Source organism: Mucilaginibacter sp. (assembly GCF_041660805.1).
In the GTDB taxonomy this organism is placed as follows: Bacteria; Bacteroidota; Bacteroidia; order Sphingobacteriales; family Sphingobacteriaceae; genus Mucilaginibacter.
Genome location: NZ_JBAZVP010000031.1, coordinates 1 through 55,638, shown reverse-complemented (window position 1 = coordinate 55,638; position 55,638 = coordinate 1). Strand labels below are relative to the sequence as shown.

Below are 55,638 nucleotides of genomic sequence, written 5' to 3'. Positions count from 1 at the left end.
CTCGCCTGAACGACCCAATACAACATCAACAGTTTCTTCGTCAGTTTTGTATGCAACTGTACGTACGTTCTCAAATTCAATAACACCATCAAATTTAGCGTTGATCTGTGACTCGGCCGCAATGTTTGATGCGGTACCACCAACGTGGAATGTACGTAGTGTTAACTGTGTACCCGGCTCACCGATTGACTGTGCTGCAATTACACCAACAGCCTCGCCCATTTGCACGCGTTTACCGCTTGCAAGGTTACGGCCGTAGCATAATGCACATACACCACGTTTGCTTTCGCAAGTTAATACCGAACGTATTTCAACACCTTCTAAAGGTGAGTTCTCAACTTTTTTGGCAATCTCTTCAGTAATGTCCTCACCTGCAGAAATTAGCAACTCGTTGGTGATAGGATCATGAACATCGTGCAGGGTTGTACGGCCCAAAATACGGTCGTATAACGGCTCAACAATATCCTCGTTATCTTTTAATGCAGTTGTGTAGATACCTCTTAAAGTACCGCAATCAACTTCACCAACAATCATATCCTGCGCAACATCATGCAACCTACGGGTTAAGTAACCAGCATCCGCTGTTTTTAACGCCGTATCCGCCAAACCTTTACGCGCACCGTGGGTAGAAATGAAGTACTCTAATACCGACAAACCTTCTTTAAAGTTTGAAAGGATAGGGTTTTCAATGATCTCGCCACCTGAACCTGATTTTTGAGGCTTAGCCATCAAACCACGCATACCTGCAAGCTGACGAATCTGCTCTTTAGAACCACGCGCACCTGAATCAAGCATCATGTAAACAGAGTTAAAGCCCTGGTTATCGTTGCTAAGGATATTCATTACATTCGCTGTTAAGCGGTTGTTGATACGTGTCCAGATATCGATGATCTGGTTGTAACGCTCATTGTTAGTAATGAAACCCATGTTATAGTTACCCATAACGTCTTCAACTTCTTTAGAAGCCTGTGCTATCAGCGTAACTTTTTCTTCAGGAATGTTGATATCCTTAAGGTTAAATGATAAACCACCCTGGAATGCCATACGGAAACCTAACTCCTTAATATCATCAAGGAACTGGGCAGCGCGTGCCATACCGGTAATTTTCACTACTTCACCAATAATATCACGCAGTGATTTTTTGGTTAACAGTTCATTTATGTAACCAACTTCTTCAGGCACATGCTGGTTAAACAACACGCGGCCTACAGTGGTCTCAATTATTTTAGATACGATGTTACCATCGCGATCTTTAATTTTTCCTTTAACCTTAATAAACGCGTGCAGATCAATCTTTCTTTCGTTATAAGCGATAATTACCTCTTCGGCAGAATAGAAAGTTAAGTCTTGTCCTTTTACAACACGTCCTTCGTCAGTTTTACGGCCTTTGGTTATGTAGTACAAACCAAGCACCATGTCCTGAGAAGGTACTGTAATAGGCGTACCGTTTGCAGGGTTAAGAATGTTGTGTGATGCAAGCATCAATACCTGGGCTTCCAAAATTGCTGCGTTACCAAGGGGTACGTGAACAGCCATCTGGTCACCGTCAAAATCCGCGTTGAAGGCGGTACAGGTTAACGGGTGCAATTGTATAGCCTTACCTTCAACCAATTTTGGCTGGAAAGCCTGGATACCCAACCTGTGCAGCGTTGGCGCACGGTTTAGTAATACAGGGTGGCCTTTTAATACGTTTTCCAAAATATCCCAAACTAGTGGGTCTTTACGGTCAACAATCTTTTTGGCAGATTTTACTGTTTTAACCACACCACGCTCAATCATTTTGCGAATGATAAATGGTTTGAATAATTCAGCTGCCATATCTTTTGGTAAACCGCACTCGTGTAATTTAAGGTTTGGCCCTACAACAATTACCGAACGTGCTGAATAATCCACACGTTTACCTAATAAGTTTTGACGGAAACGGCCTTGTTTACCTTTCAGGATATCTGAAAGTGATTTTAAAGCACGGTTACCTTCAGTTTTTACCGCGTTAACTTTACGTGAGTTGTCAAATAACGAATCTACAGCTTCCTGTAACATACGTTTTTCGTTACGTAAAATTACCTCTGGTGCTTTTATCTCGATCAAACGTTTTAAACGGTTGTTACGGATAATTACACGGCGGTATAAATCGTTCAAATCGGAAGTAGCGAAACGGCCACCTTCCAATGGTACTAACGGGCGCAATTCAGGAGGTATAACCGGAACGATCTTAACGATCATCCATGACGGGTTATTCTCTATCCTTGTAGCCGCACCACGGAAAGCTTCAACAACCTGTAAGCGTTTTAACGCTTCGTTTTTACGTTGCTGAGAAGTTTCGTTAGCTGCCTGGTGACGAAGGTTGTATGAAAGCTCATCTAAGTTGATGCGTTTCAATAACTCTTCAAGTGCCTCGGCACCCATTTTAGCCACAAATTTCTGTGGGTCTTTGTCATCCAGATATTGGTTTTCTTTTGGTAAAGTATCCAATATATCCAGGTACTCTTCTTCTGTCAGGAAATCCATTTTAGAGATCCCGTCTGATTCTTTAACACCCGGCTGTATAACTACATATCTTTCATAATAAATGATCAGGTCAAGCCTTTTAGTTGGTAAGCCCAGCAGGTAACCAATTTTATTTGGCAACGAGCGGAAATACCAGATATGCGCAACAGGCACCACCAAATTGATGTGACCCATACGCTCACGGCGAACCTTTTTCTCAGTTACTTCAACACCGCAACGGTCACACACTATACCCTTGTAACGGATACGTTTGTATTTACCGCAATGGCATTCGTAATCTTTAACCGGACCAAAAATACGCTCGCAGAACAAACCATCACGCTCAGGTTTGTAGGTACGGTAGTTAATTGTCTCAGGTTTTAAAACTTCACCGCTTGAACGCTCCAGGATAGATTCCGGAGAAGCTAAACTGATGGTAATTGTGGTGAAATTACTCTTGATTTTATTATCCTTTTTGTAAGACATAGTCTCCCTTTGTTTTTTAATGATTGAATTAGTGATTTAGCGAATTAGTGATATAAAACCACTTGCTTACTATGTTGAATTAGTGAGGAAGCGAACTGTGATAAATCACTAATTCAATCCCTCACTAAATCACTAATTATTCTAACGTGATATCCAAACCTAAACCTCTTAACTCATGAACCAATACATTGAATGATTCAGGAACTGATGGAGTAGGTAAGTTTTCACCTTTAACAATAGCCTCATAAGTTTTGGCACGGCCGATAACATCATCCGATTTAACGGTTAATATTTCCTGCAGTATGTTTGATGCACCGAATGCCTCAAGTGCCCAAACCTCCATCTCACCAAAACGCTGACCACCAAACTGGGCTTTACCACCCAATGGCTGTTGTGTAATTAATGAGTATGGCCCGATAGAACGCGCGTGCATCTTATCGTCAACCATGTGACCAAGTTTCAGCATGTAGATAATACCTACAGTTGTTTGCTGGTCAAAACGGTCGCCTGTTAAACCATTGTATAAATAGGTACGGCCAGATTCTGGTAAGCCTGCTTTTTTAACCCACTCTTCTACTTCGGTATGGCTTGCACCATCAAAAATAGGAGTAGCGAATTTAACGCCAAGCTCTTTACCTGCCCAACCTAATACGGTTTCATAGATCTGGCCAAGGTTCATACGTGAAGGTACACCCAGTGGGTTCAAAACAATATCAACCGGGGTACCGTCTTCTAAGAAAGGCATATCCTCGTCACGTACAATACGTGCAACAATACCTTTATTACCGTGGCGGCCCGCCATTTTATCACCCACTTTAAGTTTACGCTTTTTAGCGATGTAAACTTTAGCCATTTGTACGATACCTGATGGCAGCTCATCACCTACGCTGATGGCAAACTTATCGCGACGGTAAGCACCAAGTTCTTCGTTCACTTTAATGTTATAATTGTGAAGCAAAGTTTTTATCTGGTCGTTCTTATCATCATCAGTTGTCCATTTTGTTGGGTTGATGTTTTCGTAGTTAAGCTCAGTCAGTATTTTCTGAGTGAATTTAACACCTTTAGCAACAAACAGCTCTTTGTAAACATTGTAAACACCTTGTGATGTTTTGCCGTTAACAATCTCAAATAACTTCTCGATCAAAGTATTTTTAAGATCTTTTACAGCTTTATCATGTTTAGCATCAAGTTTTTCAATTTGTGCTTTTTCTTCTGCTTTAGTGGTTTTCTTAGCACGGCTGAAAAGTTTGGTATCAATAACAACACCCGCGATAGACGGCGGAGTTTTTAATGATGCATCCTTAACGTCACCGGCTTTATCACCAAATATGGCGCGTAACAGTTTTTCTTCCGGTGAAGGGTCTGACTCACCTTTTGGAGTGATCTTACCGATCAGGATATCGCCTTCTTTAACCTCGGCACCAACACGGATGATACCGTCTTCGTCAAGGTCTTTAGTAGCTTCTTCTGATACGTTAGGGATATCCGGTGTCAATTCCTCTTCGCCACGTTTTGTATCACGTACTTCAAGTTCAAATTCTTCAACGTGAAGTGATGTGAATATATCCTGAGATACTACACGCTCAGAAATTACGATCGCATCCTCAAAGTTATAACCTTGCCAAGGCATGAATGCCACTTTAAGGTTACGGCCTAAGGCAAGCTCACCATTCTGGGTAGCGTAGCCCTCGCAAAGTACTTCACCTTTAGTAACTCGTTGGCCTTTCTTAACGATAGGTTTTAAGTTAATGGTAGTGCTTTGGTTGGTTTTCTTGAATTTAGTTAACAAGTAGCTCCTTGTATCGCCATCAAAAGATATCAGGCGGTCAAGCTCGTTACGGTCATACTTAATTTTGATCTCGTTAGCATCAACATACTCAACCACACCATCGCCTTCGGCGTTGATCAGGGTACGAGAGTCTTTTGCTACACGGCCTTCCAAACCGGTACCTACAATTGGCGCTTCAGGGCGTAACAATGGTACAGCCTGGCGTTGCATGTTTGATCCCATCAATGCACGGTTAGCATCATCATGTTCCAGGAACGGAATTAATGAAGCCGCGATTGAAGTGATCTGGTTTGGAGCGATATCCATCAGATCCAGCTTATCCGGGTCAATAATAGGGAAGTCACCTTCAAAACGTGCTTTTACACGTGGATTAGCGAATACACCTTTATCATCATAATAAGCATTTGCCTGGCCAATGGTTTTTCCGTCCTCATCTTCGGCAGATAAGTAGATAACCGGCTCATCAACCTGTACTTTACCGTCAACCACACGTTTGTATGGTGTTTCGATGAAGCCTAAGTTGTTGATCTTGGCGTGTACGCAAAGTGATGATATCAAACCAATGTTCGGTCCTTCCGGAGTTTCGATAGTACACAACCTACCGTAGTGGGTGTAGTGAACGTCACGAACCTCGAAACCTGCACGCTCACGCGACAGACCGCCGGGCCCAAGGGCTGACAGACGACGCTTGTGCGTGATCTCTGCCAGTGGATTGGTTTGGTCCATAAACTGTGATAACTGGTTTGTTCCGAAGAACGAGTTGATCACAGATGATAATGTACGCGCGTTGATCAGGTCTGTTGGTGTGAACACCTCGTTATCACGAATGTTCATACGCTCGCGGATGGTACGGGCCATACGCGCTAAACCTACACCAAACTGTGCGTAAAGCTGCTCGCCAACGGTACGAACACGACGGTTTGACAAGTGATCAATATCATCCACCTCAGCTTTTGAGTTGATTAATTTGATCAGGTATTTCACAATCGCGATGATATCCTGCTTGGTTAATACTTTTGTTTCGTCAGAAGTATTCAGCTTTAATTTACGGTTGATGCGGTACCTGCCCACATCGCCCAAATCATATCTTTTATCAGAGAAGAATAACCTGTCGATGATACCACGTGCTGTTTCTTCATCAGGTGGTTCAGCGTTACGTAATTGACGGTAGATATGCTCAACCGCTTCTTTCTCTGAGTTTGAAGTATCTTTTTGTAACGTATTATATATAATAGTATAATCACCGCTGGTGGCAGCATCTTCCTTGTTAAGGATGATGGTTTTAACACCGGCATCAATGATCATATCAATATGGTCGTCTTCCAATACGGTTTCGCGCTCAAGGATGATCTCGTTACGGTCGATAGAAACCACTTCACCGGTATCCTCATCCACAAAATCTTCAACCCATTTTTTAAGCACCCTTGCAGCAAGCTTACGGCCAATGAATTTCTTCAGGCCTGATTTGCTTACCTTAACTTCATCTGCAAGCTCAAATAATTCTAATATATCTTTATCAGAATCGTAGCCTATTGCACGAAGAAGCGTAGTAACCGGGAATTTCTTTTTACGGTCAATGTATGCGTACATCACGTTATTAACGTCAGTAGCAAACTCAATCCATGAACCTTTGAAAGGTATAACACGGGCCGAATATAATTTTGTACCGTTGGTGTGGCGGCTTTGGCCAAAGAACACACCTGGCGAACGGTGTAACTGTGATACAATTACACGCTCGGCACCATTGATAACAAATGTACCTTTAGGTGTCATGTAAGGGATAGTTCCCAGGTACACGTCCTGTACAATTGTTTCAAAATCTTCGTGCTCAGCATCATTACATGATAAGCGAAGTTTTGCTTTTAATGGCACACTGTAAGTTAACCCGCGCTCAATACACTCGCGTATATCGTAACGTGGCGGATCAATAAAGTAATCAAGAAACTCTAAAACGAAGATGTTCCTTGAGTCTGAAATAGGAAAGTTTTCGGCAAATACTTTAAACAACCCCTCTTTGTAGCGGTTGTCTGACGTGGTTTCCAATTGAAAAAATTCCTGGAAAGATTGTAACTGTACATCCAGGAAATCGGGGTAATCAAGTACCTTTCTGCTGGTTGCAAAGTTTACTCTTTGGTTATTATTGTTTGCCAAGGTGTTATAATTTAATTTATTAAACCTGTATTTATGTTGGGATTTGTGGTGTACTACAGGCAGTTAGCTTGCTGTACTTCATCGTAAAAAGCAAATCCCGGGCTTTATACTGTTTCAAGACGTGTATAAACAGCAATAGACCCCGACCAAAAATGGTCGGAGTCTGATGCTATTGTGTGTGTGGTTAAATTATTTAACCTCAACTACTGCTCCAGCTTCTTCTAATTGAGATTTCAAAGATTGAGCTTCTTCTTTAGTAACGCCGGTTTTAACCTCTTTAGGTGCACCGTCAACTAAATCTTTAGCTTCTTTCAAACCTAAGCCAGTTAAGTCTTTTACTAATTTAACAACTGCTAATTTTGAACCACCTGCTTCTTTCAGGATTACGTCAAATGCAGTTTGCTCAGCAGCAGCAGCAGGAGCGTCATCGCCACCACCAGCAGCTGGTGCAGCAGCAACAGCTGCAGCAGCAGGCTCAATGCCATACTCGTCTTTTAAGATCTGAGCTAATTCGTTTACTTCCTTTACTGTTAAGTTTACCAACTGTTCAGCAAACGCTTTTAAATCCGCCATTTTATTTTTTATTTTTTACTTAATGCTTTTTGTTTAATATCGAACTTTAAGGTGTTCGTTAACCTCTTTCTTGTAATGTTTTTACAACACCTGCTAATATATTTCCGCCTGATTGTAATGCAGAAATAACGTTCTTTGCTGGTGATTGCAGTAAGCCTACTATCTCGCCGATCAATTGCTCTTTTGACTTCAATTTGGTCAAAGTATCTAATTGATTATCGCCGATGAATATCGCTGAATCAATGTATGCTGCTTTTAAAACTGGTTTATCACCTTTTTTCCTTAAAGCCTTGATCAACTTTGCCGGGGCAGTTGCTGATTTTGAGAAAAGGATTGATGAAGAACCTTTTAATACATCATAAATCGGGGTAAAATCACCTTCTGCTGCTTCCATAGCTTTTTTGATCAAGCTATTTTTTGCAACCTGCATGGTGATATCAGCCTCGAAACATTGACGACGGATATTGTTTACTTTTGCAACCGTTAGATCAGCAGTATCAGTAATGTAAAAATTACCGTACTCTTTAATCTGATCAGCAAGGGCAAGAACAAGGTCGTGTTTTTCTTCTTTATTCATGATTAGATCCCCGCTACTGATTTAGTTTCAATTGTAATACCCGGCGACATGGTTGAAGAGATATGTATGCTCTTAAAATATGTGCCTTTTGCTGCTGATGGTTTTAATTTAGAGATAGTTTGCAATACTTCTAATGCATTCTCATAAATTTTCTCAGCAGTGAAAGATGCTTTTCCTATTGAGGTATGGATGATACCGGTTTTGTCAACCTTGAAATCGATCTTACCACCTTTTACGTCTGCAACAGCTTTACCAACTTCTGGTGTTACTGTTCCTGATTTAGGGTTAGGCATAAGGTTACGCGGGCCTAATATTCTGCCCAAACGACCTACCTTAGCCATAACGCTTGGCATAGTGATGATAATATCAACATCAGTCCATCCGCCTTCAATCTTGGCAATATAATCATCCAAGCCAACAAAATCCGCACCTGCATCTTTAGCTTCTTGCTCCTTATCTGGAGTACAAAGCACCAATACACGTACAGTTTTACCGGTTCCATGAGGTAATGTTGCTATACCACGTACCATTTGATTGGCTTTACGCGGGTCAACACCTAAACGTACATCAATATCAACAGATGAATCAAATTTGGTATTGGTTAATTCCTTTACCAGTGATGATGCTGCTTCTAAAGTGTATGTTTTGTTTGCCTCAATCTTGGAGAGTGCCACTTTTTGATTTTTTGTTAATCTAGCCACTGTCTTAAACTGATTTGTATAAATTAATTAATTCCAGGGTGCCGTACCTGATACGGTTATCCCCATACTGCGGGCAGTACCTGCCACCATTTTCATGGCTGATTCTACTGTGAATGCATTCAAATCAGTCATTTTATCTTTGGCTATGTTCTCAACCTGCTCCCAGTTTACACTGGCAACTTTTTTACGGTTGGGTTCAGCCGAACCACCTTTTAAACCAGTTGCTTCCAATAATTGGATCGCTACCGGAGGGGTTTTAATGATAAAATCGAAAGACTTGTCGACATAAACAGTAATAACTACAGGTAACACTTTGCCAGGTTTATCCTGGGTACGTGCGTTGAACTGCTTGCAAAACTCCATAATGTTCACACCCTTTGCACCCAATGCTGGGCCAATTGGTGGAGATGGGTTTGCAGCGCCGCCCTTCACTTGTAGCTTTACCATCGCACCGACTTCTTTTGCCATTTTGATTTGTTTTAATTATAACTCAATGTTAGTAAGTGGAAGCTAAGTAACATTTAAGGTTTTGTGAGTGGTTGATTTTGTGAGTGGTGAGTAGTTGCCTTTCTCTATATATCAAACACGCTTTATTTATATTTATTGTTTGGGGGATCGTTAACGGTTAACTACTCACATAATCAACCATTCACTATTTACCAAACTATTCTTTCTCTACTTGCATGTAATTCAATTCAAGCGGTGTACGGCGCCCAAAAATCTTTACCATTACTTTCAATTTCTTTTTCTCTTCGTTAACCTCTTCTATCACACCGCTAAACCCGTTAAATGGCCCGTCCATTACTTTAACGTTTTCGCCAACGTAATAAGGTACATTCATAGTTTCGCCTTGTGCGCTCATTTCATCAACCTTACCTAAAATACGGTTAACTTCGGCCTGGCGTAATGGTATCGCGTTACCTTGCTTATCGCCAAGGAAACCAATAACGCTGTTTATGTTTTTTATAATGTGCTCTAATTCACCATCAAGTGCAGCTTCCATTAAAACATAACCCGGGAAATAATTGCGTTCTTTAGCAATCTTCTTTCCGTCGCGCATCTGGTAATACTTTTCAGTAGGTATCAATACCTGCGGCACTAAGTGGGCTATACCTAACCGTGCTATTTCCGCATCAACATATTGCTTTACCTTCTTCTCTTTACCACTGATGGCACGCACTACATACCATTTTAATTGATCACTCATCTATATATAATAATTAGGCCAGTGAAGTATAAAACTTGTTAAGAACAAACCCAATGATCTGATCCATACCAAATATTACGAAAGCAATAATAATTGCGGCAACCAACACTAATACGGCGCTGTTTTGCAATTCGCGCCAGGTTGGCCATGTTACCTTTTGGGTCAACTCAATGTATGATTCCTTTATATATTCAGTTACGCTTGCCATCTTTATTATTACTTATGCACGGGAACAAGGATTCGAACCCTGATCAAAGGTTTTGGAGACCTCTATTCTACCGTTGAACTATTCCCGTGTATATTATATCCCAAAAGAGGGAAATTATATTGTTTTTGCTTATTGTGAATAAAGTACCGAGACCAAAGCCCCGGTACTTTACACAAAAATTAACCGTTTGCTACCCATTTAAGGGTAAGAAATTATTTTAAAATTTCAGTTACCTGACCAGCACCTACTGTTCTGCCACCTTCACGGATAGCGAAACGTAAGCCTTTTTCCATTGCGATAGCGTTGATCAACTTTACAGTGATGGTAACGTTATCACCTGGCATAACCATTTCTACACCTTCGGCCAATGAAATTTCACCGGTTACGTCAGTTGTACGGAAATAGAATTGCGGACGGTATTTGTTAAAGAATGGTGTGTGACGACCACCTTCTGCTTTTGACAATACGTAAACTTCTGCCTTAAAGTCAGTGTGTGGAGTTACTGAACCTGGTTTGCAAATAACCATACCCCTGCGGATATCAGTTTTTTCAATACCACGTAACAATAAACCTACGTTATCACCAGCTTCACCTCTGTCAAGGATCTTGCGGAACATTTCCACACCTGTAACAGTTGATTTTAAGTTTTCAGCACCCATACCAAGGATGTCTACTTGCTCACCTGAGTTAATAACACCACGCTCTATACGGCCAGTTGCTACAGTACCACGACCAGTGATCGAGAATACATCTTCAACAGGCATTAAGAAAGGAAGATCAGTTAAACGCGGAGGGATAGGGATCTGTGTATCTACAGCATCCATCAACTCCATAATTTTTTCAACCCACTTAGGCTCGCCGTTAAGGCCACCTAATGCTGAACCTTGAATTACAGCGATATCATCACCTGGGTAATCGTAGAATGATAATAATTCACGGATTTCCATTTCAACAAGTTCTAACAATTCTGGATCATCAACCATGTCAACTTTGTTCATAAACACAACCAATGAAGGCACACCAACCTGGCGGGCTAACAAGATGTGCTCACGGGTTTGAGGCATTGGACCATCAGTAGCTGCAACAACAATAATTGCACCGTCCATTTGAGCCGCACCTGTAACCATGTTTTTCACATAATCCGCGTGACCTGGGCAGTCAACGTGAGCGTAGTGACGGTTTTGTGTTGAATACTCAACGTGCGCTGTATTGATTGTAATACCACGCTCTTTTTCTTCAGGAGCCGAATCAATTGAATCAAATGAACGAGCTTCTGAAAAACCTTTGTCAGATAATACCTTAGTAATAGCTGCGGTAAGGGTTGTTTTACCGTGGTCAACGTGACCGATTGTACCGATGTTTAAGTGCGGTTTACTGCGGTCAAATTTTTCTTTTGCCATGATTTATATTTGTTTGTAGGTTAATTTATTTTTATAAAACGTATTATACTATTATTATCATATAATGAGCCAACAATGGGATTTGAACCCATGACCTCTTCCTTACCAAGGAAGTGCTCTACCCCTGAGCTACGTCGGCTTTTAGTCAGTTTACAGTTTGCAGTTACCTGCTTGCTGCGAACCGCGTACTGTCCATCTTTTAAACAGAGCGGAAGACGAGGTTCGAACTCGCGACCTATAGCTTGGAAGGCTATCGCTCTACCAACTGAGCTACTTCCGCAAAATAATTAGTGAATGAGCGAATTAGTGAATATGCGATTTGATTTCTCAAAACTCACTCATTCACTAATCCACTCATTCACAATTGTGGGGGGAGAAGGATTCGAACCTTCGTAGCCGAAGCAGCGGATTTACAGTCCGCCCCATTTGACCGCTCTGGTATCCCCCCATTGTTGATTTTAGCACTTTGATCATAACGAGCTTACAACTGGAGCATCGTAAACTCAAACCATTATGCTAAAATTAACAGAGCCTCCTATCGGGATCGAACCAATGACCTACTGATTACAAGTCAGTCGCTCTACCAGCTGAGCTAAGGAGGCTTTAATTGTTACCAATCCTTCGTTACTCATTTAGTAGTATCTCAGGAAATTGGCGGCAAATTAATATCGCACTATTATTTTTTATTTTAAAGAACCATCCTTTCAATATGCGAGCGGTGATTAACACCTCTCTGAAAGGGATTGCAAATCTACAAAAATTTAAAGCTGTACAAAATATTTTTGCAAAAAAAATCGGCAGGCTTTAAACCTGCCGATTTGGGCTCTATTTAACCCTCATGTATGTACTTAGAAATCTTCTTCTTGTGATACCAAAACGGCTTTTTTAGCAGCTTCGGCGGCAATCGTTTTCTTGGTTTTATGTTTCTCTATTTGTTTTCTCAAGCTCTCTACCACCAGGTCTGTCGCCTCTTCAAAGGTCTTGCACTTCTCTTTTGCGAATATCCGGTTACCGGGCAGCAACAGTTTAATCTCCGATATTTTATTAGCCTCGTCCTCTACATTCTCCAATTTCAGGTAAACCTCGCCACTAATAATGTGGTCATAAAATGTCTCCAGCTTATCAACCTTCTTTTGGATAAAGTCCAGCAATTTTCTGTCTGCTGTAAAATGGATAGATTGCACTGTAATTTTCATTTTTCCTCCTTTTTATGCCTTTGGATGGGCTTGTTTATAAATAGACTTTAATCGTTCAACGGAATTGTGCGTGTAAATTTGCGTGGCGCTGAGGTTAGCGTGGCCAAGCAGTTCCTTAATCGCATTTAAATCTGCGCCTTTATTTAATAAACTTGTAGCAAACGTATGCCTCAGCACGTGAGGGCTCTTTTTACTTTGGGTAGATATGTTAGAAAGGTATCGCTGCACAGTATTATATATAAGCTTCGGGTAAATATTGGTTCCTTTATTTGTAACGAAAAAAGTTAAGGAATTGTTATGAAATTTTTCACTTTTCTTTAACTCCATATACTGCTTTAGAAGCAACACCAGCTCGGTATTCAGAGGTATTATCCTCTGTTTGTTGCGTTTACCTAAAACTTTAATGGTATTTTCGTAAAAATTAATATCGGTTTCTTTTACACCGGTAAGTTCGGCAAGGCGCATACCGGTGCCAAACAGCATCTCAATGATGAGTTTATCGCGGGTGCCCTGAAAATCATCTGTGAAAATTTTCTCCAATCCATCCAGTTTGCCATCAAGCATGCCGGTAAGTTTATCGCCATCAACAACAACGGGTAGGTTCTTAGCAACTTTTGATGCGCTGATGCGCGATGTTGGGTTAACGGTTATATCTCCCTCCTGCAGTAAAAATTTAAAATATTTGCGCAGCGTGGCCACCTTACGGTTAACAGAACGCGGCGATATACCCCCGTCCATTAAATGAACCATCCAGTTACGGATATCGTGATGTGTGATGTGTGATGGGTGCGATACGGATGCTTCGGTATGGGGTGGATTTAGAAAGAGCAGGAACTGATCCAGATCTGACTGGTATGCTGATACAGTGTGGTGCGAGTACCTCTTCTCGAATTTTATATACTGTATAAACCTGCCTAAAAACATAAAAACTATTTGAACATCCAAGAATATGAATGTACAAATAGTTTTTTTTATAGTGACGAGAAATTGTAAAAATTCTTTATCAAAAAGAAATTAAACAGTCTCGGCGTTCATGTTCTGTTTGTAGATGGCGTGTTTAATTTCGTGCCTGCGAGTAATAGATTTCTTTTCAAAAGCCTGGCGACTGCGTAGCTCTCTTAATACTCCTGTTTTCTCGAATTTCTTTTTAAAGCGTTTTAATGCTTTATCTAATGATTCGCCGTCTTTTACGTTAATTATGATCATATCCCAAATACCTCCTTTCAGGGACGTCAAAGGTAGGAAAATCTTTTAAAATCTGAAACACAATATTTTAATATTTATTTACCTGTTTCAACCCTGCTATTTTACTCATACCTATTGAGGGGATATAAAGTCGCCTTACTGCGTTTTTAGGGCCGGTAACGAGCGTTTCTCAGGCGGCAAAGCCATAAACTTTTTATAACTATCGTTAATATAAGCTACTATTGATTCAGAATTGTTACTTCTCAAAAATGCATAGGTTGGGCGGTAAAGCGATATAAAGTTCATCAGGTCCTGCCCCTTTAGCGGTACAATGCTGCCTACGTAAACCGGACTAAACACCGCATCAATATGCCGTTCTTCTGCCTCCATCTTAAAATAGCGTTTTAACCTGCGGGCGTCCTTACCTTCTTTACTGAACCATGTTGATGGGGAAAATGCATGCACCTTGCTTTTTTCATACACCTCGGGATACTCGGCCTGTGGGTTAAATGCCTCGCGGGTAGCGGTAATATTTACCTGGCTAAGGTTAATGGTTTTGGCTACCATATTTACCCTTTTAGGCAATAGATTAATCAGGTACAGGGTATCTGGCAAATAGCCGGGCGAATTAAATACCAGCAAATGCCCGGTTACAGCCTTAATGCTGAAATTACCATCCTTATCTGTTATGGTTACCTGCTTATTATTGTTATCGCGGATGAAAACGTTAGTTAACCGTGTATTGGTGCCATCTTCATAAACGGTGCCTCTTAACAGATCCTGCGAATGGGCAAACGTTGCGGTAAATAACAATATCACTATAACGGAAAGTATCTTTGACATGGCTGGTGATCTATATTATGAGTAAACCTCTTTGTGGTAAGATAGTTTGGTAATTTAACATTTAAACCAACAAAAAACCCGGCTTAAGCCGGGTTTTAATATTATTGTTGCTTTTTCCAGACATTGTTATCCGGGTTAAAATCCGGCAATGATTTATCAGGGTCATAAGTAACCGACTCTATCTCTTCTGTTGATGGGTATTTTACAACAAAGCTGTTGTTGCGTTCCCAAATTTCGACAGGCAGTTTCAGGCGCTCCACTTTACCGCTAACGGTTTTTACTTCGAGGATCACCGGCATGGCCATTTTCTCCATATTAGTAATGGTGATCAAAGCTCCTTTAGATGCATCGTTGTTTATATATTTAACATCGTTTACGGCAACATCTAAACGCCAGTTGTTTACAAACCAGCCCCTCCAGAACCATTGCAGGCTCTCTCCCGAAGCATTTTCCATGGTACGGAAGAAGTCATCAGGGGTTGGGTGCTTAAATGCCCAGCGGGCTATATAGGTTTTAAATGCAAAATCAAAACGTTCAGGGCCTAAGATCTGCTCGCGCAATAATTTTAAGCCTGTGCCTGGTTTAAAATATAGCAGAGTGCCGTTGTTGGCTTCCTTCAAATTGTCGGGGTTGCTTAACACCGGTTCAAGGGCTGGCCTTGTTAAGGAGCCGCCTACCTTCTGCATATCAACCGGATTTTTAGGTGCATACTCGCCTTTATTAAAGTCGGCAGTGCTTAAGGTGTTAATAAAGGTGTTAAAGCCTTCATCCATCCAGCCGTATAAGCGCTCGTTTGATCCTACTATCATAGGGAACCAGGTATGGCCAAATTCGTGGTCGTTAACACTCCAAAGTGAACGGGTCTTTGCTCTTGAGCCGCAAAACACAATACCCGGATACTCCATACCGCCTACTATACCGGCAACTGCAGTAGCTGCAGGGTAAGGGTACTCAAACCATTTTTGTGAATTGTATTCGATAGATTTTTTAACGTACTCTGTTGATCTTCCCCATGCATCATTGCCATTGCTTTCTACCGGGTAGGCCGATATAGCTATTGATTTTTTACCGCTTGGCAGATCCATTTTGGCGGCATCAACAATAAACGATGCCGATGATGCCCATGAAGCATCACGCGCGTTTTTGATCTTAAATTTCCAGGTAAGTTCTTTTTTACCCGCGGGACGCGATGCCGGGTTAGTTACCTCATCGGCAGAACGGATAATTACTGTGCTCTCGCTTTTTGCAGCCTGTGCCCAGCGTTTAACCTGCTCTGGTGTGTATACTTCCTGCGGGTTCAGCAATTCGCCGCTTGCTACCACAATATGGTTGGCAGGTGCGGTAATGCTCAGGTCAAAATCGCCATACTCCAGGTAAAACTCACTCGGCCCGGTGTAAGGCAACGCGTTCCATCCCATTATATCATCATACACATACATACGCGGGTACCACTGTGCAACGGTATATATTTTACCATTTTTAGTGTTTTGGATGCCGGTACGGTCAGATCCATATTCAGGAACGATATAAGAGTACTCTATGTTCAGTTTTATTTGGCCGCCATTTGGGGTAACAGCCTGCGGCAAAAATATCTGCATGCGGGTATCGTTGATCAGAAATTTCAATGCGACAGCCGGTTTGCCTTTAGCGCCCAGCATTTTTACCGATTTAATTTTATAACCACCATCGGGCATTAAACCGCGGCCACCATTACGGCTGCCGCTTGGGGGGATAATAGCTGTACCTCTTGAATCAGCCTTAAAAAGGTTCTGATCTACCTGCATCCACAAAAAGCTTAAACGCTGCGGGCTATTATTGGTATAAGTTAAAACCTCGGTACCGGTAACTTCATTAGTTTGGTCATCCAGTTTTGCTGCCAATTGATAATCGGCACGGTTTTGCCAGTATTTAGGGCCTTGCTGCCCATCTGCCGCACGAAACTCCGAACCATTTTTGGTGTAAAATAAAGGCGCGAAAGCGTCATGATAATTATAGTTTGATACAGGAGCGGTTGCGGGGGGCGTTTGCTGTGCCTGACTAACACTGCTAATACTTAGTATAGCCAGTGAAAAGCTGGCAATCAGTTTAAATTTCATCTTTTGATAATTGTTTAAGCAAGTATACTGTAAAATATTATTGTACAGAAAGGGTAAACGTTTTGTTACCTTATTGTAATGCTTAAATTAACCTGTAGGATGAATTTGTTTTGAAAGATAAGCGATTAAAACCCTACTGGTTCTCGCGAAATATGCAGCTTAGGCCAATCTCATCTTAACGCTTAAACACCGCAGCAGTTTCAGGCGGGTTGTGTAAAGGGCAGCGAAGGTAGCGCAGCGGACGTAGCTGTTTATTAAGAAACTAATGATTACGTAAGAGGCTTCTGTTATTGAAGCTTGATTATGATAATAGTTATATTTGTTGAGTAAATGACTATTACCTAAACTGTTACTCTTCAAATATGGCTATACATGCTGTTAACAAGACCATTGGACAATATGAAGTTTCCAAAGGCTTTAAAAAAGATGATTTAAGACCATTGATAAATGATTCTATTATTTCTTCAATTCAGTTCTCATCACCGCTTACTGAAAAGGAAATCGATTCTTTAGAAGAGGTGGTTTTTTCTCAACGACCGGATATTACCTTAAGAATTTATGGCCATTATATGGAAGAGTGTAACTTAAGTTTTCTCCGACGAATGCCATCATTGAGAAAAGTTTCTGCTGATTGCTTGAGGAATGCGAAGGAAATTGAAGTCGTAACAGAGCTTAAGAACCTTGAAACCCTTGGGGTTGGGATATTTGAATTAGATAATTTCGATTTTTTATATGAAATCAATCCTGGTTTGAAAGAACTCTATTTACAACAAACGCGATCAAAAAAACCGAAGATTGATGCAATCGCGCGATTTGTTCATCTCGAAGAGTTATATCTCGAAGCACAGTCAAAAGGCATAGATGCTGTCAATACCTTGAAGAAATTGAAAAAAATCACGTTAAGATCTATTTCAACTCCTAACCTAAACTTTCTAAGCGGATTAAATCAGCTATGGTCGGTAGATGTAAAATTAGGGGGAATTAGAGATTTTAACGCGTTAAAATCTCTTCAGAACTTAAAATATCTGGAACTTTGGCAAGTAAGAGAATTGTCTGATATATCATTCATTTCTGATCTAATAGCGTTGCAAAGCTTGTTTATTCAATCGCTCCCAAATGTTGAAGAGCTTCCCGGTTTTAATAAATTAAATAAACTTAAACGTATTACACTCGACAATTTAAAAGGATTGAAAAGGTTAGATGTTTTGAGAACTGCTTCTGCATTAACAGAATTTATTTATACGATGGCCCAAAATCAAGAGCCGGAGAATCTCTTACCAGCATTAGAAAACAAGAGCGTTAAAAGTGTTTTTTGTATGTTCGGTAGCGACAAGAAAAACAATCGTTTTAAAGAGTTGGCAAATAAATTTGGAAAAAGTGAGTACCAATACAATAAGTTTTTGTACCAATGATCAAGTTAATCATACGTTTAAGGAGTTTATAAATAAAACGCTAAGCGCAAGGGAGATTACTTTTTAAAGTGATCTGCATATACAGCTTCATCAAAACCAAAAAACAGGAAGTCGCCATCCTCAATAACGGGGCGTTTGATCATGCTGGTTTTTTGCTGCAGCAATTGCAGGGCATCATCCTTAGTTTTAATGCTTTCTTTAACGGCAGGGTCAAGCTGTTTCCAGGTAAGGCCCTGTTTATTCATGAATTTTTCGTAACCCGCCTTTGCATCCCATTCGTTCAGCTTACCGGTGCTTACACCCAGTTTTTTAAAATCCTGAAACTCGTAAGCCACATTGTTTGTCTTTAACCAATCAAGCGCTTTTTTAACTGTATTGCAGTTAGTAATGCCATAAACTTTCATGCCCGCAAATTAATTAATTTCTGCTACCTCCGCTGGTATCATCATTATTAATTCCACGCTCATTCTTTTTAATTGTGCTGTTAAGCTTGCCAAACTTATAATTAAAGCCCAGGCCAATGGTACGGTAAAACTGGTAACTGTAATTGGTGGTACTAAAATCTGCTGTTTTGGTATAAAAATCAAGCTTTATAAACTTGCTGAACGGGCCATTTACATATAAGGATAAGGTGGCCTTTTTGTTAAACAGCTCTTTTGATACGTTGGCGCCATAACCTATATAATAATTGTCTGTACCCTGCAGTAAAACATAACGGCTATCAAAACCCAGGTTCATGCCAACGCGGTAACCATCATCAAACTTGTAGCTGCTGTTAGTAAACACGTGGCCCTGCTGCCCGCTGTTGGTAAAGTATTCGCCGTTGTAAGTACCTTTTAGCCAAACCTGCATTATCTCGGCATTTACATTTACGTTTAGTTTAGGGGTAATTGGCATGTTCATGTTTAGATCTAAAGCCAGGTTTTTGTTTTTACCCACATTGGCAAATGTTGTTGTGGTAACATTGCCATTTACGCTTGCCAGGTTCTGAATGGTATTGTTAGCAAATGAATAACTGCTGCTGAGGTTAAACGATCCTTTAGTGAAGTTACCGTAGCTCAGTTCAAAATTATTGTTTACCGCCGGGCGCAGGGCGGGGTTACCTACAGTAATATACAGCGGATTAGATGTATTTATAAAAGGGTTAAGCTGATAAATGCCCGGGCGCTGAATACGCTGGGTAAAACCAAAAGTTAACGAACTGTTTTTAAGGGTGCGCTGTATAGATACGGATGGCACTACGTTATTAAAGCCCTGATCAAGTTTGGTGTTTGTTGATGAAAAATCTGCCGCGATACTGGTACGCTCAAAACGGGCGCCGGTTTTAAACGTCCACTTGGTAAGCTTTAATAAATAAGAGTTGTATGCGCTGTAAACATCCTGCCTGTATTCAAAATTGTTTGTTTGTGTTGCATCCGGAATGTACTGGCCACTGGTAGCATCTAAAACATCATTGTGGAAATTGCTGTAACTGTTCCTGTCTATCAGCTTACCCCCTGCTTCAATGGTCATATTTTTTAACGGGTGCACATAATCCAGTTGAGTGGTATGCTCTTTTGAACCGGCTTCGTTAAACTGGCGGTAATCTGTAGTATTACCGGGGCTAATATCATTTAACGTGCTATTGCCATTATTACTGTATTTGTAAGAGGCTGTTAACAATTGGTTTTTATTTCTTTTGAAACCGTGCTGATAGTTCAAGGCAAAATCGGCCCCGTGATATTCGCCGGTGCCATTGTTTGTAGTGGTATAACTGGTTTCAACGCCTGCATCCCGCTGCATTGTAAACTGGTTATTCCCCTGTGTATTTGAGTTATTATAATAGTTAAAAGAACCCGTTAGTAAATTAAGAGTATCGGCCTCAAAGCTTAACTCGGTACTTACATAGCGGTTGTTGCCCCCGTTAAACCTTTCGCCACTTTGAGAAATGCTTGATGGTTGTTTAAAAAACTGTGTTTCGTTTGCAAATGGCGAAGAACGCTCTGGCCTGTTGCCAATACCCGTAAAACCGTTTACGCCAACCTTGCCCTGTTTTACAGTAAAGTTTACATTTGAGCGGTAACCAAATACCGAATTGTAATTGGCATTCACCGATCCATTATAACCCTGATCGGCTTTTTTTACGGTGATGATATTGATGATACCCGCCAAACCTTCTGCATCATACTTGGCAGGCGGCGTGGTTATTACCTCTATTTTAACAATGTTGGTCCCCGGCATGGCCTTTAATATATCCGACGGGTTGCGGGCCATCAATGCCGACTCTTTACCGTTCAGTAATATTTTATAATTACCGCTTCCGCGAAGTTTTATATTATCGTTCCCATCAACTGACAGTAAGGGCACTTTACGGATCATATCCAGCGCGGTAACAGATTTACTTTCAGGGTCGGCCAGTACATCATAACTGATCCGGTCAACTTCCTGTTTCATGAGCGGGCGGGCACCCACAACTGAAACCTCTTTTAACTGGTTACTTGTTGGCGACAATACTATCCTGCCAACATCATCCACAGCTTTACTCCCGCTTATATTAAAAGTTTTTGTTTTATAACCAACATACACCAACGACAGCTTGTATGCTTTTGCCGGGAGTTTACCCATTTCAAAAGTACCGTCATCTTTGGTGAGCATGCTTTTAACCGGTGCATTGGTGGCTGGGTCTGTTATAGCTATGGTTGCATAGCCAAGGGGTTTATTTACTGTCGAATCTATCACAACGCCCTTAACAATAATAGTTTGCTGTGGGCCCTGGGCAAATGTTATCGCATAAAAAAAACAGCCAATCGCTGCCAGTAAAAGTGTTTTCATGTAGATGCTTTAGGTGATAAGACACTCAAAGCTACAGTATCGTTGCACTAAAAAATATTTTTTAACGCTTTTTAACTAATTACTTAGGTAACAAATATATTACTTATTGAATTTGGTCATGGTAAGCTCTGTGCCAATGGTGGCAAAGCTTTTTATCATTTCAATAGATCGGTCTATCAGTGCGGGGAGCTCGGGTTTTTCGTCGTCGTCAAATCCACTTAAAACATAATCCACCTGGCGGCCCTTGGGGTAATTATCACTTACACCAAAACGCAGGCGGGCATATTCATTATTCCCTAAAGTAGCCTCAATATGTTTTAAGCCATTATGGCCGGCGGCGCTGCCTTTGGGTTTAAGTCGCAACGTGCCAAGTGGCAAAGCAATATCATCTACAATCACCAATACATTTTCTACCGGGATCTTTAATTCCTTCATCCAATGGTTGAGGGCTTTGCCGCTAAGGTTCATGTAAGTGGTTGGTTTAATAAGGTGCAGCACCCTGCTTTTGTAAGCTATCTCGGTGTAATAAGCATGGCGCATGCTGTAAAACTTTACGCCCTCCTGCTTTGCAAACTCATCAAGCACCATAAAGCCTATGTTGTGCCGGGTATCAGCATACTCGGGCCCTATATTACCTAAACCAACAATTAAATATTTCATACCCCCTCCGCCCCCTAAAGTGGGAACTTTTTTAGAACCGCAATTATACAAAAATAGCGATGGGTTTAAAACCCATCGCCGGCTTATTCTTCTTAAACAAAAACAGCGATAGGAAATCCTATCGCTGTCTAAATACCTTATTCCCCCTTCAGGGGGTTAGGGGGTTTATTTTTTGCCTGCTTCTTGTTCAGCCTGGCGTAATGCACGTGAAGTAGTTACAGATACAACTGTATCTTCTGCCGCGTTGGTGATAGTTTGGTTTGTTAACTTAATATCGCCTACACGTACTGATTTACCAACTTCAAGCTCGCTGATGCTTACTTCAATGTTATCTAAATGATCTTTAGGTAAAGCTTTGATACGCAGTTTACGTAATTTCTGCACTAATTTACCACCCACTTTAACACCCGGAGAAGTACCGGTTAATTTTACAGGGATCTCAATAGTGATCGGTTTCTTTTCATCTAACAATAAAAAGTCGATGTGGATAAGCTGCTCCGTTAATGGGTGGAACTGCATATCTTTAATGATAGCTTGTGATTTAACACCAGATACTTCAAGGTCGATGAAATGAACATCCGGCGTATAAACTACGGATCTCAAATCAGCTGCGGACACTGAAAAGTGGGTTTGAGTTGGCCCACCGTAAAGTACTGCAGGCACTAAGCCCTGGTAACGCAGTTCTTTAGCGTCTCTTTTCCCTACGTTCTCTCTTGGAGAACCGCTAATAGCAATTGATTTCATTATTTGTATTTATTATTCAAAGCCATACCAACATGGTATGGATATTTTTAAGCCTCACCCCAACCCCTCTCCAAAAGAGAGGGGCTTAGATAAGCTATTTATTCATTTCATTAGCCTTTTAAAGTCCTCTCCTTTGGAGAGGATTTAGGTGAGGCTTTTCATTAGCCCTTTTCAAGTCCTCTCCTTTGGAGAGGATTTAGGTGAGGCTTTTCATTAGCCTTTTAAAGTCCTCTCCTTTGGAGAGGATTTAGGTGAGGCTTTTAATCTACCCTAAACAGCTGGCTTATTGAGCCATGTTCGTTTACGTTGCTTATTGCTTTTGCAAAAAGCTCGGCAGTTGATAGTACCCTTATTTTAGGGCTTGTTTGTTTTAAAGGGATGGTATCAGTAACTATCAGTTCAGACAATGCCGAATTTTCGATAGTTTCATAAGCCTTACCAGATAAAACCGGATGCGTACAAACCGCACGTACACTGCGCGCGCCACGCTCCATAATTAAGCCGGCCGCTTTTGCAAGCGTACCTGCTGTATCGCAAATATCATCAATCAGTACAATGTCCTGGTCGGTAACGTCTCCTATAAGGGTCATGCTTTCAATTTCATTTGCGCGCTTGCGGCGTTTATCGCAAATTACCACTTCGGCATTAAAGAACTTTGCAAAACCACGGGCTCTGTATGAGCCGCCCATATCCGGCGATGCAATGGTTATTTTACCCAACCCAAGGCTTTTTATATAAGGCACAAAAATAATTGATGCATCCAGGTGATCTACCGGTACATCAAAAAATGCCTGGATCTGCGCAGCGTGCAGGTCCATCGTCATGATACGGTTTATACCTGCTGCTACCAGTAAATTTGCTACCAGTTTTGAGCCAATGGCAACACGTGGCTTATCTTTCCTGTCCTGACGGGCCAAACCGAAGTAAGGTATAACTGCTATAATATAATGGGCAGATGCACGGCGGGCCGCGTCTATCATCATTAGCAGTTCCATCAGGTTATCAGTAGGCTGGTGTGTGCTCTGTATTAAAAACACATCGCAACCACGGATAGACTCGTTAAAATGGGGCTGAAATTCGCCGTCGCTGAAACGCGATACAACTACATCGCCAAGTTCCTGGCCGTAAGATGCAGCGATATTTTTTGATAGTTCCACTGAACCGGAACCTGCAAATAGCTTAACTGTATTAAACTGTAAAGGCATCTTTTTTTGGATTTCGAATTTCGGATGTTCAATTTCGAAATAAATTCTCTATCTCCCTATCCCTTTAGTATCAACCAACCCCGTATAAAAGCAATTCGGATTTCAACTTTTCTATCAGATCTTAATCCGAAACAGAAAATTCGAAATCCGAAATATTCTATGTTGCCCGACCAGGATTCGAACCTAGACAAACGGTACCAAAAACCGTCGTACTACCATTATACTATCAGGCAATCTCCTATGGTATGTTATCCATCCCAAAAAGGAATGCAAATATAAGACGAAATTTCAATACTCAAAAGCAAAATTTAAAAAAGTCTTTTAAACCGCTAATCATCAAGCTGCTATACGTTAAAAAGTGTTAAGGATTAACGTTTTTAGCCTCAACATCATAATTCTTTTACTAATTTCGGCTTATAAAAACCTTTGCAATACTGTAATCCGACATATGAACTTCAATAAAACCAACAACATTTTTGGCTGGGCCACATTTATTTTAGCGTCTATCTGCTACATTTTAACCCTTGAACCATCCACCAGTTTTTGGGATTGCGGCGAATTTATTGCTTGTATCTACCGGTTACAGGTAGCACACCAGCCGGGCGCGCCATTGTTCACCATGATAGGTAAGGTATTTTCCCTGCTCTCATTTGGCAATAATAATAAGGTGGCCTACTATACCAATATGTCGTCGGCACTGGCAAGTGGTGCAACCATCATGTTTTTATTTTGGACCATCACCGCGCTGGCTAAAAAATTACTGATAAAAGCTAACGAAGAAATTACAAGCACTAACCTGATATTAATTATAGGATCGGGACTGGTGGGTTCACTGGCTTACGCCTTTTCTGATACCTTCTGGTTCTCGGCGGTCGAGTCTGAAGTTTACGCCTTATCATCATTATGCACGGCTATAGTTTTTTGGGCCATTTTAAAATGGGATGCCCATGCAGATGAGCCCCGTGCCGATAAATGGATTGTTTTTATTGCCTATGTAATGGGCCTTTCTATAGGTATCCACCTGCTTAACTTACTGGTTATACCTGCAATAGCGCTGGTTATTTATTTTAGGCGGGCAAGCAATGTTACCACAAAGGGCACCATCTGGTCGTTTATATTAGGTGTAATTACGGTAGCTATAATCTTGTGGGGCGTTATTCAGTTCACGGTTAAAGGCGCGGCCTTTTCTGATCTGCTTTTTGTGAACTCCCTGGGGATGGGCTTTGGCAGCGGGGCCATTGTATTTTTTGTACTGGTTATTGGCGCGCTGGTGGCCGGTATTTATTATACCATTAAACCATCAACCGCGGTATTAGTCATTACAATTGCCTGCTTCGTGTTATTATTGTCCATTAGTGCAGGTTTCATTGGCTTTGTAGCCGCCGTTGCGGTATTGGCCTTATCAGAATATGTTTTAAAAGTGCGCGAGAAACGTGCTGCACTTAACCGCGTTTTAATTTGCGCGGTGTTTATATTGTTTGGTTACAGTTCCTTTGTGATGATAGTTATCCGCGCTAAGGCCGGTACCAACCTAAATAACAGCGACCCGCAGGATGCCTTCGCCCTGAACAGCTATTTAAACCGCGACCAGTATGGCGATACCCCATTAATGTATGGTGAGTATTTCGATTCAAAAGCGATTGAGCAAACCGATGGCCCTAACATCTATCGCCGCGGCGAAAAAAAATATGAAGTAGCAGGTAAAAAGCTGAATACAATTTATGACCGCAACACCCTGTTCCCGCGTATGTTTAGCCAAAAGCCAAACCACCCGCAGTTTTACAGGGAGTGGTCGCAACTTGGCCCCGAAGAACACCCTACCATGGCTACCAACCTGGGCTTTTTTGCCAGCTGGCAAATTAACCAAATGTACACCCGCTATTTCTTATGGAACTTTGTGGGCCGTACCAATGAAATGGACGGGCAAACCAGCAATGCAAGTATTGATGGCAATTGGACAAGCGGATTAAACTTTAAAAAAGAACTGCCAAAATCAGTAACCGAAAGCAATGCCTACAACAGGCTTTATTTCCTTCCGCTGATTATTGGGCTGCTGGGATTGGTATATCACTTTAAACGCGACCAGCGCGATGCGGGCGTGGTAACCGTGCTGTTCTTTTTCACCGGTTTAGCCATTGTGCTTTACCTTAACCAGGACCCTCTACAGCCACGTGAGCGTGATTATGCTTACGCGGGCTCGTTCTATGCCTTTGCTATATGGATTGGCTTAGGTGTATTAATGATAGCCGAATTCATCAGCAAAAAGCTGAATGCAAAAACCGGTGCCATGATAGCTACCGCGGTTTGTTTGTTAGCAGCACCGGTATTAATGGCCAGCCAGGAATGGAACGACCATGACCGCTCTACCAAAATGACGCCGCATGATATGGCATACAACTACCTTAACTCCTGCGCGCCAAATGCGATACTTTTTTGCTTTGCCGATAATGATACCTACCCGCTTTGGTACATTCAGGAGGTTGAGGGCGTTCGGCCGGATGTGCGGATAGTAAACCTGAGTTTGCTGGGTACTGATTGGTACATCCGCCAGATGAAGCAAAAAATGAATGATTCTGATCCGTTGCCTATCACCATGCCTAACGATAAGTTTAAGACAGGGGTTCGTGATGTTATTTACTATAACGATAGTAAGGTAGCCGGCCCTACCGAACTGAAGGAGGTTTTTGATTTTATTACATCTGATGATCCGCAAATGAAAGCGCAGTTATATGAAGGTGTTGAAGCCGCAAATTATCTGCCTACTAAACACTTTAAGCTTACTGTTAATGCCGATGAGGTAATTAAGAACGGTGTTGTGCCCGCAAATGAGCGCAGCCGTATTATACCTGAAATGGACTTTACCTACGCAGGCAACTATGTGACTAAAGATAACCTGGCCATTATGGATATCATAGCGCATAATAACTGGAAACGCCCCATATACTTTACCGTTACCGCCGGTACCGATAATATGTTGGGCATGGAAAAATATATGTATAACGAAGGTTTTGCTTTCCGCTTAATGCCTTTTGCGCCTGATACTACCATGCAAACGCTTGAAAGCAGCAATACCGGTATCATGTATAATAACATGATGAACAAGTTTAAATTCGGCAATTTTAAAACCGCTAAAAATCTTGATCATGAATCGCTGACTTTGTTTTATCCGCTGATGACCCGTATGTACACTACCCTTGCTGATAACCTGATAAAAGAAGGTAAACCTGAACTGGCCAAAAAAGCGATAAAGAAATATGTAGACAACATGCCGGATGCAATAATGACTGCCGACCTGGCCATCAAAAAATACTATCTGGCCGAAAGTGCTTTCCATGCCAATGATGTTGCTGTAGGGACAGGAATAATTAATAGTGTTAACGGCTACATAACAGATCAGTTAAATTATAACTACGCCCTGTTACAAAAAGGTGCCGACCAGGTAAACCCTCGCGATGTGCAACTGGGTATGTGGTTACTAAATAATATGGTTACCCTTACTAAAGACTATAACCAAACACAGCTAAACAATAAGCTAAGCGCCCAGTTAAAAGATTACGGAAGTAAGTTTGCAGGCCTGCCGATGCCTAATCAATAAATTGAATTTGACATTTTGAATAAAAGCGGCCATGAGCCGCTTTTATTATTTATGGAGGTTATGTTTCCTTTGTCAGTACCACAGGTGTTCGGAAGATTGATATTGCTAACAAAATCCCCCTCTTGAGAGGGGGAGCGTTGATGGTGCGGCTGCAGGGGTGTGTTAACCGCGTAGAAAGGACACACCCCTCCACCCCTCTCAAGAGGGGAATCGCACATCCCGCCGTTTTTTGTCTTTGTTGGTGACAACAACAACCAGGGCGAAGTATTTTCTTAAAACAACCAGGTCATGCTGAATTTATTTCAGCATCCCTCAGGACGGTTATTCGCTTTACAGATAATCCATTGCTAAGCATGTATTTTACTTTGCCAGAGAGATGCCGATATACATCGTCATGACCGCCTACTTTATTTCTTTTATGCCCAAACTCCTTCCTTGGGGAAGGGTGCGGCTGCCTGTGAAATGGCGGGTAGGGGTTATTTGCGCCAATACCTATCTCATAAACCCCTCCCTGCACCCTCCCGTTGGGAGGGAATCGCACAACCCGTCGCTTCTTTTTATCTTCCCCTGGTCGAAGTTTACAAACTTCGACCTAAAATGTGTTAAAGCTTTCAGCTTAACCATTTCGGAAGCAATTTTAAAGATAGTTCGTTAAGATATTGCGGTGACCATAATGTATTTCTGACGGGTTAAGCTTGCTTACTTTACAGCTGCAATTCGTCTTTTTAAATCTTCATTGTTAGGATTTAACTCCAATGATCTCTTGTAGTTCGCTAAACCTTGCGCTTTATCTCCTATTTTCAAATAGGCTTCACCCAGGCTGTCATATGCATTGAACGATCCCGGGTAGGTGATAGTGTTCAAACTAAATATTTTAATCGCATCCTGCTCATGTCCAGATCTCAGTAAGTAGTAGCCGAGTGTGTTCAATTCCGATTCGGCATAATTAAAATCATTTTTATTTGACGACATTTTTATTCGGTTATAAAGCGTTATAGCAGAATCTATGCCCTGAGCTTTGGTTTGTGTATAAATCCACGGCCCAATACCTCTTGGAGGCAGATCATATGGCTTTCCATTCAGTATATTGATTATTGCAGTACGCATACTAAACATAACAGAGTGTCGCAGATTACTTATATGTATAATATTTATGTGCTCGCCCATTAGAATCTCATCGTATGCCTTAAAACCATAGGAAGAGCCGTTATGAAAGATATTTCTTTTGCCGTTATGGGTGCTAACCCACCAGCCGAAGCCGTAACTCCGGTCACCATATATATCATCTTTTTGCGGGATTGACGGCGCAAATGCTTCCTCCTGGGTTTGTTTTGAAACCAGTTTATACGTATATAGAGATTCGTCAAATTTTGCTATGTCACCTACAGTGGATATTATAGAAGCACAGCCACCCTCAAATGAATCAGCGTCGTTTTTGCTCCCAAAAAGGTCATATCCGATGGCTCGAACTTTGATGCGATGCTGCAATTCTGTCACTGCTGTATTGTGCATACCCAAAGGAGAAAAGATATTTTGAGTTAAAAACCCATTCAAAGACTGGCCTGAGATCTTTTGAATAATCATACCCAATAAAGTATAACCGGCATTACTGTATTCAAACTTGCTGCCGGGCTCGAATTTTAAAACGGTTTGTTTTTGCATTATTTTAAAAACATCCTGTTCGGTCATATCCGGAAAGTCTTCAAATCCTTCCAATCCGCCTGTGTGCTGTAAAAGGTTCCGAATAGTTACCGCTTGCATGCAGGATGGCAAATCAGGCAGGTAATTTCGTATGGATTGCTCATAGCGGAGCTTGCCCCTTTCTTTCAGAATCATAATGCCCATCGCAGTGATTGGTTTAGATAAGGATTGCAAATAACCGGGTGTGTTTAATGAATATGGTTTCCGATGTTCCCTGTCAGCCATACCAAACGCTTTTTTATAGAGGACATGACCATGATCGGTAATAAGGATTGCGCCTGTAAATTGTCCTCTTTCGTACAGAGTATTCATCAAAGAATCGATTTTCTTATTCTTCAAAACCCTGTCATTTGGATTGGGCTGTGCAAGAACCTGATTAATAGGAAATACAAATACCATTAAGAGTAAGAATCTATTCATGCATTAAAGACGTTTTGAAAATTAAAACGTTACAGGATTTTAATGGTTATCGAACTTTACAGACAAGCATGTATTTTACTTTGCCAGAGAGATGCCGATATGCATCAGCATGACCGCCTATTTTATTTTGATATTATTAATAAAACTCCCCTCTTGAGAGGGGGAGCGTTGATGGTGCGGCTGCAGGGGGTGTGTTAATCGCGTAGAAAGGACACACCCCTCCACCCCTCTCAAGAGGGGAATCACACATCCCGCCGCTTTTAATCTTCCGGCCCCCTCGTCCGGCGCAAGTATCACCCTAAACAACCAGGTCATGCTGAATTTATTTCAGCATCCCTCAGGACGGTTATTCGCTTTACAGAAACTCATTGCCAAGCATGTATTTTACTTTGCCAGAGAGATGCCGATATACATCGGCATGACCGCCTATTTTATTTCCTTAAAACAACCAGGTCATGCTGAATTTATTTCAGCATCCCATCAGAACGGTAATTCACTTTACAGATAATCCATTGCTAAGCACGTATTTACTTTGCCAGAGAGATGCCGATATGCATCGGCATGACCACTTATTTATTTCTCGTCAATTAAACGACTGCCTGAACTCCAATGGCGAAAAATTGGTTTTTGTCTTAAATAACTTGCTGAAGGACTGCGGATGTTCAAAACCCAACTCGTAAGCGATTTCACTTACCGATAAACCGGTGGTGGATAATTTTTGCTTTGCCCTCTCTATCAGGTTATCATGTATGTGTTGCTGGGTACTTTGGCCGGTTAATGTTTTAAGCAACCCGCTTAAATAACCGGGCGATACATTTAATGCTTCCGCGATATATTGAACAGTTGGCAATCCTTTTTTTGATAAGGTATCGCTGTTAAAATATTCTGTAAGGATATCCTCGAAACGATTCAGGATATTATGGTTGGTTATTTTTCTGGTTATAAACTGCCTATGGTAAAACCGTTCTGCATAAGTAAGCAATACTTCCAGCTGGGCCACAATAAGGTCTTGACTAAACTTATCAATATTGGTATGATATTCCTGTTCAATGTTCTGTAAAATGCCCACTATCATGGCCTCTTCTTTCTCCGACAGGAACAAAGCTTCGTTTACAGAATAATCGAAATACTCGTACTGTCTTATTTTTTTTGCCAAAGGCGTATTCCAAAGAAAATCGGGATGGATCAGTAGCATCCACCCCGACTGCTGTATTGTTGTATCCTTCTCTACCTCAATTTTAAGAATTTGACCGGGCGACATAAAAAACATTACACCTTCATTAAAATCAAACTCCTGCTGACCGTATTTCATCCGGACATTGAAATTCCTTTTCAACGCGATGGAATAAAAATCCTTTACTAAACTTGTTTCATCTTCGGCCAAATGCATGATGTGTTCTAAATTTATTACGCTGATCAACGGATGCTCTGGCTTAGGCAAATTCCTAAACTGATGAAATTCGCTTATCGTTTTAAACCGACGAGGTTGGATGCTTGCCATATTACAATATACTTACTTTTGTTTAAAGGCCGCTGCAAATTCCTTTGCAAAATCTGTCACCTTTACTTTTCCCATAACCGCTGGTCTGTTGCGGTAATAGTCTTCCGCTAACAAACCGCTGTGAAGCCCCGCGTACATTTCTACCAGGCCGGCAGCTATGCCTGGGTTCATTCCGGCTGTTGTTAAACCATTTAACATTTGCTCATCAGATATTATTATCCATTTCAAATCAGGCTTCCCTATGGCTTCACCCAAGATCCGGGCAGTTTCGCTGGCCGAAAGTTCTTCACTCGCCACGTAACGTATTTTTCTACCTGCAAACGGGGTCTCGAGTTCCTCTGCAATGGCAGCAGCAATATCTATGGGCGATACCCAGGGTACAATATCATCCGCGCCGTAATTGGCGGCAATAAAGCCCTCGCTTTTTATCATAGCCACATAACCGTATAAATTGTAGTAGAAAGAAGTAGGGCGCATATGCGTAATGGCTACATCTGACGGCAATTCATTAAGTATATTCTGTACATTGTGAGCGCCAAGCAAGATCCCCGAGCCTTTTTCTAAATGGGCGCCAATGGTGCTCAGGTTAACCACACGCTTTACGCCAGATTGTTCAATAGCTGCAGCATAGTTGAGCCCAAGCCCGCGATAATACGCTAAAAGGTCAAGGTTGGGATCAAAGTAGTTGTTTGGCGGCACCATTACATAAACGGCATCTGCGCCGGTAAAGGTGTTTGTAAGAAAGTCTGCGTCTTCCAATGAGCCAATGGCGGCGGTAGCACCTAAGGCCTCAATATCTTTTTGTTTTTCGGGCTTGCTGCTGATAACCGTAACCGCATGTCCCTTTTGCACTAACGCTGTTGTAAGTGGTTGGCTGATGTGTCCTACCGAACCTGTTACTATGATTTTCATTTCTTTGTTTTTTTGTTTCAACAAAGTTCCGCAGCAACAAATAAGCAGATGTAGCCTAATCTCCTGTTGTTGTAGTCGAATATGATATTTGGTTAAGTCGGGCGCAGACGGCGTTCATACAAGCACCAATTTTTCGGCAGCCATTCAATTCTTCGTAACAATCCATCCTTTCAAGTGCTCTAATAGCCACAACCCATCACCATGAAAAATATCTGCAAAGCACTACTCCTGTTTTCACTCATTACTATCACCAATATATCATACGGCCAAAGCAAAGCAGTACTTATTGATTCGATGCTGCACCGTACCAACCGCCTCGGTTTATTCAACGGTAACGTTTTGGTAGCCGATAAGGGCAAGATCATTTATCAGGCAGCTTTGGGTTATGCCGATGCATCCAAACAGGTTAAGCTGACAGAACAGTATCGTTTTCATATTGGTTCTATCGCCAAAGAATTTAATGCAGTTGCTATAATAATGCTGAAAGAAGAAGGCAAACTTAACCTGGATGATAAGGTGGCTAAATATTTCCCCCAACTGCCTGCATGGGCAAACCAGATCAGTATAAAAAACCTGCTGCAATACACCAGCGGACTACCCGATGTTAAATGGCAAACTGTTAAAAGCGATGCCGATAACTGGGCCGACCTGCAAGCATTAGATAAGCTAAATTTTGAACCCGGCACCAACTATGCCTATAACAACAACAATACTTTTTTACAGCGCAGGATAATTGAAAAAGTTTCGGGCATTTCCTTTAAGGAGTTTGTTGAGCAGAGGATGCTGAAGCCGCTTAAAATGACTACCGGCATTATTGATCCGGATGATTCGGCTCTTTTGATGGCGAAAGCGTATAACAACAAACTTAAACAGGATGCACTGATATACCCTATCACCGGCTGGACCGCCCTCACCCTAACCGATTTTTATAAATGGGAACAAGGGCTGGAAAACTTTAAGCTGATTAGTCCGGCAGCTACTTTAGAAATACTGACGCCCTTTGGCCCAAACAAGCAATGTGGTTTGGGTGGCGGTAATATGGAAGGTGGTAAGATCATTAATCATCAGCATGACGGTACGAGCCTGAATTACCAGGCGCTGCTAACCGGCCATACCAAACCGGGCATTACCATTATCCTGATGACCAATAACAAACAGAACAACCTGTATGATCTTAACCGTGTCATAGAAGCGATATTGGATGGCAAACCTTTTCAACAACCCAAAAAATCAATCTTAGCAAATTATCAACCGCAACTGGATAGTTTAAGCGGCGACCAACTGCTATCACTTTACAATGACCTAAAAGCTAAGCATGCTGCTGAATATGGTTTTGAAAATGAATCAACCCTAAATGAGATAGGTTACTACCTGCTTAACAAAAAACGAGTGGATGATGCCATTACTATATTTGACTACAACACCAAACTTTTCCCAAAATCAGGAAATGTTTATGATAGCCTGGGCGAAGCTTACTACGGTAAAGGCGACAAGCCAAAAGCGCTTCTTAATTACAAACGTTCTTTAGAATTAGACCCATCCAACACCACCGCAAAAGCTGTAATTGCGGAATTAGAAAAAAAGTAAAATTAAATACATATCAAGTGCGAAAATTTAGAGGTATTTAGAGATTTTTAGAGGTTTATGTAATAGAAACAAGAGCACTAAATAGAGGTATAAAACCTTGCAATAAAACGAAAAAAGCGGCTAATTAGCCGCTTTTTTCGTTTATGTTTTTTTGTTAAAAGCTTAGTCTTCAAGCACTACGCCCATATTGCAGAATTTTTCAATGCGTTCTGCTACCAGTTCGTCAATGTTACGTTCGCCTAAAATTTTCAAGTCTTTCAGCAATTGCTTTTTAAGGGTAGCTGCCATGACAACCGGGTCCTGATGGGCACCGCCAAGGGGTTCTTTTATCACGCCGTCTATCAGCTTATTCTTTAACATCTCTGCCGAAGTTAGCTTGAGCATTTCTGCAGCGCGTTCTTTATGTTCCCAGGTTTTAAACAGGATAGTTGAGCAGTTCTCAGGTGATATTACCGAATACCATGAGTTATCCAGCATCATTACTTTATCGCCAATACCAATGCCCAATGCACCACCTGATGCACCTTCGCCAATAATAACGCAAATAACCGGCACCTTTAACACCGACATTTCCAGCAAGTTACGTGCAATAGCTTCGCCTTGTCCACGTTCTTCGGCCTCCAGGCCAGGGAAAGCCCCGGGGGTGTCAATTAAGGTAATAACCGGTTTGTTAAACTTTTCGGCCATTTTCATCAGCCTTAGCGCTTTACGGTAACCTTCGGGGTTGGCCATACCAAAATTGCGGTACTGGCGCTCCTTGGTATTGCGGCCTTTCTGATGGCCGATAAACATAGCGGTTTGCCCGTTCATGGTACCAAAACCGCCTATAATAGCCTTATCGTCACCTACTGTCCGGTCGCCGTGCAGTTCTATAAAGTCGTCACACATCAGCTCCAGGTACTGCAAAGTATACGGCCTTTCGGGGTGACGGGATATTTGTACTTTTTGCCAGCCGGTTAAGTTGGCATATATTTCTTTCTTGGTTGCTTCCAGCTTCGCTTCTAACTCCAACACAGTAGCGGTCATGTCCAGTTTGTTCTTTTCTTCAACCTGTTTTACCTTCTCTATCTGTTGCTGTATTTCTGCCAGCGGTTTTTCAAAATCAAATGTAATCTTCATACAATTTTATTGGCCGCTAAATTAAATAAATCAAACGGCATATTGTCAATTATGATTTTTTGAATGTTTGCAATTTATTAATCTGCTGTGGCGATAATAGCTTATAGGTATTATAGGCCGCCATTAAAATAGCTATCCGCAGTTCTCCCTGGTATATTCCCGTACGATTTGCGTAAAATAAAATATCACCTTCTGTTAGCTTTTTTGTCCGGAACATATTGTCAAGCTTGGTTTCATTTGTCACAATAAAACCGCCCATTTCTATTTTTTTGCGCTTTAATTCAGTAGTGATCTTCGTTAAAGCGGCAATCTGGTTAGGGCTAAGGTCAAGTTCTTTCTTATACTTTAAAGCCTTTTCGGAAGGCGGGAAGCCATTTAATTCGGCTACAAGGCCCATTCCGTATTGATCCTGGCCTTTTATTAAAGCGTTGTACTGTTCCGTGGTCAACGTTTTTATTGGCGATGGCTTTAGCAAGCTATCTGTGCTTTGTGCTTTTGTATTTAGGCTAATGAAAAACAGTAAGATTATGGCAAATAATAATTTAAGCATCCTGATCAGTTTTTTAAGTTTTGAGAAATGCGCAATTATTGAGCCAAACGGGTCAATAATTGCACCAACAACCGCTACTCCACCTTAATTACTTTTGTCCTTTTACTTATTCCATTTTCATTAAACGCCTCTATCTGGAAATAGTATGGCAGGCTTTTTTCCATACCGTTAAAATAGTACTCGTTTACGTTATACACCATAATGTTGTTGTACAATTTATCGGGCGCTATGCCCATATAGATAGTGTAGCCTACAGCGCCATCGGTTTGGCGCCAGCGGAGCCATGAATTATGCCGTTCGGCATCACCACGAAGTACAGTAAGGTTGCGTACCGTATCCGGTGCCATGCCTGTCCCCTTGCCAAATACCCGGAAACCGGATAAGGCAAATTTACCCGTTGGCATATGCAGATTGGTTATTTTTAAATAACGTGCTTTAACAGCGGTTTTCAATTCCACATAATCATGCGGAACATCTTTTTTGTTCTTGCTTTTATCTACCAGTGTTTTCCAGGTTTTACCATCAAGAGAAGATGATATCATATATTGATGATATACGCCCAATGATTTCCCCATAAAAGTAGCATCCTGATCGGCATAGTTAATTTGGATAGCTTTTACAGTGCTAACTTCGCCCAGATCAGTCTTTAACCATTCGCCTTTGTTGGCAGTTTTTGCGCTCCAGTAGGTTTTTATATCTTCATCAACAGCCAGGTTTGGCACATAAGCCCCTAAAGTTGATGATACTTCTACAGGTTTATTATAATTCAGCAGCATCCAGCCGGTAAAATTACCTTTCAGGTGATCTTCCTTGCCTGCCGGCAAATACTGCGGGTAATCGCCATAGGCGGTGTTAGAATACAGTGTACCGTCGCTATCAAACCCGGCAGGCCAAAAGCCAATACGGCGCTCAAAATTGTTTTTCACATCAAGTACCATGGTAGAGATATGCCAGTAATTGCCATACTTATCTGCCCAGGTTGCGCCATGCCCTGCCCCTTTAGCAAAGCCTCCCGGCTTGTAGCTAAACGGATTATGCTTTTGATAGATGAACGGGCCAAGCGGCTTATCGCCCACATAAACACCATCGCCATAACCCCTGCCTTCGGTACCCGGCGAGGCATATTGCAGATAATATTTACCGTTGTGCTTATTCATCCATGCACCTTCCATAAAGCCGGTTAAGAAAACATTATCGTTATTTTCACCAAAACGCTCCCAGCCATGCTCCTGCCAGTTAAGCTTTATCATTTCTTTTTTTGGGCCGATCGGTTCAAAGGTTTTGCGGTCTATCTCCTGCCCATAAAGCGGCAGGGTATTGCTTGAACCGTGGTAAATGTAAACCCGCCCGTCATCATCCGCGAACATGCCCGGGTCCCATGCCCCTACCTGGAAATAATCTTTAGCCGCCTTCCAGGTATCATGTGTGGGGTCGGTACTCATCCACAGGGTAAAATCTTTATTATAAGTTGAGCCAATAACCAGCAGCGTATCGCCCAAAACCAAAGTTGCCGGCGCGCAAAGTTCATCACCCTTTACCTGGTTGTAAGGACGAACAAACTTGCGGGAAACAAACTTCCAGTTCAGCATATCCGGGCTCCACCAGTAACCAAATTGGTTGGTGCTGAACAGATAGTAATTGCCCTTAAAAAAAGTCATGGTTGGGTCGGCAGTAGCACGATGCTTTCCCCATGCAGCAAAGTTCTCAAACGGCGTGTAGCCATAATCCAAATTCAAAGGGTTACAATAAGTAAGGCGCCTGGTTTGTGCCGATAAATGCATCGACCCAAAACAAAACAGGAGTACTAACAGTAAACGGTTTACAGTTTTCATAGCCGGAAAGATTAGTATCTGGTATATTGGTTAGGAATGGCTAATATCTGCTTTTATCGGGGATAAAAGAAAAAAGGCGCTTTAAATACTTAAAGCGCCTTTAGGTTAAAATATTATTGAACGGGTTATTCCACTATAAGTGTGGCCATAGAATGCGGCTCGCTGGTTGTTTTGGCAGATTTACCTTTTATCCAAAGATTATAGTCAATCTTCTCGTCGGTACGGTTCATTACCACAACGGCTATTTTACCATTGGGGTTCATGTAAGCGGTGGTTAACAGCTTGTCCCTGCTTGCCGCGCTTGCAATACGTTTAGCTCCCGGCTGTATAAATTTAGAGAAGTGCCCCATGTAGTAGTAAGAATTGGTATAAATTAAGCTACCGTTGCGTGTATCGGCGTGTACCGGTGCAAAGCAGAAGTTGCCTACATGGTTTGGGCCGCCTTTTTCATCTAAAAGGATGTTCCAATCTGTCCACCCTACGGTGCCGGCGTTAAAGTCATTGATCATTGACAGGCCATAACGTTCGCCTAATGACCAGTCATTTAAACGGTTAAAATCGAACTTTTCTACACATCCTTCAGTAAAAATCAGGTTCTTATCAGGAAAAGCCTCGTGTGTGAGCCTGGTGCTTTCAAAGTTTTGGCCAGCCCCTGTCCAGGTTTCATACCAGTGGAAACCAATACCCCAAATATATTTAGCCGCCGCCGGGTCTTCTAAAATAGTGCTGGCACGCTGATACATCAAATCGCGGTTATGATCCCAAACAATTAATTTTTTTGCTGCCATGCCGCCTTTTGCCAGTGTTGGGCCTAAAAAGTTCTTTACAAAATCACGTTCTTCTTCGGCAGTGTATTTACATGATTCCCATGTTTGGGTTGCCATCGGTTCGTTTTGTACAGATAAACCCCATACAGGGATCCCTGCCTTTTCATACTCATTAATAAACTTCACATAGAAGTTAGCCCAGCTTTGCGCAAATTCAGGCTTCAATTTACCACCGTGCAGTACGTCGTTATTATCTTTCATAAAAGCCGGAGGGCTCCATGGCGATACAAACATGGTTAATTTTCCACCTGCAACAGCAGTAGCTTCTTTTATAAAAGGGATGCGGTATTTTTTATCGTGGCTAATGTCAAACGTTTTCAATGCGGCATCACCTTCTTTTACATAGCTATAACTATCGCTGCTAAAATCGCAGCTTTGTATATTGGTACGGGCCAGTGAAAAACCAATACCTGTTTTTTTATCATAATAAGCGGCTAAAAGTTCTTTTTGCTTATCCTTCGGCAGTTTGTAAAAAGTTTCGGCAACGGCATCAGTTAATGCACCGCCAATTCCCAGCATGGTCTGGAACTTTTTAGTTGGGTCAACAAATATTACAAATTCGGTTTCGGGTGGTTGAGGATTATCGGTGAACCTTAACGAACCTGCCGGTGCAAGCCTTTTATCAGAACCTTTTTCAGTAACATATACTTTTACTGTTTTATTGGCAGCCGAATAAAGCATTTTAGGCTTGGCCGACTGAGCAAATAATCCTGCCGAAATAAATACCGAGCAGGCAATTAAAAATCCTTTTTTCATTTATTAAAGTTTATATCAATAATTATTTACCACCAATTTTTTTACCTGTACCCATCCATAATATGGCATCTATGATAAGCTTATCCTCTACCGGGTTGCCTAAAGTGTGCGACAGGTCCTTATTGGTTTTATGCTCATAGTCTATATCATTATGGCCCATATTCAAGTATATCATCTTGTAATTTTTGTTAGTCCACACTACCGGATAATACCCGCTATGCCATATCTCGTGGAGCTTTGGCCCTGTACCTAACGGGAAACTTGTAGAATCAATAGACGCCAGTATTTTTATATCCGGGTTTTTGCGCAGATCTTTTTCCCAGCGGTACCATTCGTTTGGCGATGCTTTAAAAGTTTCCGGTAAATTTTTGGTAGCCGGATGCGTTCTGTCTTCCACCCTTAAGATGGCTGATGTTGGCCTCCAGGTGTTGCTGCCGTACTGGCCTGAGCCTAAAAACTCATTATGGTACCAGTCCCAGTTGGACGGTACGGCTGATTGGTTAAGCGCAAATGCCGAAAAATGAAACCCCATCCAACCGCCGCCGCCTTTCATATAGGCTTCAAATGCCGCGCGTTGGGCAGGGTCTTCCGGGCGGGTATCTAAAAACAGTACTACCTTATATTTAGCCAGATAAGCAGCATTAAGGTTACTCCAGTTGTTGGTAGAGTCATAGCTGAAATTATATTTCCTGGCCATTTCCGGAAACCATTTGTTAGCCTCGTGTACAAAACTGATGTGCGCCTGATCTTCTTTGGCGGTATAAAAGGCTATTACTTTAAATTTTTGAGCCTGTAATACATTGGCAAAACAAACCAGCGCAAAGCATATTGTAAGCGCTTTCATCTTTAGATTAAGAGTCATGAAATTATAATTGGTAAGCTAATTTATATTAAAAATTCAATTTTTAGGGTATCGATTATCAGCTATATTAAGTACAATAAATTATTTTTTACATAACCTGCACTCCGCTGTACACAACTCATCGCATCCGGAATATAATTATTTCCCTGCTCAACAAACATGTGCTGTACGCCGGAAATTTTATAATCCTTAATAATACTCTTAAAGTCAATAACCCCATCACCTACGGTAGTGTGCAGCTCTCTATCGGTTTTGTCCATATCTTTAATATGCCATATTGCAAACCTGCCGGGTTGCTTTTTAAACCAATCTAAAGGTTTCAATGCAGATGAATGAGAGAGCCAGTACAGGTCTAACTCCATTTTAACCAGGGCGGGGTCGGTTTCCTTAAGTATCAGATCGTATCCTATTTTACCGTCATGATCAATAAATTCAAAATCGTGATTATGATACGCCAGTTGCAATCCGCCTTTTTTAATTTGCTCCCCAATTTTATTAAGCGTTGCAGATAACCTTTTAAACTCTTCCATATTACGATATTCCGGAGCTAACCATGGCCATACAATGTACGACTGCTTTAATACAAGCGCACCTGCAATACATTCATCAACATATTTCTCAAGTGCCGCGGCCTGGTCTTTGCCAAAAAATTTGTCAAGATCATAATGCCCGGCTGATGTAGTGAGGTTACAATCGTCTAAAAGTTTTTTGGCTTGTTTAGGTTCCAGTCCCCAATAATATTTGTTGCTGCCAAAATTGAACCCATAGGTCTCCACTTCCTGGTATCCAAAGCCGGATACCCGTGTTAAGGTGCCCCTAAGGTCCTTTTCCATGGCTTCTCTTATAGTGTATAACTGTAGGCCCAGCTTAAACTTAGGTTTAGCATTTGCAAATATTACCGACGGCATAGCCATAGCAGCCGACACCAATCCGGCTTGATGTAAAAATTTCCTTCTTGAATTCAATTGATTTTAGGTTTTGGGTACCCCGAATATACCTATTTCAATTTAATATACGTCTCTACAATTTCGTGATCAATTTTAAGGCTGTCTATCTTTTCAATACCTCGTTGTACCAGCGTATCACCTTTAAAGGTCACCTTAAAATTGAAAGAGTGATTTTCCCATTCGCGGTAATTGCAGTATTGCAAATTTTCGGTATAGTTATCGCCAACTAGTGTGTAAGTACCGGCACCCGAATCAAAAATAGGTTTGCCTGCACCACCTTTCAGGTCATGTTTAAAGAAAGCGAAATGACTATCATTGATCACCTTGATCATCTCCTCTTTATTACCCTTAATAGGATAAGTAACTACACTGTCGCCTTTAGTAACTGTTACTGCAGATGCCAGTTTCCAGGTGCCTTGAATAGGTGCAAGCGGCACTTCTTTTACAGCGGCATCTTCTTTAACCGGCGCTTTACAGGCCGCAAGCAATACAACAGGGATTAATAAGAATTTAAGTTTCATAACAGGTTTAAATTTATGGTTATTGTGATTTATAGTACCAATTGGTTATAAAGGCGGGTAAGGGTATCTTCCCCATCCAAACAAAAGCCCGGGTGTACCTTTGATGATTGCACTATAGTACTGCGTGTAGCTGTTAACCAGCGGAAACGGGACGCGGCATCTAACAAAGCAATAGGGCCTCCCTCTTTACTACCCGAGCAGATCCGTTGATAGGATAACAGGTTTTCTTCCAGTTCGGCTATATCCAGATCTTTAGAAAACGCGGCTAAGCGATCTGCATCTATCTTGTACATCATTTTCAGAAATTTCTGTTTATTGCAATACATAATGACACCTACGTTCATAAATTCCTCGCGTTCTACCCTGGGTACCACGCGGATAACGGCATACTCAAATAAGTGACGATCTTGCATGTTGGGCTTCATTTACAAATATGTCAGAATTTGCTATACGGGTATTCAGGAACTGCGCATATACTTGCCGCTGGTCATCCGCTGTTTCAAAAGAACGATCAGTTAACCATTCATCAGGAATGATAGATACAATAGCATTGATACATTCGGGTGTTAATATCGCTTTAAATTCGCTGTCAACCATTTCCAGATCAGCAGCTTTCTTTAGTAATACATGATCCTTTATCTGTACAAACGGGCGTTTGGCTTGTTCTTCCCAGTTCTCCATATTGTGATGAAAATAAAGGGCCGCACCATGGTCTATCAGCCATAATTCTTTATGCCACATCAGCATATTAGTGTTACGCACCGTACGATCCACATTAGTTAACAAAGCATCAAGCCATACAATTTGTGATGACAGCTTACTATCAACCAGGGTAACCGTTGGATCAAAGGTTATAGCGCCAGACAGGTAATGCAAAGCCAGGTTTAATCCTACACTAAATTTGAGCAGGTCCTGGATCTCTTCATCCGGTTCGGTACGGCCAAAAGCTTCGTCAAGATTAACAAACACCAGTTCGGGGATCCTGAAACCAAGCACACGTGCAATTTCACCGCCTATCAGTTCGGCTATTAAGGCCTTAGGGCCCTGGCCTGCACCACGAAATTTTAATACATATAAAAAACCATCATCAGCCTCGGCAATGGCAGGCAATGAGCCGCCTTCGCGCAAAGGCGTAACATAGCGGGTAACGTTAACAGTTCTTAATTCAGGGGTTGTGGCAATCATAATTTATAACGCTAATATAGGGTTTAAAGGAATATGTGGGCGTTGTTAGCTGTTTTGAAAAAAAGGTGTATTTTTAATCGAAACAATTATGGGGATAGTGATCGCACTTATATTTGCAAAGATTGGCTCGAAACGTATAATTGGCGGAGTAAATAGCTTTTTATTATGCCTGCTCCTATTCCCTCTTGGTGTTTATTTGGTGTTAAAATCCAGGAGATTGGATGATAAAGAAGCCGACGCCAGGCTGATGAAAGAGTTTGCGCCTGTTATAGAAGTTTAATTCTTTCTGATACCTCATCTATTATCTCCACTTGTTTTCGCTTGCTCATAACCATTCTGTTACAAACAAAACAAAATCACGTTTTTAGCTATTAAATAATAAAGATCAGATGCCTAGTTGGTTAAAAACTTCCCTTAAAATACTTGCCGGTATGGTACTGCTATTGGTGCTGTTACTGGTTGGGGCTACTTTATATATAACCTTTAACAAAGCCAGGGTGCTTAAAATGGTTAACCAGCAGCTGGATAAAAGTGTTGACGGGACCCTTATCATCGGCGATATGAAGCCAAACTTTTTCAAAGGCTTACCTGATATCTCCCTGTCGCTGAAAAATGTTTTGGTACGCGATAAAAACTTTGACCGGCATAAGCACACCTTGTTAGATGCCAAGGATTTTGACATATCTGTAAATACTGCCGCGCTGTTTAGGGGAGCTATTGATATTAACCACATTGAGATCACCAATGCCACTATTGATCTTTTTACTGATAGCACAGGTTACAGCAACACATCGGTTTTTAAAAAGGATAATAAACAGGTGACAAACAACAAATCTGAAAGCGGTTCATCAACCCGGTTAAAGAAGTTCACATTAAAGAGTGTAAATTTTACAATAGACAATAGGAAAGCGCATAAGCTTTTCAACTTCGCGGTTAATGATTTGAAGGGAAACATGAGTTACCCTGATACCGGCTGGCATGCCAATTTCCACCTGGATGTAATTGCTAAAAGCATGGCATTTAATAGCCTGCGTGGTAGTTTTATAAAGGACAAGCAACTGGTTGGCGATTTTGTAGCGGGCTATAACGAAAATAGCGGCAAGATAAATGTAAAATCTACCCCGTTAAATATTGGTAATGACCCATTCAACATCAGCGCTGTTTTTGAAACCGCTAAAGACCCGGCCAACTTTTTTATCCACGTAGCAGCCGACCAAATATTATGGCGAAGCGCGAGCGCACTGCTTGCACCTAATATTACACTGGTACTTAACCGCTTTAACCTGAGTAAACCGATAGCGGTTACCGCTAATATCTCCGGTAGCTTTGGTGTTAGTGGCGACCCATTATTGTACGTTACCGCTAAAACAAAAGGCAATACCCTAACCATGCCGGGCAGCACAATTGAGAATTGCAATTTCAACGGAACATTCACCAATAATTATGTTAAAGGCAAAGGCCTTGGCGATGAAAACTCTATTATAAAACTGATGGGCCTGTCTGGCACTTACAACCATTTACCTTTTACAATTGATACCGGCAGCATTGTTAATTTGACAAAGCCTATTGCTACAGGCAATTTTAAATCAGTTTTCCCTATTGCCGACCTGAATTATTTTTTTGAGGATAATGTTGCAAAGTTTAGCAATGGCTGGGCAGATATAAACCTGAACTACCGTGCGGATATTGTTGATTATAAAATTAACAAGCCCAGGATACAGGGCACCATTCACTTAAAAGAAGCCGATATTAACTATTTTCCGCGCAACCTGATGTTTAAGAAAACGTCATGCTCGCTCAATTTTGTAGGTGACGATCTGATAATGAGCAATATTCGCTTACAAAGCGGGCGTAGCATTGTAACTATGAATGGCCGGGTGAACAACTTTTTAAACCTGTATTATAACGCTCCCGAAAAGATATTACTGACATGGCAGATAAGAAGTCCGCAATTGTATTTGGGTGAATTTTTAGGCTTTTTAAGCGCGCGTAAATCCGCTCCACCTGCCAAAGCAAGACGCGTTAACAGCGGCAACATTGTTGATCAGTTAAGCACGGTACTGGAGCGCGGAAAGGCACAAATGCATCTGGAAGTGGCCAATGTACACTACAAAAAGTTTTTGGCTACAAATGCCCATGCAGACCTCCTATCCACCGATAACGGTGTAATTATAAAAACAATAAGTGTTAAGCATGCCGGCGGTTCATTACGGATGAACGGCCGGGTTACCCAGGGTAAAAACCTTAACAATTTTATTTTGAATACAACAGTAAGCAACGTAAATATGCGTGAGTTTTTTTATGCCTTTGATAACTTTGGAATGAAAGACTTTACTTATGAGAATTTAAAGGGGTACCTATCTGCCAAAACAAATATTACCGGTGGTATTACTAATGCCGGTAGCTTGGTACCGCGTTCAATAAACGGCACCCTAGACCTTAATCTTAAAGATGCCGCCTTACTTAACTTTAAGCCAATAACCGGCGTAGGTAAATTTGCTTTTCCGTTCCGCGATCTGAAGAACATTATGATCCCCAGCCTTAATGCCCGGTTTGACCTGCGCGGCGATAAGATCATTATTAACCCTATGGAGTTAAATTCCAGTGTGATAAATATGGATGTTGCCGGTGTCTATGGCTTAACCAATGGTACAGATATAGCCTTGGATATTCCGCTTAGGAACCCCGAAAAAGATGCTAATATAACCGACAAGGAGGAACTGAAAAAACGCCGCTTTAGGGGCATTGTGGTACACATACGCGCCTATGAAGAAAATGGTAAAATGAAGGTTGGCTTAAATAACAAACGTAAATAACAGCCATCTTCATTGCATATCACCCTAATAGGCTAATTATAACAGCTTTTTACATACCGCCACCAGTTCGCCGTTATCATAAATAAGCAAGTTGCCTTTATCATCAACCTTGTAAGTTTCGGCAGGGCGCTCAACGCCTACAAAATGGTCGCCGTCTTTTTTAATTTCAGATGCTGATGGAGAGATGGGCGGGGTATCGTTCACCTTCAAATCATTACCAACAAATGTAATTGCCTGTATATAGATCTTCTTACCGCTGCTTACTACCTCGTAAGCTATTTGTTCCCCTTTATCAGATTTTATTGTTTCATCGTGCCATACCCCTACCAGATGGCCGCTGTCGGCTGCTGCGGGTTTAGGCTTTATAGTAGTAGTATCAACCTTAGCGGTATCTGTAGATGCGCCGGTTTTTGTATCGCTGTTGCAAGCTGCTATGGTTATAACGGCTGCAAACATTAATAATTTACCCGCGTGTTTTAAAAAGTAGTTCATAAAAGTAGTTTAACAGGGCGAAGATAATGAAAACCGTGCTATGGGTTTTTCTGAGGAGTGTCAGTTTATCGTACTATTCCTTCTTCTTTACCACCTGCTTCATATACACCCAATTGATTCCAATCACCACAATTAATATTACCAACCCAAAAAACTCACGCGATTCTTCAATCCATGGTTTCTCGGCTTTCATGGTTTGTACCATGCTTTCTGCACCATGCTCACTAAACCAATCAAGCACGCCGGTTTTATCGAAAAATAAATATGCGGCATAGGCTGCGTACACTATTATCCCTAACAAATATGCTTTGGGATAAAACTTCTTTTGCGCAGCCAGATAGCAAAGCGTGGCACTGTATAAATATATGGGCATCCATATATAGGGATCAGGGTCGTTGTATTGCAGGGCGGCAAACAGCACAAATAACACGCAAAATATTAGGTTGAATATTTTCATTGTTTAGGTAGTTAATTGAATAATACCGTGCTAATATAAGAGGATTTAACGTTGGGCCGATATGGCTCATAGCTTTTTTGTTCTTTTCGGCACAAACAAAAAAATAACCTGACTTGTTATTAAACAGTTTACACATTAACCTAAAGTGAAAGGAACATTATGGCACTCACCCAAAGGATTACGCCAAATCTGTGGTTTGACAGTGAGGCGGAAGAAGCCGCGAAATTTTACACATCCATCTTTAAAAATTCAAGCATAGGGCGCATTTCCCGTTATACCGAAGTTGGGGAAGATATCCATAAAATGCCTGTAGGTTCCGTTATGACTATTGAGTTTGTGCTTGACGGACAAAAATTTACCGGTTTAAATGGCGGGCCCATTTTTAAATTCAATGAATCGATATCTTTTATTGTGAATTGCGAAACACAGGATGAGTTGGATTATTACTGGGAAAAACTAAACATAGGTGCCGATCCTAAAAATCAACAATGCGGATGGCTAAAAGATAAGTTTGGAGTATCATGGCAAGTTGTCCCAACCAAATTTGTAGATATGATCAACGATCCGGATGTTGAAAAAGCATCGCGGGTAATGAATGCCATGTTCCCTATGAAAAAACTTGACCTGCCTGCGCTTGAAAAAGCGTACAATGGCAACTAATTTGTGCACAACTAAAATTGCATTTAACCAAAACAAGGCTCCCAAAAGGAAGCCTTGTTTCAGAAAAAAACTCAACTACTAAAAAATTCTTGGAAGCCAGTCCCCCACGCCGGGCACAAGGTTTCTTGTACCCGACGAGCTGACTTTAAAAATTGATAAGGTTTACGTTGTGATAAATATAAGAGTAGTTTATATTGCTTCCTATACGTAGAAATACCTCTTTTACAGATTAGGTATTTCTACGCAGTTACCCTGGTTTTAGCTATAAAAACTTGTCGTTGGTAACGTTTTATAGCTCCAATAACAAATAAGCCGTCATCCCTTCGCGGCGAAAATATTTAGTTCCTATCCACAAACTTCCAATTACCTTCATTATATCTGTCGCCGGTATTAGGATGCTTTTTAAGCAGGGCCTCAATATCAATAAGGTTTTGTGCAGATAGCGTTACATCAACACTTCCTGCGTTTTCCTGCAGATACTTCCGTTTTTTGGTGCCGGGGATGGGAATAATGTTATCGCCCTGGTTAAGCACCCATGCTATGGCCAGCTGAGCGGGCGAGCAACCAATTTCTGTAGCTATTTTAGCAAACCCCTGGGCAAGTAAACGGTTATTCTCGGCATTTTCCTGTTGATAACGGGGTAATGATTTACGAAAATCGCCATCTTTTAATTCTGATACATCCAGTGTATTAGTGACTAATCCGCGTGCCAGCGGACTAAACGGCACAAAGGATATACCCAGTTCCTTACATAGCGGCAATATTTCGGCCTCCACATCGCGGGTTAATAAAGAATACTCGCTTTGCAGAGCAGATATAGGATGCACAGCATGTGCCCTGCGGATACTATTTGCAGATGCTTCTGATAAGCCAATATACTTTACCTTGCCTTCTTTTACCAGATCGGCCATGGCCCCTACCATTTCCTCAACGGGTACGTTAGGGTCAATGCGGTGAGCGTAATACAGGTCTATCACATCGGTTTGCAGGCGTTTAAGGCTGGCTTCAACGGCGGTTTTCATGTATGCAGGTGAGCCGTCAAAAGTACTTAGCTTGCCATCGGCACTGGCTCTAAATCCAAACTTAGTGGCAATAAATATTTTATCGCGGTTAGGTTTAAGCACCTGTGCTACCAATTGCTCATTTTGCCCGTTACCATAAACGTCGGCGGTATCCCAAAAGTTAATGCCAAGTTCAATGGCCTTGTTTAGTGTGGCGATAGATTCTGTATCATCAGGTTCGCCGTAAGCGTGGCTCATGCCCATGCAACCTAAACCAATTGCAGAAAGCTTAACGCCGGTATTGCCTAAATTTCTGTATTTCATATTATATATAGTAAATGTTTTATGAAGATACGGGGCAATTAAATAGATGATATAGTTTGAGGGGATTTATTTCATTTAAGTGACAAAGTATACCCCTTTTGCCGGGCATTCCTACACACTGCCCCCATCCTTTACAAAATATGTTTAGCCTTACCCTTTTGTTCTAATTCTTCAATAAAGGTGGTAAGCTCCTTGGTAAAACAATCAAGATCAATAGCTGAAGATTTTATATAATCAACTACCTTTTTGAGTGTTATAGGTGCAGTAATATATTGGTCAAGCATATTCGAGAGGCCTAAAATATTAGCCACCGGCTGCCTTACTTTATGATGGGTCATAAACATCATTTCTTCCAGCCCGTTTATATATTCCTTTAAAAAGCCTTCGGCCTTTTTTATTTTAACGTAGGCGGTATTAAGCTCTGTAGAGCGCTTTTCTTTTTCCTCGTTCTGAAATAAGAGTTCTTTATTTGCGATGATCAATTCAGCGGCGCGCATTCCCTTTTCTCCATTCTGAAAAACCAGTTCCTTATTTGCGATGATCAACTCGGCGGCACGTTTTTCTTTTTCCTGGTTTTGAAAAATCAATTCCTTATTTGCAATTATCAGTTCGGCGGCACGTTTCTCTTTCTCTTCATTTTGAAAAGCAAGTTCTTTGTTTGCTATTACCAACTCTGCAGCCCGCTTTTCTTTCTCTTCATTCTGAAAGGCAAGTTCATTATTCGCTATTATCAATTCGGCAGCCCGCTTCTCCTTTTCCGCGTTCTGGAATAACAACTCTTTATTGGCTATAATTAATTCTGCGGCCCGTTTCCCCTTTTCCGTATCCGCTATAATCAACTCTTCTGCCCTTTTCTTTTTTTCCTGATTTTGGAATACGAGTTCTTTGCCACGGATAGCTATATCACCCGGCATAGGTTTTTTCTTCATTGAGTATCGGATAAGGTAAAAAGTTAAAGTGGGTAGGTGAACTTACCTATATAATCTCATAATAAGTTGATTATCTGATAAAAGGCATTCTATTTATGAAATAATTAATTCCTAAGAAAAATAACTTATTTAACTTTCTGCAAACATAATTACAGCTTAAAGGGTGTGAAGAAATATGCTATTATTTAAGGTAACTATTCAGTGTCATTAAATTTTTAACGGCCTCGCCCATGGTGTTGTTAAAGTAGGCATAAACGTTTTTATCATCCTGCCGCCAATCATTTATATATTGGGCATACTCGTATAAAAAATCGTCAGTGTACGTTCCTCTATAACCACCGTTTGGCCCGTGGAAACGCAGGTAAACAAACTCGGTAGGAAAATCTATCAATGGTGTTAATGAAGCTGGCATATCATGTATCACCATACCGGCGTTATAAGCATCAAGCATTGTATAAACATCGTCATTGTACCAGCTGCGGTTACGAAACTCCACAGCTACATCCCATTGCTGCGCCGGATCTGCACTTTGGATACTCATCAATAACTTCTCTAACTGGTTAAAACTTGCTACCATCACACTTGGTGGAAACTGTATGAGCAAGCCCCCCTTCTTGTTCCCGGCCTCATTTATTACCTGCATAAAACGGTCAACATCCGCAGCATTAAACAACAGTTCTTTATTGTGGGTAATATCGCGCCAAAGCTTAAACGTAAACCGAAAACCATCCGGAACCTCTGAAGCCCATTTTTTAACAGTGGATGCCTGGGGCACCTTGTAAAACGAGCTATTGATTTCGATACTATTAAACAACGAAGCGTAATAACTAAGTCGCGGTTTGTCACGATATTCCTGGGGGTACAATTGCTTATTGGGGACCGGAAGTACCAGACCGCTTGTACCCGAATAGAACAAACCCTTGCTGTTAAACCCTGCTAAATCATCCATAGAAATAGTTTAACATAAGCCGACTATGCTATGTTCTTATGATTATAAGTTTGTTTGATAAACCCATCGGTCTTCACTTTGAATATTAATGGCAAGCGCTGTAACTTATATATACAGTACGCGTCAAATGGGGTAAATATACCTATGGCCTTAGTAATTACTGATCTTACCAAACAATATAACAAACACAAAACCGGCTTAGCCGACTACTCTATAACTATTGATAAAGGTGTTTTTGGTTTACTGGGCCCAAATGGCGCCGGCAAATCAACCCTTATGAAAATAATTGCCACTATCAGTAAACCTACAAAAGGCACACTTTTTTTAGATGGTGAGGATATTGTAAAGAACCCCGATCATATTCGTAAGATGTTGGGCTATTTACCGCAAGATTTTGGCGTATACCCCAATTTAAACGCTTATGAATTTTTGGAATACATTGCCGCGATGAAGGGTATAGGTGGCAACGGCCTGCGAAAACGGATAGATATGCTCCTGGAAGGGGTTAATTTAACCGCCGACGCCAAACGCCCGATAGGCACTTACTCGGGTGGTATGAAACAACGGATAGGCATTGCACAGGCACTGTTAAACGATCCTAAAGTATTAATTTTTGATGAACCTACTGTGGGCCTTGACCCGGAAGAGCGGGTTAGGTTTCGCCAGCTGATCACTGACCTGGCCGATGATTGTATTATTATATTATCATCACACATCGTATCAGACATTGAAACCATTGCTGATGAAGTGGCCATAATGCAAAATGGCAGACTAATAACCAAAGGGTTACAGCAGGATATTATTAAGCGGGCGCAGGGTAAGGTATTTGAGGTGTTAATACCTTCACAAAACCTTACTGAGTTTAAAAGTAATTACAGGGTAATTGACACCGGCAGGCAAAATGATCATTCACGTGTGCGCTATATTAGCCGCGATGAAAAAGTTGCCCCCAATTCAACCCCGGTTACCGCTACTTTAGAAGATGCCTATTTGTATTTAACCCAAACCAACGCCTAAGCCCTGTGAAATACATATACAGCATTATAAAAGCTGATTACCTGCAACGCACCCGCAGCTACGCTTTTCTTATCACACTGGCTATTACCATATTTGCGGCATACTCATTTGTACCACTACCAACAGCCAGCTATACCACATTAAATATGCCGGGTTATAAAGGCATTTATAATTCGGCATGGGTGGGCTATGTTTCGGCTATAATGACCACCGTTATGCTATCGTTATATGGGTTTTTCCTGGTTAACGGCGGTATTAAAAAAGACATTGACACAGGGGTTGGCTTTATAGTTGCCACCACATCAATTACTAACTTTGGCTATTTGCTAAGTAAAATGCTAAGCAACTTTTTAGTGCTGCTTACCATTATGGGGGTCACCTTTGTTGTGAGCATAGTAATGTTTTTTGTACGCACTACGGGTTATCCTTTCCATATAGCCGACTTTGCTTTGCCTTACCTGCTTTTTGCATTGCCCGCCCTGCTCACCATATCATCACTGGCCGTAGTTTTTGAAGTATTTTTAGGCAACAAAACTGTTTTACAATACATTACTTTTGTTTTTTTATTTGGAGCAATAACCGCAAACGTAAACACTCAGCCAAATAATACGGTGGCGGTGCTCATGGATCCTTATGGGTTGCGTACCATGACCAACAGTATCAAAAACAAAGTAAACACGCAGTATCACACTCATATTAAAGAAGTATCATTCGGCTTTATATTTAACCATAAACAAAGCTTTAAAACCTTTGAATGGAACGGCATAACGTTTACAAGGGTATTCCTTTTAAGCCGTATACTGTGGTTAGGTATTGCGTTGGCCCTCGCTTACCTATCCTCCTTCTTTTTTCACCGGTTTGATCTTAAGCAATCCGTAAGGAAAAAGAAAAAAGATAAGGTCGTTTTTGACATACAAGCCCATACTCCGGCATTTGCGCCCCAGGGAATCAGCCGGTCGTTGCTTCCGCCTATAATTACTGATTATAGCATACTTCCTTTTATTAAAACAGAATTATTACTGCTGATGCGTAAAGGCTCTAAATGGGTGTGGCTGGTTATAGCGGGCCTATGGATAGGTACCATTTTTGCACCTCTTAATATAGCACATACTTATATGTTGCCAGTACTTTTATTTTTACAGGTAACGCGCTGGTCAGAGATCGCTACTAAGGAGAAAACTAACCGGCTGCATTATTTTACATACTCATCATACAAACCATTGTTACGCATGCTGCCCGCTCAAATACTGGCTGGTGTATTGCTGGCATTTGCCCTGGCATTGCCGGTAATAGCGCGTTATGCTTTCGCCTTAGATATTTATGCTATCATCAATATAATAAACGGATGTGTGCTTATTGTTTTGCTGGCTGTATGCCTGGGTATTATAAGCGGCGGTAAAAAGCTGTACGAGATCATATTTTTCCTGCTTACTTATGCCATTACGCAAAAAGTACCGGTAGCAGATTATTTAGGCACAATAAAACCGTCCAATTCTATTAATTATATAGCTGTTATACTAATATTCAATATACTATTAACACTGGTAAGCTTTACCGTAAGAAACTACCAGACAAGACATTTATAAGGCCTGGATGAATATCAGTCCCAAAAACCCTGCGCTTTAATTTGCCCTGATGGATAGCCCTGCTGTTTTAACAGTTTGCGCAATTGTGAAACCATTGTACTATTGCCAACAAGGTAAAACATAGTGTTCTCCAGGCTGTAATGCTGCTTTAAAACCCATTCCATAAGGCTGTTATGCCCATAAATATCTTTACGGGCGATGGGCTCAATAGGCGACCAAAAATATTCATTGAACTGATCGCGGTGATTATCGTTACCAATAACAACCCCTCCGGAGAACCGTGTATGCGGCAGAACCATTTGTTGCAATGCCAGCATATGGCCAATGCTGCTTTCATCGCCCAGTGCTATAACGGCCGATGTTGGGGCCGGCGAATGTGGTGTAAAGCCAACTTTTTTAAGGTAACTTATCGTATCATCCTTTTTTAACTGCCTTGCCCAATTAGCTCCGGGGCCATTATGTATAGCATCAATATATATGGTACAAGTGTGTGTTTCGGCATCCCAGCCAGATGGGGTATAATCTCTGAAGGTTAGATGATCTACCCTGAATTTTATATAGGGCACCTGGCTCCATTGTTCCATATTAACCAACGGCAGGTGCAGGTCAACCTCTATTAATGTTGATGGGCTCCATGCCCTTACCTCCAGTACTTTGCCGGTTTGCAGCAAGTGTGGTTCAAGCAACTGCCCCGCTTTTTTCCGGAGTTTAAATAATGTGGATATTTCCATGTGATTTTAATTTAACATCACAAAGAAACGGGGTTGTTAACCCCATAACAATGGCATGCTTACGGTAATCATTGGATTATTTACGGTAAGCTGTACGAAACGAAAGCGGAGTAATTCCTTCTGCTTTTTTAAAAAGGCGGGAGAAATAGGCATGGTCATCATATCCCAGCGTATGTGCAATTTGCTTTACATTTTGCTCACTATAATATAGCAACCGCTTTGCTTCTACCATTACCTCGTTCAAGATCCAGTAACTAACCGGAAAACCTGTAACCTTTTTCAATGCCTCATTTAAATAAGTTTCAGATACGTTTAGCATAGAGGCGTACATTGACGGGCTTTTTTCTGTGTGGACATTTGCTACCAGCAACAGCTTAAACTGCTGAGATAATTCCATTGGTCGCGATAACCGGAATTGCGAATCATTTGGCGTTGCATAACATCCGGCAGCCATGCCAATAAATGATTGCAGCAAGGAATGTACAACGGGTAAATAAAAATGCCCTTTGTCATTCTCTAAATATTTCTCCTGCATCAGGCATAGCACCTCCCTGCATTGCCTCATTTGTACATTGTTTAACAAATAAGGTTGTTGCAATAAAAACCGGTTCTCAAAAATCTTACGGTAATCAGGCGGTATCAGTAAAGTATCAACCGCTATGAACCACCCGCCAGCCATTTCATTACTAATACGGTGATGCACCTGACCGGGCAATACATAATACAGGCAGTTTTCACTAAACGGTATTTCATGAAAATCTATCATGAGCGATGCAGTGCCATGTTCAACAACAAAAAATATGTAATGGTCATCACGGTGGGCGGCAAGTGTTTCGTCCGTTTTTGGTATATCGCCGGCAATGAACCGTTTTATCTCCAGGCCGGTGCTGGCTCTTTCTTTTAATTGATGTACCGGAATATCTTTCATGTTTTGTGCAGGCATCAAAAGTAGTTGATATAAGTTATTTTTGTTAACTGATGAAAGAAATTTTCGACATATCCCTGTCCAGCGCTGAATATATTGAACCAACAAGCGAGTCTGTTGCGAAATCACTTAACACTCTTTTCTTTGAAAAGGTTAACGCCCGCAAAATAAGCTTCGCTTTAGAACGCGAAAACAGCCATGATGGCGGTGCGCCGGATGTTTCCCGGTTTGAGATACAGAACATTGTATTTGATGCCGGAACAAAACAAGGCACATTCACCGCAGCATATGACATTTCTTATTTTTGGGGTTGCAGTGGCATTAACAAAGATCAGGAGTCACTAAAATCGAAATGGAAGTTCTGTGTTTACGCTGATAAGATCAGCTTTGAAGGAAGCGAGTACAACGTACATGACAGATCAACCTTTGAAGAGTTTTAAATTATTGCTCAAAAATAAGCGGACAACCTTTTGGCTATCCGCTTACCTTAAATATTATTTTTGAAATTAATTTGCACTCACTTTCCTGATCAGGTTATTACCAAAATCGGCAACGTATACATTACCGCTTGCATCAGATGCTATTCCCTGCGGATTATTGAACGAGGCACTGCCACCGGCACCGTCTGTTGACCCTTTTGTGCCCGATCTCCCTGCCAGTACAGTTAATATTTTGCCTGCGCTTATCTTTAAAATACGCCCATCGTAATCAGCAATAAACATGTTACCTGTGGCATCAATACTAATAGCGCTTGGGCTGCCAACCAGGGTGATAGCCGCCGGGCCACCCGCAAAAGTGGTTACAGTATAGTCGGTACTAATTTTCCTGATGGCGTTATTATTTTGTTCGGTTACATAGATGTTTCCGGCTGCGTCAAGCGCAATACTGCCTGGCTTATTGAAGTTAGCGGCTGTACCCAGGCCATTTGCATACCCAACAGCACGGCTGCCTGCAACAGTGGTTACCACACCGGCAGCAGTTATTTTTCTGATCAGATTATTCCCATAATCGGCCACGTATAAATTACCCGCGGCATCAAAGGCAACTCCGCTTGGCGTGTTAAAAGTTGCGGCCGTCCCTGTACCATCAGCATAACCCGCATTACCACTCCCTGCAAAAGTGCTAACCACTCCTGCCGGGGTTATCTTTCTGATCATATTATTACCTCTGTCAGCAACAAGAATATTTCCGCTTGCATCAATCGCAAGTCCGGAAGGTGAATAAAACTTAGCAGTGGCTGCTGTCCCGTCCAAATAACCTAATTCACCTGTACCGGCAACAGTGGTTACAATCCCTGCCGGGGTAATTTTCCTGATGGCTGAGTTAAATGAATCTGAAACATAAATATTGCCGGCCGCATCAGTTGCCATCCCCATTGGGCTGTTAAACAATGCTGCTGTACCTGTACCATTTACAAAACCGGTTGTTAAACTGCCCGCCAATGTACTTACCGTTTTGTAAACGTTTGACTGGTCGCTGCTTGTTGTAAACTTTATAACATTGCCATAACCAGTACCGGCGGCGTTGGTAGCATACGCCCGTGCATAGTAAATGGTATTGGGCGAAAGCCCGGTAAGATTACTGGTGTATGATGTTAAAAGTATGGTCTCTGAGGTTTTTGAATCGGCAATAGTGGGTTCCTGGTTGGTAGCGCTCCAGCAAACACCGTAAGCTGTAAATGATGCTGTTCCGCTGGTTAAAAAGC

At 41.4% G+C, this 55,638-nt stretch carries 49 protein-coding genes and 6 tRNA genes; 10 read left to right on the top strand and 45 right to left on the bottom strand.

The features are described 5' to 3' along the window. The 19 genes from rpoC to WC743_RS23810 form a co-directional block, all read right to left on the bottom strand. The coding region (gene rpoC / locus WC743_RS23900; RefSeq protein WP_373016070.1) for a DNA-directed RNA polymerase subunit beta' at positions 1-2,973 on the bottom strand (2,973 nt) is incomplete at its 3' end. 136 nt (positions 2,974-3,109) lie between these two features. Further along, positions 3,110-6,913 carry a DNA-directed RNA polymerase subunit beta gene (rpoB, locus tag WC743_RS23895; RefSeq protein ID WP_373016069.1) on the bottom strand — a complete coding sequence of 1,268 codons (3,804 nt, stop codon included), beginning with the start codon at positions 6,911-6,913 and terminating at the stop codon, positions 3,110-3,112. Positions 6,914-7,102: 189 nt separating this feature from the next. Next, positions 7,103-7,486 carry a 50S ribosomal protein L7/L12 gene (gene rplL, locus WC743_RS23890; RefSeq protein WP_191176019.1) on the bottom strand — a complete coding sequence of 128 codons (384 nt, stop codon included), beginning with the start codon at positions 7,484-7,486 and terminating at the stop codon, positions 7,103-7,105. Between the two features lie 58 nt (positions 7,487-7,544). Continuing rightward, a complete protein-coding gene (gene rplJ, locus WC743_RS23885; protein ID WP_191176018.1) occupies positions 7,545-8,063 on the bottom strand; it encodes a 50S ribosomal protein L10 in 519 nt (172 codons plus the stop codon). A 2-nt stretch (positions 8,064-8,065) separates the two neighbouring features. Next, complete coding sequence (gene rplA / locus WC743_RS23880) at positions 8,066-8,764, bottom strand: 50S ribosomal protein L1 (protein ID WP_191176017.1); 699 nt, start codon at positions 8,762-8,764, stop codon at positions 8,066-8,068. 27 nt (positions 8,765-8,791) lie between these two features. After that, positions 8,792-9,232 carry a 50S ribosomal protein L11 gene (rplK, locus tag WC743_RS23875; protein ID WP_373016068.1) on the bottom strand — a complete coding sequence of 147 codons (441 nt, stop codon included), beginning with the start codon at positions 9,230-9,232 and terminating at the stop codon, positions 8,792-8,794. A 196-nt stretch (positions 9,233-9,428) separates the two neighbouring features. Next, positions 9,429-9,971 carry a transcription termination/antitermination protein NusG gene (nusG, locus tag WC743_RS23870; RefSeq protein ID WP_373016067.1) on the bottom strand — a complete coding sequence of 181 codons (543 nt, stop codon included), beginning with the start codon at positions 9,969-9,971 and terminating at the stop codon, positions 9,429-9,431. A gap of 13 nt (positions 9,972-9,984) precedes the next feature. Further along, positions 9,985-10,179 (bottom strand): preprotein translocase subunit SecE, encoded by a 195-nt coding sequence (secE, locus tag WC743_RS23865; protein WP_373016066.1) that lies wholly within the window; start codon positions 10,177-10,179, stop codon positions 9,985-9,987. Positions 10,180-10,196: 17 nt separating this feature from the next. Continuing rightward, positions 10,197-10,267 (bottom strand) — tRNA-Trp (locus WC743_RS23860). 124 nt (positions 10,268-10,391) lie between these two features. Then, on the bottom strand, positions 10,392-11,579 hold the full coding sequence (tuf, locus tag WC743_RS23855) for an elongation factor Tu (RefSeq protein ID WP_373016065.1): 1,188 nt from the start codon (positions 11,577-11,579) through the stop codon (positions 10,392-10,394). Between the two features lie 67 nt (positions 11,580-11,646). After that, positions 11,647-11,718, bottom strand: a tRNA-Thr gene (locus WC743_RS23850). A gap of 68 nt (positions 11,719-11,786) precedes the next feature. Further along, a tRNA-Gly gene (locus tag WC743_RS23845) sits at positions 11,787-11,859 on the bottom strand. An 87-nt stretch (positions 11,860-11,946) separates the two neighbouring features. After that, positions 11,947-12,027: transfer RNA gene (locus tag WC743_RS23840), tRNA-Tyr, on the bottom strand. 81 nt (positions 12,028-12,108) lie between these two features. Next, positions 12,109-12,181, bottom strand: a tRNA-Thr gene (locus tag WC743_RS23835). A gap of 246 nt (positions 12,182-12,427) precedes the next feature. Next, the gene (gene hpf / locus WC743_RS23830; protein WP_373016064.1) at positions 12,428-12,775 is read right to left on the bottom strand and encodes a ribosome hibernation-promoting factor, HPF/YfiA family; all 348 of its coding nucleotides are present in this window, start codon (positions 12,773-12,775) and stop codon (positions 12,428-12,430) included. 12 nt (positions 12,776-12,787) lie between these two features. Then, a complete protein-coding gene (locus tag WC743_RS23825; RefSeq protein ID WP_373016063.1) occupies positions 12,788-13,720 on the bottom strand; it encodes a tyrosine-type recombinase/integrase in 933 nt (310 codons plus the stop codon). 69 nt (positions 13,721-13,789) lie between these two features. Further along, positions 13,790-13,981 (bottom strand): 30S ribosomal protein S21, encoded by a 192-nt coding sequence (rpsU, locus tag WC743_RS23820; RefSeq protein WP_158995420.1) that lies wholly within the window; start codon positions 13,979-13,981, stop codon positions 13,790-13,792. A gap of 135 nt (positions 13,982-14,116) precedes the next feature. Beyond that, complete coding sequence (locus WC743_RS23815) at positions 14,117-14,803, bottom strand: hypothetical protein (protein WP_373016062.1); 687 nt, start codon at positions 14,801-14,803, stop codon at positions 14,117-14,119. A gap of 101 nt (positions 14,804-14,904) precedes the next feature. Next, positions 14,905-16,899 carry a M1 family metallopeptidase gene (locus tag WC743_RS23810; protein WP_373016061.1) on the bottom strand — a complete coding sequence of 665 codons (1,995 nt, stop codon included), beginning with the start codon at positions 16,897-16,899 and terminating at the stop codon, positions 14,905-14,907. A gap of 362 nt (positions 16,900-17,261) precedes the next feature. On the opposite strand from WC743_RS23810, the gene WC743_RS23805 reads away from it, so the two are divergent. Further along, positions 17,262-18,311, top strand: a complete 1,050-nt coding sequence (locus WC743_RS23805) for a hypothetical protein (protein ID WP_373016060.1) — start codon at positions 17,262-17,264, stop codon at positions 18,309-18,311. A 56-nt stretch (positions 18,312-18,367) separates the two neighbouring features. On the opposite strand, the gene WC743_RS23800 is transcribed toward WC743_RS23805, so the two are convergent. The 6 genes from WC743_RS23800 to WC743_RS23775 form a co-directional block, all read right to left on the bottom strand. Continuing rightward, a complete protein-coding gene (locus WC743_RS23800; protein WP_373016059.1) occupies positions 18,368-18,715 on the bottom strand; it encodes a Spx/MgsR family RNA polymerase-binding regulatory protein in 348 nt (115 codons plus the stop codon). A gap of 13 nt (positions 18,716-18,728) precedes the next feature. Then, on the bottom strand, positions 18,729-21,122 hold the full coding sequence (locus WC743_RS23795; protein ID WP_373016058.1) for a TonB-dependent receptor domain-containing protein: 2,394 nt from the start codon (positions 21,120-21,122) through the stop codon (positions 18,729-18,731). A gap of 99 nt (positions 21,123-21,221) precedes the next feature. Next, the gene (pth, locus tag WC743_RS23790; protein ID WP_373016057.1) at positions 21,222-21,782 is read right to left on the bottom strand and encodes an aminoacyl-tRNA hydrolase; all 561 of its coding nucleotides are present in this window, start codon (positions 21,780-21,782) and stop codon (positions 21,222-21,224) included. A gap of 165 nt (positions 21,783-21,947) precedes the next feature. Then, positions 21,948-22,526, bottom strand: coding sequence for a 50S ribosomal protein L25/general stress protein Ctc (locus tag WC743_RS23785; RefSeq protein WP_373016056.1), 579 nt, complete (start codon positions 22,524-22,526; stop codon positions 21,948-21,950). A 260-nt stretch (positions 22,527-22,786) separates the two neighbouring features. Then, positions 22,787-23,731, bottom strand: a complete 945-nt coding sequence (locus WC743_RS23780; protein ID WP_373016055.1) for a ribose-phosphate pyrophosphokinase — start codon at positions 23,729-23,731, stop codon at positions 22,787-22,789. 162 nt (positions 23,732-23,893) lie between these two features. Next, positions 23,894-23,964 (bottom strand) — tRNA-Gln (locus tag WC743_RS23775). A gap of 215 nt (positions 23,965-24,179) precedes the next feature. On the opposite strand from WC743_RS23775, the gene WC743_RS23770 reads away from it, so the two are divergent. Further along, positions 24,180-27,326, top strand: a complete 3,147-nt coding sequence (locus WC743_RS23770; RefSeq protein ID WP_373016054.1) for a DUF2723 domain-containing protein — start codon at positions 24,180-24,182, stop codon at positions 27,324-27,326. 699 nt (positions 27,327-28,025) lie between these two features. Here WC743_RS23770 and WC743_RS23765 read toward each other — a convergent pair. Next, positions 28,026-29,426: a serine hydrolase gene (locus tag WC743_RS23765; RefSeq protein WP_373016053.1), complete on the bottom strand. Its 1,401-nt coding sequence runs from the start codon at positions 29,424-29,426 to the stop codon at positions 28,026-28,028. A 334-nt stretch (positions 29,427-29,760) separates the two neighbouring features. Here WC743_RS23765 and WC743_RS23760 point away from each other — a divergent pair, with 334 nt between their 5' ends. Beyond that, positions 29,761-29,955, top strand: coding sequence for a hypothetical protein (locus WC743_RS23760; RefSeq protein ID WP_373016052.1), 195 nt, complete (start codon positions 29,761-29,763; stop codon positions 29,953-29,955). A gap of 75 nt (positions 29,956-30,030) precedes the next feature. Here the strand turns inward: WC743_RS23760 and WC743_RS23755 are convergent, their stop codons facing one another. Both WC743_RS23755 and WC743_RS23750 read right to left on the bottom strand, forming a co-directional pair. Next, entirely contained in the window at positions 30,031-30,948 is a 918-nt protein-coding gene (locus WC743_RS23755) for a helix-turn-helix domain-containing protein (protein WP_373016051.1), read from the bottom strand. A gap of 12 nt (positions 30,949-30,960) precedes the next feature. Then, positions 30,961-31,860, bottom strand: coding sequence for an NAD(P)H-binding protein (locus WC743_RS23750; RefSeq protein ID WP_373016050.1), 900 nt, complete (start codon positions 31,858-31,860; stop codon positions 30,961-30,963). A 201-nt stretch (positions 31,861-32,061) separates the two neighbouring features. Here WC743_RS23750 and WC743_RS23745 point away from each other — a divergent pair, with 201 nt between their 5' ends. Further along, the gene (locus WC743_RS23745) at positions 32,062-33,447 is read left to right on the top strand and encodes a serine hydrolase (RefSeq protein ID WP_373016049.1); all 1,386 of its coding nucleotides are present in this window, start codon (positions 32,062-32,064) and stop codon (positions 33,445-33,447) included. Between the two features lie 162 nt (positions 33,448-33,609). Here WC743_RS23745 and WC743_RS23740 read toward each other — a convergent pair whose 3' ends face one another. The 9 genes from WC743_RS23740 to WC743_RS23700 all read right to left on the bottom strand — a co-directional run bounded on the left by WC743_RS23740 (position 33,610) and on the right by WC743_RS23700 (position 42,046). Further along, positions 33,610-34,566 (bottom strand): acetyl-CoA carboxylase carboxyltransferase subunit alpha, encoded by a 957-nt coding sequence (locus WC743_RS23740; RefSeq protein ID WP_373016048.1) that lies wholly within the window; start codon positions 34,564-34,566, stop codon positions 33,610-33,612. Positions 34,567-34,615: 49 nt separating this feature from the next. Further along, a complete protein-coding gene (locus tag WC743_RS23735; protein WP_373016047.1) occupies positions 34,616-35,116 on the bottom strand; it encodes a hypothetical protein in 501 nt (166 codons plus the stop codon). 74 nt (positions 35,117-35,190) lie between these two features. Further along, positions 35,191-36,948, bottom strand: coding sequence for a family 43 glycosylhydrolase (locus tag WC743_RS23730; RefSeq protein WP_373016046.1), 1,758 nt, complete (start codon positions 36,946-36,948; stop codon positions 35,191-35,193). 125 nt (positions 36,949-37,073) lie between these two features. Continuing rightward, positions 37,074-38,531, bottom strand: a complete 1,458-nt coding sequence (locus WC743_RS23725) for a glycoside hydrolase family 30 beta sandwich domain-containing protein (RefSeq protein ID WP_373016045.1) — start codon at positions 38,529-38,531, stop codon at positions 37,074-37,076. Positions 38,532-38,553: 22 nt separating this feature from the next. Next, on the bottom strand, positions 38,554-39,393 hold the full coding sequence (locus tag WC743_RS23720) for a ThuA domain-containing protein (protein ID WP_373016044.1): 840 nt from the start codon (positions 39,391-39,393) through the stop codon (positions 38,554-38,556). 62 nt (positions 39,394-39,455) lie between these two features. Further along, a complete protein-coding gene (locus tag WC743_RS23715) occupies positions 39,456-40,358 on the bottom strand; it encodes a sugar phosphate isomerase/epimerase family protein (RefSeq protein WP_373016043.1) in 903 nt (300 codons plus the stop codon). 32 nt (positions 40,359-40,390) lie between these two features. Then, positions 40,391-40,861, bottom strand: coding sequence for a lipocalin family protein (locus WC743_RS23710; protein WP_373016042.1), 471 nt, complete (start codon positions 40,859-40,861; stop codon positions 40,391-40,393). Positions 40,862-40,890: 29 nt separating this feature from the next. Beyond that, positions 40,891-41,274 (bottom strand): DUF3037 domain-containing protein, encoded by a 384-nt coding sequence (locus tag WC743_RS23705; RefSeq protein ID WP_373016041.1) that lies wholly within the window; start codon positions 41,272-41,274, stop codon positions 40,891-40,893. Then, positions 41,252-42,046 (bottom strand): HipA family kinase, encoded by a 795-nt coding sequence (locus WC743_RS23700; protein ID WP_373016040.1) that lies wholly within the window; start codon positions 42,044-42,046, stop codon positions 41,252-41,254. The genes WC743_RS23705 and WC743_RS23700 overlap by 23 nt, the downstream gene beginning before the upstream one ends. 88 nt (positions 42,047-42,134) lie before the next feature. On the opposite strand from WC743_RS23700, the gene WC743_RS23695 reads away from it, so the two are divergent. After that, positions 42,135-42,326, top strand: a complete 192-nt coding sequence (locus WC743_RS23695; protein ID WP_373016039.1) for a hypothetical protein — start codon at positions 42,135-42,137, stop codon at positions 42,324-42,326. Between the two features lie 109 nt (positions 42,327-42,435). Beyond that, positions 42,436-44,862 (top strand): AsmA family protein, encoded by a 2,427-nt coding sequence (locus tag WC743_RS23690; protein ID WP_373016038.1) that lies wholly within the window; start codon positions 42,436-42,438, stop codon positions 44,860-44,862. 36 nt (positions 44,863-44,898) lie between these two features. Here the strand turns inward: WC743_RS23690 and WC743_RS23685 are convergent, their stop codons facing one another. Further along, the gene (locus WC743_RS23685) at positions 44,899-45,354 is read right to left on the bottom strand and encodes a hypothetical protein (protein ID WP_373016037.1); all 456 of its coding nucleotides are present in this window, start codon (positions 45,352-45,354) and stop codon (positions 44,899-44,901) included. Positions 45,355-45,427: 73 nt separating this feature from the next. Then, positions 45,428-45,811, bottom strand: coding sequence for a transmembrane 220 family protein (locus WC743_RS23680; protein ID WP_373016036.1), 384 nt, complete (start codon positions 45,809-45,811; stop codon positions 45,428-45,430). A 159-nt stretch (positions 45,812-45,970) separates the two neighbouring features. Here WC743_RS23680 and WC743_RS23675 point away from each other — a divergent pair, with 159 nt between their 5' ends. Beyond that, on the top strand, positions 45,971-46,471 hold the full coding sequence (locus WC743_RS23675; protein ID WP_373016035.1) for a VOC family protein: 501 nt from the start codon (positions 45,971-45,973) through the stop codon (positions 46,469-46,471). A gap of 338 nt (positions 46,472-46,809) precedes the next feature. On the opposite strand, the gene WC743_RS23670 is transcribed toward WC743_RS23675, so the two are convergent. From WC743_RS23670 to WC743_RS23660, 3 genes are all read right to left on the bottom strand, one after another. After that, the gene (locus WC743_RS23670; RefSeq protein WP_373016034.1) at positions 46,810-47,796 is read right to left on the bottom strand and encodes an aldo/keto reductase; all 987 of its coding nucleotides are present in this window, start codon (positions 47,794-47,796) and stop codon (positions 46,810-46,812) included. A gap of 131 nt (positions 47,797-47,927) precedes the next feature. Then, the gene (locus WC743_RS23665; protein ID WP_373016033.1) at positions 47,928-48,725 is read right to left on the bottom strand and encodes a diguanylate cyclase; all 798 of its coding nucleotides are present in this window, start codon (positions 48,723-48,725) and stop codon (positions 47,928-47,930) included. A gap of 181 nt (positions 48,726-48,906) precedes the next feature. Next, positions 48,907-49,674 (bottom strand): DUF72 domain-containing protein, encoded by a 768-nt coding sequence (locus WC743_RS23660; RefSeq protein ID WP_373016032.1) that lies wholly within the window; start codon positions 49,672-49,674, stop codon positions 48,907-48,909. 144 nt (positions 49,675-49,818) lie between these two features. Between WC743_RS23660 and WC743_RS23655 the strand changes: the two genes are divergently transcribed. Together WC743_RS23655 and WC743_RS23650 are read left to right on the top strand one after the other, a co-directional pair. After that, complete coding sequence (locus WC743_RS23655) at positions 49,819-50,691, top strand: ABC transporter ATP-binding protein (RefSeq protein ID WP_373016031.1); 873 nt, start codon at positions 49,819-49,821, stop codon at positions 50,689-50,691. Between the two features lie 5 nt (positions 50,692-50,696). After that, a complete protein-coding gene (locus WC743_RS23650) occupies positions 50,697-52,277 on the top strand; it encodes a hypothetical protein (RefSeq protein WP_373016030.1) in 1,581 nt (526 codons plus the stop codon). Positions 52,278-52,291: 14 nt separating this feature from the next. On the opposite strand, the gene WC743_RS23645 is transcribed toward WC743_RS23650, so the two are convergent. Both WC743_RS23645 and WC743_RS23640 read right to left on the bottom strand, forming a co-directional pair. Continuing rightward, positions 52,292-53,008 carry a siderophore-interacting protein gene (locus WC743_RS23645; RefSeq protein WP_373016029.1) on the bottom strand — a complete coding sequence of 239 codons (717 nt, stop codon included), beginning with the start codon at positions 53,006-53,008 and terminating at the stop codon, positions 52,292-52,294. A 76-nt stretch (positions 53,009-53,084) separates the two neighbouring features. After that, positions 53,085-53,951, bottom strand: a complete 867-nt coding sequence (locus tag WC743_RS23640) for a helix-turn-helix domain-containing protein (RefSeq protein ID WP_373016028.1) — start codon at positions 53,949-53,951, stop codon at positions 53,085-53,087. 35 nt (positions 53,952-53,986) lie between these two features. On the opposite strand from WC743_RS23640, the gene WC743_RS23635 reads away from it, so the two are divergent. Beyond that, positions 53,987-54,373, top strand: a complete 387-nt coding sequence (locus tag WC743_RS23635) for a hypothetical protein (RefSeq protein ID WP_373016027.1) — start codon at positions 53,987-53,989, stop codon at positions 54,371-54,373. A 66-nt stretch (positions 54,374-54,439) separates the two neighbouring features. Here WC743_RS23635 and WC743_RS23630 read toward each other — a convergent pair. Next, on the bottom strand, positions 54,440-55,638 hold a 1,199-nt coding region (locus WC743_RS23630), incomplete at its 5' end, for a hypothetical protein (RefSeq protein ID WP_373016026.1).

Coding starts and splice junctions, on each gene's coding strand:
- rplL (WP_191176019.1), bottom strand. CDS start 7,486: ATGGCGGATTTAAAAGCGTTTGCTGAACAGTTGGTAAACTTAACAGTA.
- rplJ (WP_191176018.1), bottom strand. CDS start 8,063: ATGAATAAAGAAGAAAAACACGACCTTGTTCTTGCCCTTGCTGATCAG.
- rplK (WP_373016068.1), bottom strand. CDS start 9,232: ATGGCAAAAGAAGTCGGTGCGATGGTAAAGCTACAAGTGAAGGGCGGC.
- nusG (WP_373016067.1), bottom strand. CDS start 9,971: ATGAGTGATCAATTAAAATGGTATGTAGTGCGTGCCATCAGTGGTAAA.
- secE (WP_373016066.1), bottom strand. CDS start 10,179: ATGGCAAGCGTAACTGAATATATAAAGGAATCATACATTGAGTTGACC.
- tuf (WP_373016065.1), bottom strand. CDS start 11,579: ATGGCAAAAGAAAAATTTGACCGCAGTAAACCGCACTTAAACATCGGT.
- hpf (WP_373016064.1), bottom strand. CDS start 12,775: ATGAAAATTACAGTGCAATCTATCCATTTTACAGCAGACAGAAAATTG.
- rpsU (WP_158995420.1), bottom strand. CDS start 13,981: ATGATCATAATTAACGTAAAAGACGGCGAATCATTAGATAAAGCATTA.
- WC743_RS23815 (WP_373016062.1), bottom strand. CDS start 14,803: ATGTCAAAGATACTTTCCGTTATAGTGATATTGTTATTTACCGCAACG.
- WC743_RS23810 (WP_373016061.1), bottom strand. CDS start 16,899: ATGAAATTTAAACTGATTGCCAGCTTTTCACTGGCTATACTAAGTATT.
- WC743_RS23805 (WP_373016060.1), top strand. CDS start 17,262: ATGGCTATACATGCTGTTAACAAGACCATTGGACAATATGAAGTTTCC.
- WC743_RS23800 (WP_373016059.1), bottom strand. CDS start 18,715: ATGAAAGTTTATGGCATTACTAACTGCAATACAGTTAAAAAAGCGCTT.
- WC743_RS23795 (WP_373016058.1), bottom strand. CDS start 21,122: ATGAAAACACTTTTACTGGCAGCGATTGGCTGTTTTTTTTATGCGATA.
- pth (WP_373016057.1), bottom strand. CDS start 21,782: ATGAAATATTTAATTGTTGGTTTAGGTAATATAGGGCCCGAGTATGCT.
- WC743_RS23785 (WP_373016056.1), bottom strand. CDS start 22,526: ATGAAATCAATTGCTATTAGCGGTTCTCCAAGAGAGAACGTAGGGAAA.
- WC743_RS23780 (WP_373016055.1), bottom strand. CDS start 23,731: ATGCCTTTACAGTTTAATACAGTTAAGCTATTTGCAGGTTCCGGTTCA.
- WC743_RS23770 (WP_373016054.1), top strand. CDS start 24,180: ATGAACTTCAATAAAACCAACAACATTTTTGGCTGGGCCACATTTATT.
- WC743_RS23765 (WP_373016053.1), bottom strand. CDS start 29,426: ATGGTATTTGTATTTCCTATTAATCAGGTTCTTGCACAGCCCAATCCA.
- WC743_RS23760 (WP_373016052.1), top strand. CDS start 29,761: ATGCTGAATTTATTTCAGCATCCCTCAGGACGGTTATTCGCTTTACAG.
- WC743_RS23755 (WP_373016051.1), bottom strand. CDS start 30,948: ATGGCAAGCATCCAACCTCGTCGGTTTAAAACGATAAGCGAATTTCAT.
- WC743_RS23750 (WP_373016050.1), bottom strand. CDS start 31,860: ATGAAAATCATAGTAACAGGTTCGGTAGGACACATCAGCCAACCACTT.
- WC743_RS23745 (WP_373016049.1), top strand. CDS start 32,062: ATGAAAAATATCTGCAAAGCACTACTCCTGTTTTCACTCATTACTATC.
- WC743_RS23740 (WP_373016048.1), bottom strand. CDS start 34,566: ATGAAGATTACATTTGATTTTGAAAAACCGCTGGCAGAAATACAGCAA.
- WC743_RS23735 (WP_373016047.1), bottom strand. CDS start 35,116: ATGCTTAAATTATTATTTGCCATAATCTTACTGTTTTTCATTAGCCTA.
- WC743_RS23730 (WP_373016046.1), bottom strand. CDS start 36,948: ATGAAAACTGTAAACCGTTTACTGTTAGTACTCCTGTTTTGTTTTGGG.
- WC743_RS23725 (WP_373016045.1), bottom strand. CDS start 38,531: ATGAAAAAAGGATTTTTAATTGCCTGCTCGGTATTTATTTCGGCAGGA.
- WC743_RS23720 (WP_373016044.1), bottom strand. CDS start 39,393: ATGACTCTTAATCTAAAGATGAAAGCGCTTACAATATGCTTTGCGCTG.
- WC743_RS23710 (WP_373016042.1), bottom strand. CDS start 40,861: ATGAAACTTAAATTCTTATTAATCCCTGTTGTATTGCTTGCGGCCTGT.
- WC743_RS23705 (WP_373016041.1), bottom strand. CDS start 41,274: ATGCAAGATCGTCACTTATTTGAGTATGCCGTTATCCGCGTGGTACCC.
- WC743_RS23700 (WP_373016040.1), bottom strand. CDS start 42,046: ATGATTGCCACAACCCCTGAATTAAGAACTGTTAACGTTACCCGCTAT.
- WC743_RS23695 (WP_373016039.1), top strand. CDS start 42,135: ATGGGGATAGTGATCGCACTTATATTTGCAAAGATTGGCTCGAAACGT.
- WC743_RS23690 (WP_373016038.1), top strand. CDS start 42,436: ATGCCTAGTTGGTTAAAAACTTCCCTTAAAATACTTGCCGGTATGGTA.
- WC743_RS23685 (WP_373016037.1), bottom strand. CDS start 45,354: ATGAACTACTTTTTAAAACACGCGGGTAAATTATTAATGTTTGCAGCC.
- WC743_RS23680 (WP_373016036.1), bottom strand. CDS start 45,811: ATGAAAATATTCAACCTAATATTTTGCGTGTTATTTGTGCTGTTTGCC.
- WC743_RS23675 (WP_373016035.1), top strand. CDS start 45,971: ATGGCACTCACCCAAAGGATTACGCCAAATCTGTGGTTTGACAGTGAG.
- WC743_RS23670 (WP_373016034.1), bottom strand. CDS start 47,796: ATGAAATACAGAAATTTAGGCAATACCGGCGTTAAGCTTTCTGCAATT.
- WC743_RS23665 (WP_373016033.1), bottom strand. CDS start 48,725: ATGAAGAAAAAACCTATGCCGGGTGATATAGCTATCCGTGGCAAAGAA.
- WC743_RS23660 (WP_373016032.1), bottom strand. CDS start 49,674: ATGGATGATTTAGCAGGGTTTAACAGCAAGGGTTTGTTCTATTCGGGT.
- WC743_RS23655 (WP_373016031.1), top strand. CDS start 49,819: ATGGCCTTAGTAATTACTGATCTTACCAAACAATATAACAAACACAAA.
- WC743_RS23645 (WP_373016029.1), bottom strand. CDS start 53,008: ATGGAAATATCCACATTATTTAAACTCCGGAAAAAAGCGGGGCAGTTG.
- WC743_RS23640 (WP_373016028.1), bottom strand. CDS start 53,951: ATGCCTGCACAAAACATGAAAGATATTCCGGTACATCAATTAAAAGAA.
- WC743_RS23635 (WP_373016027.1), top strand. CDS start 53,987: ATGAAAGAAATTTTCGACATATCCCTGTCCAGCGCTGAATATATTGAA.